General features: G+C 53.9%; 53 protein-coding genes (2 of these 53 cut by a window edge). 33 read left to right on the top strand and 20 right to left on the bottom strand.

Annotated elements, in window-relative coordinates:
* A protein-coding gene (locus MKX76_RS20560) for a Gfo/Idh/MocA family protein (protein ID WP_007130598.1) crosses the window boundary here: on the top strand, positions 1-692 show its 3' portion. 214 nt of this gene lie to the left of the window's left edge; the window shows 692 of its 906 coding nt (coding positions 215-906); its start codon lies off the left edge, out of view; the stop codon is at positions 690-692.
* A gap of 149 nt (positions 693-841) precedes the next feature.
* Here MKX76_RS20560 and MKX76_RS20555 read toward each other — a convergent pair whose 3' ends face one another.
* Positions 842-1,105: a hypothetical protein gene (locus tag MKX76_RS20555; RefSeq protein WP_040738803.1), complete on the bottom strand. Its 264-nt coding sequence runs from the start codon at positions 1,103-1,105 to the stop codon at positions 842-844.
* 126 nt (positions 1,106-1,231) lie between these two features.
* Between MKX76_RS20555 and MKX76_RS20550 the strand changes: the two genes are divergently transcribed.
* The 6 genes from MKX76_RS20550 to MKX76_RS20525 all read left to right on the top strand — a co-directional run bounded on the left by MKX76_RS20550 (position 1,232) and on the right by MKX76_RS20525 (position 9,726).
* On the top strand, positions 1,232-2,854 hold the full coding sequence (locus MKX76_RS20550) for an extracellular solute-binding protein (RefSeq protein ID WP_007130597.1): 1,623 nt from the start codon (positions 1,232-1,234) through the stop codon (positions 2,852-2,854).
* 83 nt (positions 2,855-2,937) lie between these two features.
* Positions 2,938-3,903: an ABC transporter permease gene (locus tag MKX76_RS20545; protein WP_007130596.1), complete on the top strand. Its 966-nt coding sequence runs from the start codon at positions 2,938-2,940 to the stop codon at positions 3,901-3,903.
* A complete protein-coding gene (locus MKX76_RS20540; protein WP_007130595.1) occupies positions 3,897-4,775 on the top strand; it encodes a carbohydrate ABC transporter permease in 879 nt (292 codons plus the stop codon). The genes MKX76_RS20545 and MKX76_RS20540 overlap by 7 nt, the downstream gene beginning before the upstream one ends.
* A 66-nt stretch (positions 4,776-4,841) precedes the next feature.
* A complete protein-coding gene (locus tag MKX76_RS20535; RefSeq protein ID WP_007130594.1) occupies positions 4,842-7,082 on the top strand; it encodes a helix-turn-helix domain-containing protein in 2,241 nt (746 codons plus the stop codon).
* A 27-nt stretch (positions 7,083-7,109) separates the two neighbouring features.
* Positions 7,110-8,108, top strand: coding sequence for a zinc-dependent alcohol dehydrogenase (locus tag MKX76_RS20530; protein WP_007130593.1), 999 nt, complete (start codon positions 7,110-7,112; stop codon positions 8,106-8,108).
* Between the two features lie 43 nt (positions 8,109-8,151).
* A complete protein-coding gene (locus MKX76_RS20525; protein ID WP_007130592.1) occupies positions 8,152-9,726 on the top strand; it encodes an FAD-dependent oxidoreductase in 1,575 nt (524 codons plus the stop codon).
* Positions 9,727-9,823: 97 nt separating this feature from the next.
* Here MKX76_RS20525 and MKX76_RS20520 read toward each other — a convergent pair whose 3' ends face one another.
* A complete protein-coding gene (locus MKX76_RS20520) occupies positions 9,824-10,192 on the bottom strand; it encodes a hypothetical protein (protein WP_210094232.1) in 369 nt (122 codons plus the stop codon).
* 303 nt (positions 10,193-10,495) lie between these two features.
* Between MKX76_RS20520 and MKX76_RS20515 the strand changes: the two genes are divergently transcribed.
* The 5 genes from MKX76_RS20515 to MKX76_RS20495 all read left to right on the top strand — a co-directional run bounded on the left by MKX76_RS20515 (position 10,496) and on the right by MKX76_RS20495 (position 17,246).
* Positions 10,496-11,722 (top strand): glycosyl hydrolase family 8, encoded by a 1,227-nt coding sequence (locus MKX76_RS20515; protein WP_007130590.1) that lies wholly within the window; start codon positions 10,496-10,498, stop codon positions 11,720-11,722.
* A gap of 393 nt (positions 11,723-12,115) precedes the next feature.
* A complete protein-coding gene (locus MKX76_RS20510; protein ID WP_007130589.1) occupies positions 12,116-14,518 on the top strand; it encodes a LamG-like jellyroll fold domain-containing protein in 2,403 nt (800 codons plus the stop codon).
* A 307-nt stretch (positions 14,519-14,825) separates the two neighbouring features.
* Positions 14,826-15,227: a DoxX family protein gene (locus MKX76_RS20505; protein WP_007130588.1), complete on the top strand. Its 402-nt coding sequence runs from the start codon at positions 14,826-14,828 to the stop codon at positions 15,225-15,227.
* A gap of 30 nt (positions 15,228-15,257) precedes the next feature.
* Complete coding sequence (locus tag MKX76_RS20500; RefSeq protein WP_007130587.1) at positions 15,258-15,884, top strand: nitroreductase family protein; 627 nt, start codon at positions 15,258-15,260, stop codon at positions 15,882-15,884.
* 249 nt (positions 15,885-16,133) lie between these two features.
* Positions 16,134-17,246, top strand: coding sequence for a hypothetical protein (locus tag MKX76_RS20495; protein ID WP_251536077.1), 1,113 nt, complete (start codon positions 16,134-16,136; stop codon positions 17,244-17,246).
* A 113-nt stretch (positions 17,247-17,359) separates the two neighbouring features.
* Here MKX76_RS20495 and MKX76_RS20490 read toward each other — a convergent pair whose 3' ends face one another.
* The 6 genes from MKX76_RS20490 to MKX76_RS20465 form a co-directional block, all read right to left on the bottom strand.
* Entirely contained in the window at positions 17,360-17,794 is a 435-nt protein-coding gene (locus tag MKX76_RS20490; protein WP_007130585.1) for a DUF6376 family protein, read from the bottom strand.
* Between the two features lie 216 nt (positions 17,795-18,010).
* On the bottom strand, positions 18,011-18,520 hold the full coding sequence (locus MKX76_RS20485) for a hypothetical protein (RefSeq protein ID WP_244152713.1): 510 nt from the start codon (positions 18,518-18,520) through the stop codon (positions 18,011-18,013).
* A 300-nt stretch (positions 18,521-18,820) separates the two neighbouring features.
* Positions 18,821-19,471, bottom strand: a complete 651-nt coding sequence (locus MKX76_RS20480; protein ID WP_007130583.1) for an amino acid ABC transporter permease — start codon at positions 19,469-19,471, stop codon at positions 18,821-18,823.
* Positions 19,472-19,536: 65 nt separating this feature from the next.
* Positions 19,537-20,190 carry an amino acid ABC transporter permease gene (locus tag MKX76_RS20475; RefSeq protein ID WP_040738847.1) on the bottom strand — a complete coding sequence of 218 codons (654 nt, stop codon included), beginning with the start codon at positions 20,188-20,190 and terminating at the stop codon, positions 19,537-19,539.
* Between the two features lie 132 nt (positions 20,191-20,322).
* A complete protein-coding gene (locus tag MKX76_RS20470) occupies positions 20,323-21,132 on the bottom strand; it encodes an ABC transporter substrate-binding protein (RefSeq protein ID WP_007130581.1) in 810 nt (269 codons plus the stop codon).
* A gap of 99 nt (positions 21,133-21,231) precedes the next feature.
* Positions 21,232-21,960 (bottom strand): amino acid ABC transporter ATP-binding protein, encoded by a 729-nt coding sequence (locus MKX76_RS20465; RefSeq protein ID WP_040738845.1) that lies wholly within the window; start codon positions 21,958-21,960, stop codon positions 21,232-21,234.
* A 192-nt stretch (positions 21,961-22,152) separates the two neighbouring features.
* On the opposite strand from MKX76_RS20465, the gene MKX76_RS20460 reads away from it, so the two are divergent.
* Positions 22,153-23,340 carry an acyltransferase gene (locus MKX76_RS20460; protein ID WP_210094231.1) on the top strand — a complete coding sequence of 396 codons (1,188 nt, stop codon included), beginning with the start codon at positions 22,153-22,155 and terminating at the stop codon, positions 23,338-23,340.
* A gap of 152 nt (positions 23,341-23,492) precedes the next feature.
* Here MKX76_RS20460 and MKX76_RS20455 read toward each other — a convergent pair whose 3' ends face one another.
* The gene (locus tag MKX76_RS20455; RefSeq protein WP_040738801.1) at positions 23,493-24,026 is read right to left on the bottom strand and encodes an AAA family ATPase; all 534 of its coding nucleotides are present in this window, start codon (positions 24,024-24,026) and stop codon (positions 23,493-23,495) included.
* A 301-nt stretch (positions 24,027-24,327) separates the two neighbouring features.
* Between MKX76_RS20455 and MKX76_RS20450 the strand changes: the two genes are divergently transcribed.
* The 10 genes from MKX76_RS20450 (at position 24,328) to MKX76_RS20405 (ending at position 35,497) form a co-directional block, all read left to right on the top strand.
* A complete protein-coding gene (locus tag MKX76_RS20450; protein ID WP_007130577.1) occupies positions 24,328-25,953 on the top strand; it encodes a cellulase family glycosylhydrolase in 1,626 nt (541 codons plus the stop codon).
* Between the two features lie 25 nt (positions 25,954-25,978).
* Positions 25,979-26,443 carry a pyridoxamine 5'-phosphate oxidase family protein gene (locus MKX76_RS20445; protein WP_007130576.1) on the top strand — a complete coding sequence of 155 codons (465 nt, stop codon included), beginning with the start codon at positions 25,979-25,981 and terminating at the stop codon, positions 26,441-26,443.
* A 337-nt stretch (positions 26,444-26,780) separates the two neighbouring features.
* The gene (cspD, locus tag MKX76_RS20440; protein WP_006207896.1) at positions 26,781-26,981 is read left to right on the top strand and encodes a cold-shock protein CspD; all 201 of its coding nucleotides are present in this window, start codon (positions 26,781-26,783) and stop codon (positions 26,979-26,981) included.
* A gap of 175 nt (positions 26,982-27,156) precedes the next feature.
* Positions 27,157-27,399: a cold-shock protein gene (locus MKX76_RS20435; RefSeq protein ID WP_028404717.1), complete on the top strand. Its 243-nt coding sequence runs from the start codon at positions 27,157-27,159 to the stop codon at positions 27,397-27,399.
* Positions 27,400-27,587: 188 nt separating this feature from the next.
* Positions 27,588-27,761 carry a hypothetical protein gene (locus MKX76_RS20430; protein ID WP_007130574.1) on the top strand — a complete coding sequence of 58 codons (174 nt, stop codon included), beginning with the start codon at positions 27,588-27,590 and terminating at the stop codon, positions 27,759-27,761.
* Between the two features lie 275 nt (positions 27,762-28,036).
* Positions 28,037-29,035, top strand: a complete 999-nt coding sequence (locus MKX76_RS20425; protein WP_007130573.1) for an ABC transporter permease — start codon at positions 28,037-28,039, stop codon at positions 29,033-29,035.
* Positions 29,036-29,057: 22 nt separating this feature from the next.
* Positions 29,058-29,939, top strand: coding sequence for a carbohydrate ABC transporter permease (locus tag MKX76_RS20420; protein ID WP_251536056.1), 882 nt, complete (start codon positions 29,058-29,060; stop codon positions 29,937-29,939).
* A gap of 171 nt (positions 29,940-30,110) precedes the next feature.
* Positions 30,111-31,784 (top strand): extracellular solute-binding protein, encoded by a 1,674-nt coding sequence (locus tag MKX76_RS20415; protein WP_007130571.1) that lies wholly within the window; start codon positions 30,111-30,113, stop codon positions 31,782-31,784.
* Positions 31,785-32,007: 223 nt separating this feature from the next.
* Complete coding sequence (locus MKX76_RS20410) at positions 32,008-33,939, top strand: cache domain-containing sensor histidine kinase (RefSeq protein WP_340897723.1); 1,932 nt, start codon at positions 32,008-32,010, stop codon at positions 33,937-33,939.
* The gene (locus MKX76_RS20405) at positions 33,914-35,497 is read left to right on the top strand and encodes a response regulator (protein ID WP_341034524.1); all 1,584 of its coding nucleotides are present in this window, start codon (positions 33,914-33,916) and stop codon (positions 35,495-35,497) included. The genes MKX76_RS20410 and MKX76_RS20405 overlap by 26 nt, the downstream gene beginning before the upstream one ends.
* 180 nt (positions 35,498-35,677) lie before the next feature.
* Here the strand turns inward: MKX76_RS20405 and MKX76_RS20400 are convergent, their stop codons facing one another.
* Together MKX76_RS20400 and MKX76_RS20395 are read right to left on the bottom strand one after the other, a co-directional pair.
* The gene (locus tag MKX76_RS20400) at positions 35,678-35,830 is read right to left on the bottom strand and encodes a hypothetical protein (protein WP_007130568.1); all 153 of its coding nucleotides are present in this window, start codon (positions 35,828-35,830) and stop codon (positions 35,678-35,680) included.
* Positions 35,831-36,130: 300 nt separating this feature from the next.
* Entirely contained in the window at positions 36,131-37,000 is an 870-nt protein-coding gene (locus MKX76_RS20395) for an AraC family transcriptional regulator (RefSeq protein WP_213613204.1), read from the bottom strand.
* A gap of 157 nt (positions 37,001-37,157) precedes the next feature.
* On the opposite strand from MKX76_RS20395, the gene MKX76_RS20390 reads away from it, so the two are divergent.
* Entirely contained in the window at positions 37,158-38,552 is a 1,395-nt protein-coding gene (locus MKX76_RS20390; protein WP_007130566.1) for an MATE family efflux transporter, read from the top strand.
* A 195-nt stretch (positions 38,553-38,747) separates the two neighbouring features.
* On the opposite strand, the gene MKX76_RS20385 is transcribed toward MKX76_RS20390, so the two are convergent.
* Positions 38,748-39,149 carry a hypothetical protein gene (locus MKX76_RS20385; protein WP_007130565.1) on the bottom strand — a complete coding sequence of 134 codons (402 nt, stop codon included), beginning with the start codon at positions 39,147-39,149 and terminating at the stop codon, positions 38,748-38,750.
* Between the two features lie 496 nt (positions 39,150-39,645).
* On the opposite strand from MKX76_RS20385, the gene MKX76_RS20380 reads away from it, so the two are divergent.
* The 6 genes from MKX76_RS20380 (at position 39,646) to MKX76_RS20355 (ending at position 47,186) form a co-directional block, all read left to right on the top strand.
* Positions 39,646-40,638, top strand: a complete 993-nt coding sequence (locus tag MKX76_RS20380) for a LacI family DNA-binding transcriptional regulator (RefSeq protein ID WP_007130564.1) — start codon at positions 39,646-39,648, stop codon at positions 40,636-40,638.
* Positions 40,639-40,787: 149 nt separating this feature from the next.
* On the top strand, positions 40,788-42,284 hold the full coding sequence (locus tag MKX76_RS20375) for a glycoside hydrolase family 32 protein (RefSeq protein ID WP_007130563.1): 1,497 nt from the start codon (positions 40,788-40,790) through the stop codon (positions 42,282-42,284).
* Positions 42,281-43,702, top strand: a complete 1,422-nt coding sequence (locus MKX76_RS20370) for a sucrose-specific PTS transporter subunit IIBC (RefSeq protein WP_007130562.1) — start codon at positions 42,281-42,283, stop codon at positions 43,700-43,702. The genes MKX76_RS20375 and MKX76_RS20370 overlap by 4 nt, the downstream gene beginning before the upstream one ends.
* A gap of 141 nt (positions 43,703-43,843) precedes the next feature.
* Complete coding sequence (locus MKX76_RS20365; protein ID WP_007130561.1) at positions 43,844-44,386, top strand: RNA polymerase sigma factor; 543 nt, start codon at positions 43,844-43,846, stop codon at positions 44,384-44,386.
* Positions 44,376-45,197, top strand: a complete 822-nt coding sequence (locus MKX76_RS20360) for a hypothetical protein (protein ID WP_007130560.1) — start codon at positions 44,376-44,378, stop codon at positions 45,195-45,197. The genes MKX76_RS20365 and MKX76_RS20360 overlap by 11 nt, the downstream gene beginning before the upstream one ends.
* A gap of 771 nt (positions 45,198-45,968) precedes the next feature.
* Positions 45,969-47,186: an asparaginase gene (locus MKX76_RS20355; protein WP_007130559.1), complete on the top strand. Its 1,218-nt coding sequence runs from the start codon at positions 45,969-45,971 to the stop codon at positions 47,184-47,186.
* Positions 47,187-47,398: 212 nt separating this feature from the next.
* On the opposite strand, the gene MKX76_RS20350 is transcribed toward MKX76_RS20355, so the two are convergent.
* Positions 47,399-49,405, bottom strand: a complete 2,007-nt coding sequence (locus MKX76_RS20350; RefSeq protein ID WP_028404722.1) for a S9 family peptidase — start codon at positions 49,403-49,405, stop codon at positions 47,399-47,401.
* A 531-nt stretch (positions 49,406-49,936) separates the two neighbouring features.
* Here MKX76_RS20350 and MKX76_RS20345 point away from each other — a divergent pair.
* Together MKX76_RS20345 and MKX76_RS20340 are read left to right on the top strand one after the other, a co-directional pair.
* Positions 49,937-50,521, top strand: a complete 585-nt coding sequence (locus MKX76_RS20345) for a nitroreductase family protein (RefSeq protein ID WP_007130557.1) — start codon at positions 49,937-49,939, stop codon at positions 50,519-50,521.
* A gap of 111 nt (positions 50,522-50,632) precedes the next feature.
* A complete protein-coding gene (locus MKX76_RS20340; protein ID WP_007130556.1) occupies positions 50,633-51,004 on the top strand; it encodes a hypothetical protein in 372 nt (123 codons plus the stop codon).
* Between the two features lie 113 nt (positions 51,005-51,117).
* Here MKX76_RS20340 and MKX76_RS20335 read toward each other — a convergent pair whose 3' ends face one another.
* The gene (locus MKX76_RS20335; protein ID WP_028404723.1) at positions 51,118-51,309 is read right to left on the bottom strand and encodes a hypothetical protein; all 192 of its coding nucleotides are present in this window, start codon (positions 51,307-51,309) and stop codon (positions 51,118-51,120) included.
* Between the two features lie 193 nt (positions 51,310-51,502).
* Between MKX76_RS20335 and MKX76_RS20330 the strand changes: the two genes are divergently transcribed.
* The gene (locus MKX76_RS20330) at positions 51,503-52,333 is read left to right on the top strand and encodes an aldo/keto reductase (protein ID WP_007130554.1); all 831 of its coding nucleotides are present in this window, start codon (positions 51,503-51,505) and stop codon (positions 52,331-52,333) included.
* An 84-nt stretch (positions 52,334-52,417) separates the two neighbouring features.
* Here MKX76_RS20330 and MKX76_RS20325 read toward each other — a convergent pair whose 3' ends face one another.
* From MKX76_RS20325 to MKX76_RS20300, 6 genes are all read right to left on the bottom strand, one after another.
* Complete coding sequence (locus MKX76_RS20325; protein WP_028404724.1) at positions 52,418-52,993, bottom strand: PadR family transcriptional regulator; 576 nt, start codon at positions 52,991-52,993, stop codon at positions 52,418-52,420.
* 14 nt (positions 52,994-53,007) lie between these two features.
* Positions 53,008-54,513 (bottom strand): MDR family MFS transporter, encoded by a 1,506-nt coding sequence (locus MKX76_RS20320; RefSeq protein WP_007130552.1) that lies wholly within the window; start codon positions 54,511-54,513, stop codon positions 53,008-53,010.
* Between the two features lie 281 nt (positions 54,514-54,794).
* Entirely contained in the window at positions 54,795-55,202 is a 408-nt protein-coding gene (locus MKX76_RS20315) for a VOC family protein (protein WP_007130551.1), read from the bottom strand.
* Between the two features lie 261 nt (positions 55,203-55,463).
* Positions 55,464-56,525, bottom strand: coding sequence for a BtaManbiosPhlase (locus MKX76_RS20310; protein ID WP_007130550.1), 1,062 nt, complete (start codon positions 56,523-56,525; stop codon positions 55,464-55,466).
* 120 nt (positions 56,526-56,645) lie between these two features.
* The gene (locus MKX76_RS20305) at positions 56,646-57,593 is read right to left on the bottom strand and encodes an MTP-1 family protein (RefSeq protein WP_007130549.1); all 948 of its coding nucleotides are present in this window, start codon (positions 57,591-57,593) and stop codon (positions 56,646-56,648) included.
* Between the two features lie 59 nt (positions 57,594-57,652).
* On the bottom strand, positions 57,653-57,671 hold the end of the coding sequence (locus MKX76_RS20300; protein WP_210094230.1) for a carbohydrate ABC transporter permease. Its footprint extends 821 nt past the window's final position; the window shows 19 of its 840 coding nt (coding positions 822-840); its start codon lies off the right edge, out of view; it ends in the stop codon at positions 57,653-57,655.

Genomic DNA, 57,671 nt, shown 5'->3' with positions numbered 1-57,671 from the left:
ATACGCCGGAAGAGGTGGCTGCCGCTTGTGACGCCGTCCTTCTGCTGTCGGCAGATGGGCGGGTACACCTGCGGCAGTTCCGCTCGATCGCTTCTTACGGCAAGCCGGTGTTCATCGACAAGCCGCTGGCGCTGCGCACGGATGAAGCGAAGGAGATCCTCGCCGCAGCGTACAGCGCCGGCGTGCCGCTGATGAGCTCCTCCTCGCTCCGCTATGCGGATGCGCTCGCTAAGGAGCTTGTCGGAGAAGGCCGCGGCAGCATTCTGGGCACCGACGTATCGGGGCCGATGGATGTGCAGCCGACCCAGTCCCACTATTTCTGGTACGGCATTCACGCCGTCGAGATGCTGTATGCCGTGATGGGGAGCGGCGCCAAGGAGGTTACTGCGGTCTCTACGGAAACAGAGGAGCTGATCACCGGCGTCTGGGAAGATGGCCGCATCGGAACGGTACGCGGGAGCCGGAGGGGCACCGGCAGATTCACGGCGTTGATCCATCGAAGCGAAGATTGCCGGTTTATCGATGCTGGGGCATCGGATAAGCCGTGGTATGCCAGCCTGCTGGAGCAGGTGATGATCATGTTTACCGAGCGGCGAACCGTTCTTCCGCCAGAGGAAACGCTTGAGGTGATCTCATTCCTCGAAGCTGCCGAGAAGAGCAGACGGAGCGGCTGCAAAGAGCGGCTCATGTGACGCCGTCATTCGCGAATTTGATCGGCTGAACCATGCGCGCAGCCTCCATTTCGGAGGGGAAAATGAACATCAAATGAACACGAAATGTGAGGGATTTCCGGAGGGAAATCCCTTTGTTTTTTGTTCTATTTCTACCGCTTTAGCATTTTCTACACAGCTAAAAAGCCTGCTATATCAAGGGATTCAGCGATTTTAACATCGGCTGCAGGGAAAAAGTCCAGCTGGCTGAAATACGATGGTTTACGAAAACCTGAAAGCGCTTTTATGATGAGGGCGGGTAGAAAATGCAATATGGACTTCAGCCCGAAGGCAGCTTTATGAAAAGTAAGAAATACATTCTTGAAAAGCTGCACAGGACGATAGGACTTGGGAGGGGATAACGCCCGCAGGAACATCTGATGAAATGTCATCATCTAAGCGCATCACGCGGCAGGGCATGATTGAGCGAGAATGAAGTAGGGAAACGACGGGGGTAGTATAACGAAGGCATCTTATGACTCAGTCAAATACGAAAATCCAGATTTAGGAGGAGCACATATATGAGAAAACCAAAACCATGGTTTCGTATGGCACTTGTATTAACCATTATCATGTCGATGCTCGCTGCATGCAGCGGCGGGGGCAAAGGGGCTGCGCCGGAGGCGGGAGGCGGCTCAGGCGAAACACCTGCTCCGGCCGCACCGGCCGATCCGAACCAATACGGAGATACGGGCGGGCTCACGCTGCCGCTGGTGGATAAACCGACAACCCTCACTTGGATGGTGGTGAGCGAGAAGACGAATCTCAATGACTCTTTGCTGGCCAAGGAAATCGAGAAGCGTACCGGGATTAAAATCAACTTCCAGGCGTATTCGGCGGCCACGTTCAACGACAAGCTGAAGGTAACGGTCGCTTCCGGCAAGCTGCCGGATATTTTCCACGGCCTGACGCCGTCGGAGCTGAAGAAGATCGGCAAGCAGAAGGCGGTTGTGGCGATTAACGAACACCTTGACATGCTGCCGAATTTCAAGCGGATGTATGTCGAAGAGAATCCTTGGGTCATTCCTTCCTATGGGGATGAATCCGGGAACATCTATACCTGGCCGGTGGCGAACATCAACCGTGACGTGAACCACGGCTTCCTGTACCGCAAGGATATTTTCGACGAGCTCGGCATTAAGGAATGGACGAATACCGAGGAGTTCTACCAAGCGCTTAAGAAGCTGAAAGAGGCTTATCCGGACTCCTATCCTTACGCTTCCAAGACGAAAGAGCATATTTTCCGCGACTGGGCATACGGCTGGGGCATGGGCGGCGCCAACTATCCGGTATATTACGACGAGGCGGCCAAGGTTTGGAAATATGCGACCGTGCAGCCGGAGCATAAGGAAATGCTCGACTTCATGAAGAAGCTGTACAACGAGGGTCTTCTCGATCCGGAATTTATGACCGATACCGACGATTCCTGGACCGCGAAGATGACGAGCGGTAATAAATCCTTCGTTACCTATGACTGGATCGGCCGCCTTGACCTGTTCTACAACCAAGTGAAGGACCAGAACCCGAACTATGATCTGCGTTACGGCAATCCGGTAGGCCCGACGGGCAATGGCAAGACGATCGAGAGCATTACGAACGGCTTCAGCATCGCGGTTGCGAACAATGATAATAAGGAAGCGGCCCTGAAGCTGCTGGACTACTTGACGAGCCCGTCCGGCGCAACGCTGGTAACGATGGGTGTAGAAGGCGAGACATTTAAAATCGAAGGCGATAAAGCCGTTTATCCTGAGCTGACGGACGTTCCATTGGTGGATATCAGCGTCCTGGAGGACCGCTATGGACTGTGGCTGCAAGGCTTGTACGTCAATGCCGACAAACGCAGCGTGTACTTCAACTATACGGAGAAAGAGCAGGAAGCCCAGGATAAGCTGCTGAACGGCAACAAATTCGAGCCGCTGGATCCGGTCCTGAACTTCACGGACGACGAAACGGCCACGATTGCGGAAATTCAGACGTCACTGAAAAAATTGGCGGATGAATTCAACGCGAAGTACATTCTGAACAAAGACTACGGCGACGCGCAGTGGCAGCAATGGCAAACGCAAGCCGAGAAGCAAGGCGCCAAGCAGCTGGTCGACATCTTCAATGCCGCTCAGAAGAGACTGGATGAAGCTACGAAGTAAGCAGCAACAGATATAAGGCTGATGGCGACATCCGGGATTCGCACCCGGGTGCTGCTCATCTTCTTAAGGAGGGAAAGAACACCATGGCAAGTGCAGGGACAGAGATGAAGCCGGCCGCTCCCCGCGGGGGAATCGGCGGACGAATGGTTGCAGCCTTTCAGCATATGAAGCGGGACCGGCAGCTGTTAATTTTGTTTATTCCGTGTCTGTTGTTTTATATTATTTTCCGTTACGGGCCCCTGTACGGCTTGATTATTGCTTTCAAGGACTACAGCGTGTTCACCGGCATCATGGAAAGCGAATGGGTGGGACTTAAGCATTTCGAGAAATTTTTCAGCAGTCCGGACTTTTGGCTGCTCTTTAAGAACACGCTGCTTCTCGGCGTATACAATCTGATTTTCGGATTTCCGTTTCCGATCATTTTGGCGATTCTCTTAAATGAGGTTAGGGTCCGCTGGTTCAAGCGTTCGGTACAGACGCTCAGCTATCTCCCCTCCTTTCTGTCGGTGGTCATCATCAGCAGCATGATTATCGATTTCCTCTCGCCGAACCAAGGGATCATTAACCAGTTCATCGCGGCGTTAGGCTTTGAGAAAATCTATTTCCTAGGGGAACCCAGCTGGTTCCGAACCATTTACGTCTCCTCGGACATCTGGGCGACCGTAGGCTATGAGGCGATCATTTATATGGCAGCGATCGCGGGCATCAACCCTTCCTTGTATGAAGCGGCGAAGGTGGACGGGGCCAAGCGGCACCATATGATTTTTCGGATTACGATTCCCGCTATTCTTCCGACGATCATCATTATGTTTGTCCTGAAGACGGGTTCGATGCTTCGCATCGGTTACGAAAAGGTGCTCCTGCTCTACAGCCCGATGACATATGAGGTAGCCGACGTATTCTCTACTTACGTCTACCGGAAGGGACTCATGGAGAGCAATTACAGCTATGGCGCAGCCGTAGGCTTGTTTGAAGCCGTTGTCGCGATGATCCTGCTGTTATCCTCTAATTACTTCAGCAAGCGATTGGGAGGCAGCGGACTATGGTAAACAAACGATTCAGCCTTCGAAATATTTCATTGTTCGGCGTCGTAAACACGATCATTCTGACGTGTCTTGCTATCATTACCGTGTATCCCGTGATATATATTACAGCCGTTTCGCTCAGCGCGACGTCCGAGGTGGTGCAGGGGAATGTTACGCTGTTCCCGAAGGGCTTCAATCTGGACGCGTATGCCCAGGTGCTTAATGACGACCGGGTGCCGCGCGCGTACCTGAATACGATCATGTACACGGCGCTCGGGACGGCCATCAACTTGCTCTTAACGGCCGTAGCGGCCTACCCGCTGGCACGCAAAAATTTCTTCGGACGCAAGTTCTTTTTGCTGGCCATCATCATCACCATGTTCTTGAACCCGGGCATTATTCCGAACTATCTGATCGTCTCGGAGCTGGGGCTGCTGAACAGCGTGTGGGCCTTGGTGCTGCCGAATGCGATCTGGACCTTCGAGCTGCTGATTCTGAAGAGCTTCTATGAGAATATGTCGGAATCGCTGCGCGAGGCGGCTGTCGTCGACGGCGCATCCGAGTACCGGATCCTGTTCCAGATCGTGATCCCGCTCTCGAAGCCGGCGCTCGCTTCCATCGGTTTATTCTACTTCATGGGTCACTGGAACAGCTTCTTCATCCCGATGATCTACTTGAACGATTCGGTGCTGTACCCGCTGCAGGTGGTGCTGCGCGATATGCTGATCTTCAGCGAGAACGGCAGCAATCCGAGCCTGGTCGACGCGGCGGCGCTGGCCCCGCAGGCGATGAAGAACGCAACGATCGTATTGTCGATGATTCCGGTGCTGCTGATCTATCCGTTTGCGCAGAAGTATTTTGCCAAGGGGGTTATGCTCGGCTCTGAAAAAGGCTGATCGTGAAGGGACCCGGGCCATGTGTGTTGAATATGAAGGGATGACATCAAGAGAGGTGAATCCATAATGAATCGACTGATCGCCAACAGAGGATTGCTTCAGATTTTCTTCGCTCTGCAACTGGTCATCGGCATCATGTTCATATTCAATTACATCGTGTACAAAAATTCCATCAGCGGAATTTATGACAAGGTGAGCGATAACAATCGCATGGTGATCAAAAACGTCATTCAATCGTTTGATACCAGCTTCTCCTCCATCAACAACCTGATCTTCAACATTCATGCGCTTCCTTCGGACCGGATTCAGGCGGACAGCGGAGGGCTTGACATGGAGAAGGTCATAACCCTGCAGGACAATCTGACGAGCATTGTGTCCAATGTTGATATCGTGGAGGACGTGATCATCTCGTTCGATGATCATGATCTTGCCATTACGACCCGGGGAACGAGCAACCTGGATGCCCTCTTTGACAGACGCTACACATCCCAGCGCTACAATTCGATGTTCTGGAAGAATCTTACCCGTTCCGAGCACGAATTTACGGTATTTCCGGCCGAGGTTTACATGGATCAGAGCACCGGGTACGGGCGAAATCTGATGATCGCGGTGGATAGCAACAAGGTCCGGTTATCGAACAAGAACCTCATGATTCTGATCAACGTGAACAAGCTGCTGAAAGGCATCGACCTGAACTCGATGATCCCCGGCGCTTCGCTCATCGTGCTGGATGCGAACCGTAACGTCATTCTGAGCACGGAGAAGGACCTGGATTTGGTGGATATCTTGAACGATGTGTATTTTAACCCGTCCCAGGAAGCTTCCCTGACGCATGGCAATTACGAGTACAATTTCTACAAGTCCGAGTATAACGGATATATCTATATCAACAAGCTGCCTTACAAGTTTCAAAATATCGATTCCGTCACCGATGCCAATCAGTGGATTATGTACGGGGCGATTGTGCTGGCGGTGCTGATGTCGCTGCTGCTCAGCGTCTACCTGTACCGGCCTGTCAAAAATATCGTCAAGCTGCTTGGCGGCAGCACGCTGAAAGGGAACGATTTCGTAAAAATTCAAAGCGGCATTATCAAGGTCCAGCGGGAGAACGAATCGCTGAAGAAGCAAATGGACCTTGTCGACGAAGAAATACGAAGGGGCGTATTCCTGCAAACCCTTGACGGTCAGAATCATTCGCGGGAGCAGGAAATTCAGATGCAGAAGCAGTACACGCATTTTTTCCAGAGCAGGCATTTCGTGATGGCGGCCATCTATTTGCAGCCGGAAGACAAGCTGGACTCGGAGGGCGGATTCGTGCTGGAGGAATTGACGGCAGCGATTCGAAGCGATCTGACGGCGCGCTACGAGCATGCGGTTGTGTATCATATCGAGCATTTGCAGTTTCTGGCGCTGATCGGCCTTGACCAGCCTTCGGAACGGAAGAAGCTGGTGCAGCGGTTCGAGGAATTCCTCGGGGCAGCGAAGCAAGGGTATCTGCAGGCATTCGGGGTATGGGGTTGCGTCAGCCGGGCTTACGAGTCCAAGATTAGCAACTGCCGCGCAGCCTATGAAAATATTAAGGAAGGGCTGCTGTACCGGCATGTGAATGAGGGGACTGTCATAGTGGACACGGAACGCATCCGGTACGTCCCCGAGCTGTATTTCCCGCTTCAGGAGATCGAGAAGCTGAGCAACTGCATGTTGAGCGGCAAGGTGGATGAAGGGCTGCGGATCGTCAATGAGATCATTCAGGAGAACGTCTCGCTGCAAATTCATCATCATCAGATGGTTCATATTGCCAAGAGCATGTTTTTCTTTGTCCTGAAGCAGGCGGAATCCTCTTCCGCGGATCGCAGCGAGCTGTTCCAGCTGGAAAGCGCCTTTATCCGCAAGGTCGATCATGCGTTTACGTACAAGGAAATTCAGGAGGCGCTGGTTGAAGTGATTCGCGTGGTCGCGAATATGCGCAATCACGATCCGCGCAGCAAGCTGAATCCGGCATTCATCTCTCAATATATCGAGCTTCATTATATGGAGAACCTGTATCTGGACCATATGGCGGAGGTGCTGGATACAAGCTCCAAATATTTCTCGAATTATTTCAAGAAGACATTCGGCGTCAATTACGTGGAGTATTTGAACAAGGTCCGGCTGGCCCATGCCCGGGAATATCTGCGCAACACGGAGCTCAGCATCGCTGAAATCGGCGAGAAGACGGGCTATTCGAACTCGTCCACGTTCACAACGACATTCAAAAAGTATTGCGGCGTCTCCCCGAGCGAGTACCGTAAGACCTCGGGGAAATAGGGGCCGCAAGGAAGCAGGAGGCATCATATGAAGGCGGTGGCTACGATTCAAGGCAATGTGATCATTGCCGATCTCGAGGAGCCGGTTGAAGTGCCGGCAGGGCATGTTCGAATACGCACCGAATATTCGGCCGTGAGCCCGGGAACCGAAATGACGTTTATCAAGAGAGCTTCCGATCAGCCTGTGGTGATGGGTTACAGTGCGGTCGGGATAATTGAAGCGATCGGGGAGCGCGTCAGCGGCCTGTCTGTCGGTCAGCGCGTCGCCTGTTACGGGGCGCCTTATGTGCGCCATGCCGAGGTGCTGACCGTTCCTTCGAATTTGACGGCAGCGGTGCCGGATGGGGTCGATCCCAAGGAAGCGGCATTCGCGGGTCTCGGAGCGATCGCGATTCATGCGCTGCGGGTGGCCGACTTACGTTTCGGCGAATCTGCCGTTGTCGTGGGCCTTGGTATTCTCGGCCAGCTGATTGCCCAGATTGCGCATGCGGCAGCCTTCCCTGTCGCCGGATTCGACTTGAATTCGGAGCGGGTGAAGGAGATGCGGGCGTATATCTCGCATGCCGCCGATAGCCGTGAGCAGCTGGAGGAGAGCATCCGGCGCTTGACGGGCGGGCATGGCGTGGACAGCGTTATTTTGTGCGCAAGCGGCCCCGGAGAGGAGCTGATCAACGCCTCGATGGGTTGGATCCGGGACAAGGGGAAAATCGTCATTGTCGGCGATTTGACCACCGTGTACTCCAGGGAAAAGATGTTCGCCAAGGAGGCGCAGGTTCTCATCTCGCGGGCAGGCGGTCCGGGGCGCTACGATGCGAACTACGAGCTGGAGAACCGTGATTATCCGATCGGCTTCGTACGCTGGACGGAAGGGCGCAATGTCGCCGAATATATCCGTCTGCTTGCGGAAGGAAGAATATCCGTAAGACCGCTTATTTCCCACGTCGTTCCCGTAGAGCAAGCGGCCGGCGCATATGAGCGGTACGGGCCCGGCTCCACCACGCTCGGAACGATCTTTAAATACAGCTAGCCCTGGCGGATAAATAACATTATCGATACGAGGTGAACAGACGTTGGGTCAACATAGAGAGGCGGACATTATCATCCTCGGCGGGGGGCTGGGCGGATGTGCCGCAGCATTGGCGGCGGCTCGCAGCGGGAAACGCGTCATCATGACGGAGGCCGAAGATTGGCTAGGCGGGCAGATCACCAGTCAGGGCGTGCCGCCGGATGAGCATCCCTGGATCGAACAGTTCGGCTGTACGGCGAGCTATCGCGAATTCCGCAGCCGGGTTCGGCAGTATTACCGGTCGTGGTTTCCATTAAAGCCGGAAGCCAGAGCGGCCGAACGCTTCAACCCCGGCAGCGCGCTGGTGAGCGCAATCGCTCATGAACCCCGGGCAGCCCTGGCCGTTCTGCGGGATATGCTGGCTCCGTACGTCCACAGCGGTAGGCTCGTTATCCTCACGGAGCACGTCCTAACCCGAGCAGAGAGCGACGGTGACCGGGTCACGGCCGTTTCGCTGCGGAACGTAAAATCCGGCAATGAGGTTACCCTTACCGGCGCGTTGTTTCTGGATGCGACCGAAGAGGGGGATCTGCTGCCGCTTGCGGGAATCGAGTACGTCACCGGCGCGGAATCCATGGAGGATACAGGGGAACCCCATGCGCTGTCCGGTTCGCCGGACCCGATGGATATGCAGGCGTTCACGTGGTGCTTCGCGGTTGACTACCTTGAAGGTGAAGATCATACGATTCCGAAGCCGGATAGGTATGACTTTTGGAAAGCGTATCAAGCCGATTTCTGGCCCGATCGCATGCTCAGCTGGAGCGGGCTCGTCCCGCATACGCTGGAGCCTGTCACCTACAGCCTGTTCCCGGACGGCAAGTCATTCTCGCTGTGGAAATACAGACAGATTTTGGACCGGGAGCATTTCGCCGCAGGCGCTTTCGATAGCAACGTGACGATCGTGAATTGGCCGCAGAACGATTATTGGCTGGGACCGATCATTGATGTAAGCCCGGAGGAGCGGGAGAAGCATTTGAAAGAGGCCCGGAGCCTAAGCTTGTCGCTTCTCTATTGGATGCAGACGGAAGCTCCTCGTCCGGACGGAGGAGCCGGTTATCCGGGGCTTCGTCTCCGTCCCGATGTGCTCGGCACAGAGGACGGTCTGGCGAAGGCGCCGTACATCCGCGAGTCACGCCGGATCCGGGCGGAATTCACTGTTAAGGAGCAGCATGTCGCCAGCGATTGCCGGCCTGATGGAAAGGCAGCGGAGTTTTTCGATTCCGTCGGCGTCGGCTGCTACCGGATCGATTTGCATCCAAGCACGGGACAGCGCACCTATATCGACATTTCGAGTCTCCCCTTCCAAATTCCGATGGGAAGCCTGATTCCGGTGCGGGTGAGCAATGTGCTGGCCGCATGCAAAAATATCGGCACGACACATATTACGAACGGCTGTTACCGCCTTCATCCGGTCGAGTGGAACATCGGAGAGTCGGCGGGGTATTTAGCGGCTTATTGCGTGGAGCATGGTCTGAAGCCGTCCGAGGTCCGCAGTAATCCAGAGCGGCTGGAGGCGTTCCAGCACCTGCTGGTGCGGCAGGGGATCGAGCTGTCGTGGCCATCCATTCACGCGGTTTAAACCAGAGCGGTGCAGGAATATAGGGCGGTGCAGGTATGATCCTGCACCGCCCATTTTAGGTTACATCTATAGACCGGAAGAACGCGGTCCGTTTGCCCTAATTTTTGAATAAATAAGACAAAAAGTAATGCAGAACGGCAACCACAGATCCCGCCAGTACCAGGATAATGATCGTCGAGATCGGCATCAGATTCATCGTGATGACATAGAAGAGGGCAACGTTGGCAGGATAGATCAGAATATAGAGCACGCGCCTGAACGCACGATACCGCTTTAAACCCAGGATGGCAGCCTGAAGGATCATGGACAGAAACAGAATAAAGAAAGAAGGCGTGAAGAAGATGGCCGTCGCAACGTCATTGAACAGAACCATTTCGTCATCCGGCGAATAGTTCGGCCAATACGTGATTACGCCGTACAAGGACAGCAGCGCAGAAACAACCAGCCATATATAATAAGGCATCATACCCACCACCTTTATCTTAAGGGTGTTCCTTTTCGGATACTCCCCGTAATTCCCCTTCGCTATTTACAAACGCTTGGAGCAGGGGGTTAGTTCGATGCTTTCTATCTTTTTTTTGAAAAACTGACGGAAAAACGAGACTATAGACTTACATAATTAACCATTTTAGATTATACTTGGATTACATAAAGATTCTCCGTCACCGTGTCATCCAGTGATGAAAGGTGGTGATCGAAGCGAAATCGGCCGGACAAGCGGTAAGGGTAACCGAATTTTCAATTCGAATCTATGAAGGAGATGAGGTTGATGAAATCAAGCGGTAAACGAGTCATCCGCAAGAGCGCGCTGTTGTTCTGTGTCGTCCTCCTGATGCTGCCGGCGGGATTGTCCATGGCGGCGAATCAAAAGCCGTTTCCGCAGCATACGACTTATACGAGCGGCTCGATCAAGCCCAATCATGTGACGCAGACGGCGATGGACGATGCTGTAAAGACCAAGTGGAACAGCTGGAAGAGTTCTTTCCTCAAGCCTGCCGGCACGGGTCAATATTACGTTAAATACAACTCGGCCGGAGAAACGGTATCGGAGGCACATGGCTACGGGATGATCCTGACCGTCATGATGGCTGGAGCCGATGCCAACGCTCAGACCTACTTCGACGGACTATACCGATACTATAAGGCTCATCCGAGCAACCAGAATCCATACTTAATGGCATGGAAGCAGAACAGCAGCTTCCAGAATATTGAGGGGGCCAACTCGGCGACGGACGGCGATATGGATATCGCATACGCACTGCTGCTGGCAGACAAGCAGTGGGGCAGCAGCGGCAGCATTAACTATTTGCAAGCCGCCAAAAACATCATAGGCGCCATCATGAGCCATGACGTGAATCAATCGCAATGGACCCTTCGTCTGGGAGACTGGGCAACGAGCGGGAGCTTCAATACCGCCACACGCCCGTCCGATTTCATGCTGAATCATCTGAAGGCGTTCCGGAAGGCTACCGGCGATGCCAGATGGGATCAGGTGATCAACAAAACGTATAGTATTATCAACTCCGTCCACAGCAGCTATAGCCCGAATACGGGATTGCTTCCGGATTTCGTCGTGCTGCAGGGGGGAAGCTATCAGCCTGCGGCGGCCGACTTCCTTGAAGGCGCGAACGACGGGAACTATTATTACAATTCGGCGCGGACGCCTTGGCGAATCGCTACCGACTATTTGATGACCGGCGACACGAGGGCCTTGGGTCAGCTCGAGAAGATGAACGCGTTCATCAAATCGAACACGAGCCAGAAGCCGGCAAATATCAAGGCTGGCTATACGCTCGGCGGAAGCCCGCTTGTGTCGTATAACAGCGGCGCATTCTACGCTCCGTTCGGCGTCAGCGCGATGGTCTCCCAGAACCACCAAAGCTGGCTGAACGCCGTGTGGACCTATACGGCGAATGCGTCGGCCGAGGGATATTACGAAGAAAGCATCAAGCTGTTATCGATGCTGGTCATGTCCGGGAATTGGTGGACCTACTAATCTCAGAATAGCTGTTATATTCATTTGATTCATAAAAACATAAAACAAAACCCCGACCTCCGTTTGTGGTCGGGGTTTCGTTCGTTCATTAAGATCCCATGCTCCGTGCAAGCGGCGGAGAGGGGGGTGAAAATATAACAAGGGCAGGTTTTTCTAGGGGGATTCGGCATTTTCTTATACTGGGTCTTTAAGACCATACCGATTCGCTTCGGATAAAATAAATGGAAAAGGGGATTGAAATTGGAGCAACTGCAATGATAATATCTTATATAATATAAAACGTTTTATGTTTTAATGAATTAAAATTATCGTGGTTCAGGCTTCATGTCACTCTTGTTTGTCTGTTTTGAAAGGGTTTACAAAAAATCAGCGATTGGTTGAAAGGAGCGTCGTATGCGAAAGAACATGATTCGAACTGGAGCTGCCGCAGCTGTTGTATGCGTTTTATTGGCGGGAAGCGCTATGGCATTTGGGCAGGGGCCGGAGACGGGGAGCTTAGGCGTGAAAGTGGAGGCGGCGGCCAAAAAGAAGGAGCCAAGCGCTCCGGTATTCCGGGAGGCCTCTGTGCACGATCCATCCGTGATCAAGGCGGGCGATACCTACTATGTATTCGGCTCCCATTTGGCAGCGGCCAAATCCAAGGACCTCATGAAGTGGGACATGATCGCTTCCGGGGTTGCTGAGGGGAATCCTCTGATTCCGAATGTAACGGAGGAACTGAAGGAAACGCTGGCGTGGGCTCAGAGCGATACGCTATGGGCGGCCGATGTGATCCAGCTTGCCGACGGCAAATTTTATATGTACTACAATGCCTGCAAAGGAGACTCCCCGCGCTCGGCGATGGGGATTGCCGTAGCCGATCGGATCGAAGGACCTTATAAGGACACCGGCATTATTCTGAAATCCGGCATGTGGGGCGAGCCGAGTGAGGACGGCACCGTGTACGATGCAACGAAGCATCCGAATGTGGTGGATCCGGATGTTTTCTTTGATAAGGATGGAAAGCTGTGGATGGTATATGGCTCTTATTCCGGGGGAATCTTCATTATGGAGATGGATCCTGCGAACGGCAAGCCGCTTCCTGGACAGGGCTATGGCAAAAAGCTGCTGGGGGGCAACCATAGCCGGATCGAAGGACCGTATATGCTCTACAATCCGGAGACGGATTATTATTACTTGTATCTTTCGTACGGCGGACTTGATGCGGTTGGCGGGTACAATATGCGGGTCGTCCGATCCAAGAACCCCGACGGCCCGTTCTATGATGCGGAAGGAAACGACATGAGAGAGGTGAAGGCCGATCCGTCCCTGCCGCTCTTCGATGACCGGTCGATCGAGCCGTTCGGCACCAAGCTGATGGGCAACTATCTGTTCAAGCGTTTGATTGGCGATCCGGGAACGGGCTTGGGAACCGGTGCGGTATCCCCTGGACATAACTCGGTATACTACGATAAAGCAACCGGCAGAACGTTCCTGATCTTCCACAGCCGCTTTCCGCAGCGCGGCGAAGAGCATGAAATCCGCGTCCATGAACTGTACATGAACGAGGAAGGTTGGCCTGTCGCAGCCCCGTTCCGTTATGCAGGAGAGGAAGCAGTGGACAAGAAGGTAACCCCGAAGGATGCAGCAGGGGAATACAAGCTGATCAACCATGGGAAGGATATTTCCGCAAACATCAAGGAGTCGCAGCCGATCCAATTGCATATGAACGGCCGGGTGACAGGAAGCGTCTCCGGCACATGGAAAACTAGCGGAAAGCAGCAGGTTACGCTGACTTTGGACGGTGTTGTGTATAAGGGCGTGTTCGCGCCGCAATGGAATCCCGAGGCCGGGCAGCAGCTCATGACCTTTACGGCTTTATCGCCGGATGGAACAACCGTTTGGGGAGCGAAGGAGCCGGAGCGCAGCGATAAGCAGATTGCGGAGGAAGTTCGAGCAGACCTGTCGCTCGGTGATGTGAGCGGCATCTTCTACGATTTGACCCTGCCTTCCGAGGCATCCGGCGGCACAACGATCCAGTGGTCGACCTCCGATCCGAACGTGATCACCGCTGACGGCAAGGTGACGCGTCCAGCCGCGGGCTCCGGAAATGCGAAGGTTACATTGACTGCCGGGATCGTCAAGGGCAGCTACAAGACTTCCCGGTCCTTTGACGTGACCGTGCTGCAGCAGTCGGCCGGACCGATGCTATTGAACTATGGCTTCGGTGAGAACCGAGAGGGCGTCGTGATCGACAGCTCCCCGAACGGATATGACGGGCGGACGCACGGCGGCGTTCAGTGGAATGAGCGAGGCTATCAGGGCGGGGGCATTGATTTTGACGGCAAGAACGGATATATTGAGCTGCCTAATCTGGTAACAGACACGGATGATCTAACGTTCGCGGCATGGGTATATTGGAAGGGAGGGGCTCCGTGGCAGCGGGTGCTCGATGCCGGCAGCGGGCTCGCAAGGCATATGTTCCTGACCCCGTCCCAGCACACCGGCGTCCTTCAGTTTACGATTCACGGCAACGGCGGCGACCAGAGTCTCCTTGCTGACGCGCCGCTTCCGGTAAATGCATGGACGCATGTAGCCGTGACCCTTCAGGGGGATACGGGCAAGCTGTACGTAAACGGACAGCTTGTTGCCTCCGGCGATCATATGAAGCTGAACCCAAGCGGGCTGTTGACCACGGAAGCTTACTTGGGCAAAAGCCGCTTTGCAGCCGATCCGTACTTCAATGGAAGCCTGGATGAGGTTCGGATTTATAACATGGCGCTAACCGACAGCGAAATCAAGAAGCTGGCGGAATAATATAGGAAAAGATCCGATGAAGCATTCCTGCTCTTTGCATGCAGGAGTGCTTTTTTCGTTGTTCTGATGGGAATCCGTCATTTTCATAATCAGTGGTTGACAGAAGGGTAGTCTATGATTTATCTTAATATCAAGACAAATAACTATAAAAAATATAGTAAGTATAAAGGAGTGAGTTGATGTTGTATAAACGTTAGCGGCTATGAGCGAATGGTTCCGTACGGCTTTATCTGCGATTCAGAATGTAAAAATAAATCGATCATGAGAAATGATTTTAAATAAAGCAAATAACTTGGAGGTTTTTATAATGACGATGGATTTAGGTTTGCTTATTCTTCGTTTGGTCATCGGGCTGTCATTTATGGCCCATGGCGCACAGAAATTGCTTGGCTGGTTCGGCGGCTACGGTCCGAAGGGAACCGGCGGCTGGATGGAATCGATCGGCATCAAGCCAGGAGTTGCAGCGGCTGTAATGGCTGGTTTGATGGAGCTGGCGGGCGGGCTGCTGCTCGCTTCCGGCTTCCTGACCGTGCTTGGAGCTGCCCTCATCACGCTGACAATGCTTGGGGCAATCGTTAAAGTTCATGGAAAGAACGGCTACTGGTCTACTGCGAATGGTTACGAGTATAATCTGCTGCTGATCGCAGCTGCGGTGGCGCTTGCTCTTACCGGTGCGGGAACTTACTCTCTGGATGCATTGATCTTTTAATGAAAGAATTCGATTGGAGGGGCGTACAAAATGAATGATTTAACAACCTTAATCAAAAGCCGGAGGTCGGCGAATCGGTTCATCGAAGGCATCGACATTCCGGACAGAACGCTGGACGACATATTTAACGAGGTGAAATACGCTCCTTCGGCTTTCAATCTCCAGCATGCCCGCTATGTGGTGGTGAAGGCTCCGGACCTTAAGGATAAGGTGTACGAAGCCGCAAACAAGCAGCATAAGATCCGAACGGCCTCTGCGGTAATCGTTGTGCTTGGCAATATGCGGGCCTATGAGGAGGTTGGACGGATGAACGAGGGATTCCTCAGTCTGGGGATCATCGACAAGCTGGAATATGACCAGACGGTTGAGGAGGTCACCCGATTCTACAAGGAACGGGGAGAGTCCTTCATGCGGGATGAGGCCATTCGCAATGCAAGCTTATCCGCGATGATGCTGATGCTCGTGGCGAAGGATAAAGGGTGGGATACCTGTCCGATGATCGGCTTTGATCCCGAATTGCTTCGTAAGGCGCTCGGTATTCCCGCTGAATATGTTCCCGCCATGCTGATTGCGATCGGCAAGGAAGATGCAGCCAAGCCTCGTCCGAGAGGCTACCGTAAGCCGGTGCTGGAGTTTGTCAGCTATGACCGGTTTTGAAGATGTGCAATGGTTCATGATGCAGCAGCAGGCCCTTCCTATATCCCCGATAAGCTCGTAAGTTTGGGCTTGCGTGAGTTTGGGCGAGGATGCCGCTGGGGCAATGGCAGCTATCGCACGGGTGAATTCTTTCATCCGTGCGATTTTTATTGCTGCAGCAATTAACATTCGCTTCGGGAATGACGATGATGAATATATAGGGATTGACACAAAGATTACATATAAATCGTTGGTTGTCGTTACGAGGGGGTGTACAAGCTGAATGATCGTATAAGGCGGTACCGCCGTAAGGGAGGATTATCCCTGTGGATTGCGTTGATGCTGCTGACTGCGGCGTGCAGTCAAGAGGGGGCATCGCCGCAGCCTTTGTCCAGCGCTATGCCGGCTTCCGTCGAGGAGCTCTCAACGGCTCGGGCGCAGCAGCCGCCAGCGGAGAAGTCCGAGGTCCAGCGTACGGCAAACGAGGATAAGGAGCGAGTGGGCACGGTTTCGCAGAGCCTCGGCCAGCTGGAGAACAGACGGGACCGCATGGCTGTCGATACCGTTCTGCAGATGTACGAAGCGCTGCATGCGGAGGATCGCGAAGCGTATTTCCGGTATGCGGACATTGCCAGTGTCCGCATGACGCCGTCAAAGCTGGATGTGCTGATCGAGGAAGCAGGGAAGCGCGAGCTGAAACCGGAGCGCTTTCGGTCCTTCGACAAGCTGACTCTGGCGGAAGACAGCAGGCGGCTGTTGTCCATCCATTACGGCAGTCAGGTCGAACTTGTGCTGGAAGAGCTGAGCTATGGGGATCAGAATGTATGGTTCGTCAATGTGTTTCCGGACGGACCGAAGGTGATCGACCAGACGGCGATTTATCCGGGAGCGTATGAGCTGGGAAGGGAGGCGTCCTTCGAGGAGCTCGTTGCGGCAGGCATTCAGTCGGCTGCGGAATACAGGGAGTTCCTGGCCTCCAATTATGATACGCCCCTCTGGACGCCGATTCAGACGGTTTCTCTGCTGTACCAGGCTGCTCAGGAAGGCGACGAGCAAGCCTTTGCAGCCATAGCAGGTGGAGGAGAAGGATATTATGCGCAGCTGTATGCATCGGATATGGTGCCGTTCGCTGACTGGATGAAGGCCTATGGCAGCGTTCAGGCGTTCCCGCTGGAGCTCTTGCCCCATGACCGGATTGCCGAAGCCTTTCGGGAATCCTGCGACGAGCGGTACGGAGAAGACTGGCAGCTCATTGCGGCCTGGGAACCGGAGGATCCGGCGGAGAGGCGCGGCACGTATTGGATTTTGACTCCCAGCACGGACCAGACCCGGTATGTCGTTCGTGAAGCTTTTACGGGCAATCTTCAGCTCTTTGTTCAGTGAGTCGAAATTGATCTCTATGCATGACATAATCTGTCTTCGGACACAAGCGATAAGGCTGTCCTCGAGATCTGCGAGATCTTCGGGAACAGCCTTATTGCTGTGCGAATGTTCGATTATGGCTGGAGGTTTTGGATGAGGTCCATCGTTTCGTTGATTTTGTTCACCGTCTCAACAATGCCGGAATTTTGGAGGTCGGTCACACCGTTTTGGATTTGGTCCATATATCCGTTGATGTCGGTTAGCAGCGTATCGTTTAAAGCTACAAGCTGCTCATGTATATCCTGCGCAAAAGCGGGAGCCTCGATCCCGTTAAACTCCGAGATGCGGGTCTTCATCTCTTCAAGCTCCTTGGTCAGCGTCTCTTTGGCATCCGCGCTCGTAGCCGCCTGTTGGGCCAGATCCGGGATGGACTGGGCGAATTGTGAAGCCTCATTGATGAACGTGCCGGCTTCCTTCGTATAATCCAGGGAATTGTTCACGCTGTCCAGCAATGAGCAGCCCGAGAGAACCCCCAGTAGAAGCGTTAGCAGCAAAAATCTCTTGATCATCTCTCATCCTCCTGTCAGCTTGTGCAATCTTATTGTTATATACGCATGTTCGGAGGATTGGTTCGATATTTTTGAAGATATCAGAAAGTATAACCTCGGAGGATCTGCTGCCTGATATCGCAAGAAAAAATACTGCTAAACGCGGTCTGTCTTCTGTGGGAGTACGTCTATAGGGGGTTTCTTGTGGAGATGGCACGAGGCTTGAGGTAGTCGGTTTTAATATTTGCTGCATAGGAAGCGGATAATCTCAATCACACTGCCAAGGAGGTTTCCGAATCCCGCCCCGGATGCCGTCCTTTCGGGCAGTTCGGAAGCTGCAGGTTGTTTGCCTTCGCCCAAGGAAGAGGTGTCGACCGATGAGGAAGGCCCCGTATTCCCGCAGAGTCGGGCTTTGACCCTTTCTTTACCCGCATTCGCGAACACGATGTATTCCCTTCCTTCCTCAAAGGTGTCCCAGCCGGTAGGATGGAGCGTGATCGTCCCTTTCTCCAGATCGCCCTTCCACCATTCCGAAACCGAGAATGTATAGGTGCTTTTCATGAAGTCGGCGTTCTCGTCGTAGGAGACGAGGGTTCCGCGGAACACGATATCCGATACTTTGAGCTCTTCGGTGATTTTTCGGGGCTCAGCACAAGATAAGGCCGAGGCCTCCGGGCTCGCCGGGCCGAGCCAAAGACCGGCCATCAGGGAAACGCCGACCAGCAGCTGCAATCCTCTCTTCATCATCTTAGCACTCCTTTGTGAATGATTAGCATGTATGCCCATTAGACGATGTGTTGACGTACAGGGTTGCAGTCCGCTTGGAAAATCATCCGAATTTCCCCAGAATGACCAGTATGACGGAACGGCAAAGAACCGCAGGGCGTAAAAGACCTCGCGGTTCAAGAAGCAGCCTTGCGGTTTAAGGGGCAGCCTTAGGTTTTCAAGGAATAGCCTTGGGGATCAAGAAGCAGCTTTGCGGTTTGCGAAGCTCCTGCCTCCTTGACGAAGGCTTCATCGGAGCAAGCGCCCAGGGTCTTCGTCTCCTTAAATCTGTCTGGCCTCGAGCCGTTTAGCAACCAGCGACAGCGAATAATTCAAGGTGAAGTAGAGCAGGGACGCAAATACAAGCGCCGGAATGACATAAGAGAAGCTGGATCCGCTTAGAATCTTTACGTTCCGCATCAGCTCCGGCAGCGAAATGATGATGGCCAGGGATGTGTCCTTTATCAGCGATATGAATTGGCTCACCATCGGCGGGGACATTCGGCGCAGCGCGAGCGGGAGGATAACATGCCGAAGCGTCTGCATGTAGGATAGACCCGAGGCGCGGGCTGCCTCGATCTGCCCCTTATCGACGGATACGAGACCACTGCGTACGATTTCGGAGATCATCGCCCCTTCGAAGATGCTCAGCCCGACGACCGCCGCCCAAAAGGTCGGAATGCGGATGCCGGCTTGAGGCAGAATCATGCCGATGAAAAAAATGATCAACAGGAGCGGCAGATTACGGATGGCATCCACGAGGATGGCGACCGTCCTCGAGACGAAGGCAACCCTCGTATACCTGACGGTTCCCAGCACGGTTCCGATGATAAAGCTGAATAGAATCGACAAGCCGGCAACCTGTACCGTAATCCAAAAGCCTTGAAGGAGATATCGCAAATTTGGCCAGGAATATGCGCCAATAAAATCCATCTTGTGCCACCTCCCTTATAGATGAGGATTTGCAAAATCCTGAGATCGGCAAGTTTCAAAAGATATCAGTTGCTTTTGGCAAAGCGCCGCTCCATGTAATGAACCGCCTGACTGAGCGGTATGGTCAGCAGCAGGTAGAACAGGGCAACAAGCGTATACACCGGAATACCCTTGAACGTTTTCAGATTGATGATGTCCGCGTAGTACATCAGGTCAAGACCGGCGATGACGGCCAGCACGGAAGAATTCTTCACGAGATTAATCATCTGGTTGCCGATTGCCGGCAGCACGATTTTGACCGCTTGGGGGAGAATAATGTAGCGCATGGTTTGAATATAGCTGAGCCCGGAGGAGCGTGCCGCCTCGGATTGTCCTGAAGGAACAGCCTGGATACCGGCCCGGATGGACTCCGCAACGAAAGCGGCAGTGTAGACGATTAAACCGAGCGTGCCGGCGGTAAAGGGTTCCATGGCGATCCCGAGCGCAGGGACCCCGAGGAAAAAGAAAAAAACGGTCACCAGCAGCGGAATGTTGCGGATGAACTCGACATAGACGGTCCCGACCACATTGAGTATGCGAAACGGAGCGATTCGGAGGATGGCAATCAAGGTGCCGAGAACCAAACTGCCGATCAGCCCGAGGAGGCTTGCGAGAACCGTCCGACCTAGGCCTGCCATAAAATCATCCCAATAATCGATCAGGATGCTGAAATCCCACAGGTTCAATGTTCCTCACCTCCGATAGGGGGATTAGGCCAGCGTCCGGTAAGGCTTAAAATCGCTCCCTCCCCCGATCAATAAAGAGGAGGGGCGGTATGCGCATACCTGGAACGCCTTGCATTCATGAGCGGATTATTCCGGCTTGATGCCCATCCACTGCTCATACAGCCTGTCATATTCGCCGCTTTCCTTCATTTCTTTAAGCAGCTCGTTGACGGTCTTCACAAACTCGGGATTCCCTTTTTTAATGGCCATGCCGTATGGCTCATCCGTAAAATTGCCGCCGACGAGCTCGTAATTCGGATCCTGCTTCTGCATACCGAGCAGAATGGAATTGTCGGTGGTCAACGCATCGCCTTGACCTGCCCGGAGCGCGGTGAAGGCATCCTGATAGTTCTCGAATTCCAGAATCTCGGCGTCCGGCGCTTTCTCGCGGATATTTTGCGCAGAGGTCGAGCCTTTAACGGTGAGCACTTTCGTGTCTTTGTTCAGACTCTCCAGTCCTGTGATCGGACTGCCCTTCTTCACGAGAAGCGACTGGCCGGCCTCGAAATAAACATCGCTGAAGTCGACCTGCTCCTTGCGTTCCTCCGTTATCGTCATGGTGGCGATGATAATATCGATATCCCCGTTTCGCAGCATGTCGATTCGGGTTTTGGAGGTGACTTCCTTCAGCTCGAGCTTGGTCTCGTCGCCCAGGATTTTTTTCGCGAGGGCCTTGGCCATATCGATATCGAAGCCCTCCACTTGGCCGGTAGCAGGGTCCTGCAGCCCGAACAGCTTCGTGTCGTATTTCACGCCCGCCACCAGCTTGCCGCGCTTCTTGATCGCCTCAAGCGTGTCAACCTCGCCTGAACTGCCGCAGCCCGCGGCGATCAGCATGATGATCAGCGACAGCACCGCCGCGCTCCACCTGAACGTTCTGGACAATTTTCTATTCATTTCGGATCCCCCTTCAAAATCAATGTTCTTCACGGTATCAATCATTAAGGTCATGAATGAATCATCCCGAGACCAAGGAAGCCTCGCTTGATTTTCGGGCTAATGATGCAGCAGCCGGCTTAGAAAGGTTCGCGCCCTCTCTTCGCGCGGCTGCGAGAAAAACTCGGACGCCGTAGCGTCTTCGATAATCTTGCCTTCATCCATGAAGACGATCCGGTCCGCCGCTTCCCGGGCAAACCCCATCTCATGAGTGACGATGACCATGGTCATGCCCTGGTGGGCAAGCGAACGCATGACGTCCAGCACTTCGCCGATCATCTCGGGATCGAGGGCCGAGGTCGGTTCGTCGAACAGCATGATTTTGGGATTCATCGTCAGTCCGCGGGCGATCGCCACGCGCTGCTGCTGCCCGCCGGACAGCTGGGAAGGATAGCTGTCCGCTTTATCCGCAATGCCGACGCGCTTGAGATAGGTCATCGCCTTGTCCGTGGCTTCGGCTTTGGTCATACCCAGCACCTTCATCGGTGCAAGAATGATGTTATCGATCACCTTTTTGTGCGGATACAGGTTGAAATGCTGGAATACCATCCCGATATCCCGCCGGAACCGGTTGATATCGATTCGCTTGTCATGCAGCCTGACGCCGTTTACAACGAGCTCGCCGTCCGTGATGCTCTCGAGCCGGTTGATGCAGCGCAGCAGCGTGCTTTTCCCCGAGCCGGACGGCCCGACGATGACCACGACTTCCCCTTGCGAAACGGTCAGGTCGATTTCTTTCAGAACGTGAAAGCTTCCGAAAAATTTGTTGACGCGTTTGAATTCGATCAGCAGAAATCTCCTCCTATTCGCTGAATGTTGAAATGCAGCCTGAGCCGGTTGTTGTCCAGACTTTCCTGCCAGGCTCTTTTTACACTGGTATGGCAAAGAATGCTTGTTCCATACCAAATTCAGAAAAATTTAAGTACCAAGGGGGTGTAACGTAGGCTATAATAGGGGGCGTTCGGAAAAGAGGGGAAATGAATGGAGAAACGCGCCAAACTTACGGAAATCGACCTGGTTCGAGGCTTTGCGATGATGGGCGTGCTGATGGTGCATGCGACATCGTTCGCGACGGTCCAGATGCGCGGGGACGATTTTTTTGGCTTATACAACTTTTTGAACATATTTTCTAAAGTCGGTACGACGACGTTTATTTTTCTGAGCAGCTTCGTGCTGTTTTACAACTACTATCACCGTCCGTTTCGGGGCAAAGACCTTGCCCGGTTTTACCGCAACCGGCTGATGTATATTCTGGTGCCGTATTTTATCTTCTCGGTGCTGTTTTTTACGGTGGCTTGGTACCATCGGGGAGGCGTGACCGACGTCTCTGCGATGCTGGATAGCTTCTGGCCTAAGCTGGCTACGGGAAAATCGTACACGCATTTGTATTTTATTTTCATCAACATTCAATTCTACTTGCTGTTTCCGCTGGTACTGCTCCTGCTGAAGCGCTTCAGGGGCTTTGCTGCCATCTGCGTACTGGTCGGGATCGTGCTGCAGTGGATTTTCTACTTGGGGAATGACGCGTGGTGGCATGTGACGAACCGAAACAGCTGGTCGCTGTCGTTTCTGTCATATTACTTCCTCGGTGCCTGGATGGGGATTCACTATGAGCGCGTCAAATCCTGGCTGACCGATGCCAAGCATGCTGCAAGGCCGCTGCTTCGAAGGTTCGGCTGGGCCGCGCTGTGGACAACGTGGATCGCCAGTGCGCTGGTTCATATCGGGCTGCGTTATAATCAGAGGCTGCATGGAATCGAGGTTCACCCGCTTGTCTATGACGCGTTCTGGAACGTGCATACGCTGACCACGGCGCTGGTCATGATGCAGACCGCTCTGCGCCTCGGCGGCAAGCGGAGCCTGCTGGTTCGCGGCTTTCGAAGAATCGGGGTGTATTCCTTCGGGATTTATCTGGTGCACCCGCTGGTGCTGCTCGTTTACCGGGACTATCGGCCGAAGACGGATAATTCCTGGCTTCTGCTTGCATGGTATGCTGGCGGACTGGCAGCGGCGCTGGTAGTCTCCTACTTGCTGGTGTACGGCATTCGCCGGCTCGGGGGCTGGACATGGGTCCTGTTCGGCAAACTGCCGGGCGGGGAGCGCAGGGGCTCGGCGGGAATTCCGGCTTCAGCCGCTTCTACACCAGGGATTACCAAGGCGGCACCGTAAACGCTCGGGATTAGCCGCAGCTCATCCGCAGGATGACGTAAGCGGCTAAGCACGCGGAGAAGAAATAAGGGTGGCTCCCGGCAGAAGGCATCTGCCAATGGGGAACCACCCTTTTTGTGTCGCACGAACGTACTGCAATTTTTTTGCCGATGTCATGAAAGCACCTGGAAACGGGGCTCCAGGAGTATTGCTTCCGCCGTGTCCTCGGGCCGCTTCAGCGCCGTATCGTACAGGAACTGCCGGTTCTGCGGCATGGATACCAATTTGTCCAGCAAAAATAGTGAGCGCTCCAGGGAATCAATATCCCCTCTTGTTGTCAGCCTTTCGGCGATTTTCTCCTTGTCTGCATGCAGCACAGCATACTTTATGCTTACATCCAGGTCGGATAACTGCTCGCAAAACCACTCGAGCTCATCCTCTACGACAAAATCAATAACGACATTCAGGCCTTGGCGCAGCATATTTTGTGTTAGTGCCAGGAGGTTCTTCCATGTTAAGCTTAAGCGTTCATCCCATGAAAGCGGGAGCTCATGATGCAGCATGTGAAGCAGCAGGTCACCTTCAATCAGCACGCATCGTTCCACGCGCTCTGCCAACATCTTCGCTGTCGTTGATTTTCCAACGCCAAGCGGACCCGAAATCAAGTACAGCAGGCTCAGATTCGTTTCTTTTGTCAAAGGGATCATCCTTTCCAAAGCGTGCGGCCGAAATTTACCGGGGTTTAGGGCTATACAGCACATAAGCTGTTCCGTTCAGAAACCGTGTTCCGTTCGCTTGCAGTATACCATGGCCTAAGAAGCAGCGGCACGAAATTTCAGGATGTTTCCCTGATTTTCGGCAGCAGAAGGATTGGCATCCCGGCCATCGTATAAAGTTTGGGTGTTATGCGTTACGAGCCGAAGGTATATCGCCGTGTCATCGGAAGCGGCGGCTGGGAAATCGGCAGTCAAGTACATTCGTTACAGACAAGAAAGCGGGGAGGATGACATGATGGGATGGAGCGGCAATTCATTGGTAAACGGTTTCATTCGTGCAGACGGCAAACGTCTTGTGAACGGGGAAGGACAAGAAATTTTGCTTCGCGGCGTAGGACTTGGCAGCTGGCTGCTGCCTGAAGGATACATGTGGAAGATGCCCGAGCAGGGAGACCGGCCGCGGCGGATCGAGGCTATGGTGAAGGATCTGATCGGAGAAGAGAAAGCAGCGCTCTTCTGGGAAACCTATTATGACCGGTATATCGGAGAAGCGGATATTCGGCAGATCGCCGAGCAGGGCTTTAACTCCATCCGGCTGCCGATCAATGCCAGGGTTATTATGGAGGAGGGGCAGCAGAAGCCTTTTCACTTCCATGAGGGCCATCTTCGGTTGATCGATCGGGTGATCGATTGGTGCAGGTCGTGCCGGCTGTATGTTATTCTGGATTTACATGGAGCGCCCGGAGGACAGACGGGAGCGAATATTGATGATTCAGCGCGTGATCTGCCGGAGCTGTTCACAAATCCGCTGAATACCGAGCGGACGGTGGCGCTGTGGCGGATGCTCGCCGAGCGCTACAAGGATGAGTGGATCGTAGCCGGCTATGATCTTCTGAACGAGCCGCTGCCGGATTGGTTCAGCGAGTATAACGACCGGGTCATGCCGCTCTATCGGGAAATTACGGCAGCGATTCGGGAAGTGGATCAACGCCATATGATCATTTTGGAAGGCGTGCACTGGTCGACGGATTGGCAAATATTCGATGAACCTTTTGACGATAATCTGCTGCTGCAATTCCATAAATATTGGAACAATCCGGATACGGAGAGCATTCAGAAGTATTTGGATCACCGTGAGCAATGGAATGTGCCCATCTTTATGGGCGAAGGCGGCGAGAACAACCCTCAGTGGTATACGGGTGCGTTCCGGTTGTTCGAGGACCACAATATTTCATGGAATTTCTGGACATGGAAGAAGATGGACACAAGCAACTCGCCGTACTCGATCCGGAGGCCGGAAGGCTGGGATAAGCTGACGGGCTACCTCGAGGGTGGAGCGAAGCCTTCCCAAGAAGAGGCCGAGGCCATCCTTCAGGCGTATTTGGACAGCCTTCCGCTGGAAGCTTGCGACGCCCATCCGAATGTATCGCGTTCGCTGTTCCGGCAGCTGCCGATCCAGATTCCGGCTGAATTTTACGGCTACCGCGGGGAAGGCGTTTCTTATCACGTTGGCACGAAGGCAGAAAGAAACATCGGGCTGCGGGTAAGCGACGGCGTCCCGATGCGGATGGTGACCGGCAAGGCCGAGAAGCCGAGCTACGCGCCGGAAGGCGGCAAGCCGTGGGAGACGGACAATCTGGTGTGCGTGCAGCTGCAGGCAGGAGACTGGCTCGCCTATGAAGCTTTGTGCGCCCAAGCGGCTGCATACCAGCTCGATGTCCGGGCGCTGCTTCCGGAAGGCAGCGCAGAGTTAACGCTGCGGATCGGGGACAGGGAGCTGGGGAAGCTGTCTGTCAGCGGTGAAGGATGGCAGGTGTTCAGGCTTGCTTCGGAGCTTGTGGTCGAACAAGGGCCGGTCCATCTCGTGATCGGCGTAAGCCAAGGTTGGGTCGAGCTGGATTGGGTGGAGTTTTCGTAAGAACAAGGAAGGAGAGGATGTCGCTGTGACGCAGAGGGCTTCAATCTCGGCAGGTTTATGCCAATGGCTGAACGGCCTGGAGCTGGAATCCAAGCAGCATACGGCAATGATGCTGCTGACCGTTACGGAGGATTTATGGCCGCATACCGCCATGGTCAGCGCCGGGGAGGTGCTGGCACTAACCCGGAGCACGATCCGGATCGCGCTGTGGCCGGGCACGGTAACGACGGGCAATATTCTTCGTTCCGGCCAAGCTACATTGGTCGCCATTCATGAGGGGGCGGCCCACTACGTGCGGCTTGCGCTGCGCGCACTTCCGGATGTGCCGGACGCCCGCCATCCCCGGCAGCGATTTAGCGCCGAGGTTGTGGCGGTTCGGGAAGACCGGGCGAAGTATGCGGATATCCTGTCCGCCGTTACGATCCGGCTGCATGACCCGAATGACGTGCTGGAGAGATGGCGCGAAACGCTGCAGGAGCTTCGGCAATAATGGCAATAATACGGCCCTTTCGATGAAGATATACAGCTGCAAGAAATCCCCGGCGGTAAAACCGGGGGTGTCTTGCTTCGGTCTTCAGAGCGGATAAAACGCGGCGATTGCCCGTCAGATCGGGCTTGCGCACCGGTTCATTATGGTGTACGATTATTTTTTCAAATTATTTGCTATCGAAGCGCAGATGTGGTAAGATATGAATATCGAAATCGACCTGAATTCACATATTGTAGAGGGTTGTCATTTCAGATAACCTTGTGCAATATGTGAATTTTTTTATTCCGCTTGCGAAGAAAAAAAGGTCATGTAAATACAAATCAAGGAGGATTCCCCCATGCAAACAGGAACTGTTAAATGGTTTAATGCTGAGAAGGGCTTCGGTTTCATCGAAGTTGAAGGCGGAAACGATGTATTCGTTCACTTCAGCGCGATCCAAGGCGATGGCTTCAAGACGCTGGACGAAGGCCAACGCGTTGAGTTCAACATCGTTGAAGGCAACCGTGGACCACAAGCTGAGAACGTTGTAAAACTGTAAGTACGAGCGAGGACTGCCCTTAATGTGTCACATTAAGGGCAGTCCTCTTTTCGTTTTTCAACAAAAGCCGGATGTTCAGGGGCCCCTGCGGAGGCGGGCTGGCTTGCAGGCAAGCGCCCGTTTGCAGGAGAGATGTTTTTCGATTTCTAACGACAAGCACAAGGAGGAGCGTTATATGTATTCGCGTAAAAACTCGATGGAGAGTATTCCTGAGGAAATTACGGAAGTGTGGGCATGCACGAAGGAAGACTGCAAAGGGTGGATGCGGGACGATTTTGCGTTCGACACGGAGCCTGTGTGCCACTTGTGTCATTCCCCTATGGTCAAGGAAACGAGAAAGCTTCCCCAGCTCATCAATACGAACAAACAGCAGAAATCGCTCAGCAAGGGAATCCAGATTAACGGAAGCAGCAGCTAATACCCAGAGATAGAGCCGGAAGAAGGGAGAGCGTGGGTTCGCTCACGAATGCTCCAATACCTGGAAATTCGGCCGAAACTGATTCATCGGATGGAGTTTGGTTAGGTAATACACATGTCCCTGTCACAGGTTGTCAGATTTTTGGACGAATCTGCAGGGGTGTGATTATTTAAAAGGAGTGAATCATATTGAACACGCATACCGAGGTACTCAAGCGCAACATCGACAACATGATCATTCAGGATAACCAAGGAAGCCTCAATGATCAGGAAAAATTCATCATGCAGAAGCTGATGCGCGAAAAGTTTCAGCAAGAGCATGAGAGCAAGCACGAACAGCGCGAGCAGGAGAAATCGGAATAACCGAATTACAGCAGCTTAATATAGATTGAGAACATGAGCGGGAGCGAGCTTTAGCTTCCCGCTCATGTTTTTTTGTGCAATTTTTTTGTTCGGCGTTACGGACATCGGATGCTGAAAGAGTCTAAGCAAGGCGGATTGCCGAAATCACCCGAAAAATGAGCACCCCGATACGAAATCTGAAACCTTACGAGAGGATGCCGTGTGGGACTACAATATAGCTAAACATTTGAAAGGGTTTACAAAAATAGAGAGACATCAACCTGGAGGTCATAACCATGCGCAATCAACCCCATGCCGAACCTGCAGCAGAGACCGGAGCGGGCCGGGCGCCTGCGCCGCCCCTTGAGGACGCGAGGAAGCTTGCCCGAAGCCGATGGCTCAAGAAGCTTTACAGCCAGCGGCATCTGCAGATCATGGCGCTGCTCGGCGTCATCTGGATGATTATTTTCAACTATATCCCGATGTACGGCGTCATCATCGCCTTTAAGGAATTCAACATCATCAAGTCCATTGGCGAGGCTCCATGGGTAGGACTGGAGCATTTCAAGGAATTTTTCGCCAACGACGATTTCACGAGCGTCATGCGCAACACGCTCGGGATCAGCTTGCTGAAGCTGTTCATCGGGTTTCCGCTGCCGATCATTTTCGCGCTGTTTCTGAACGAAATCCGGTCGTTCCGTTACAAGCGGACGATCCAGACGATATCGTATTTGCCGCACTTCATCTCCTGGGTTATCCTGGGCGGCATTCTGATGACCTGGCTTGCCGACACCGGCGTCATTAACAAAATCCTGCTCGCGCTGAACATGATTGATCAGCCGATTACGTTCCTGGCTGAGCCGAAGTATTTCTGGGGCATCGTCATTACGTCGGATATTTGGAAGGAGCTCGGCTGGTCCGCGATCATCTATCTGGCCGCCATCGCGAGCATCTCGCCGGAGATGTACGAGGCCTCTACAATCGACGGGGCGGGGCGCTTTCAGAAAATGTGGTATATCACGCTTCCGAGCATTAAAGCGACCATCTCCATTTTGTTTATCCTGGCCGTCAGTAGCGTGCTGAGCTCCAACTTCGATCAGATCCTGGTGCTTCGCAACCCGCTGAACGAAAGTACAAGCAACGTTATCGACATCTTCGTCTACCATACCGGCTTGCAGAACGGACGCTATTCTTACGCCCAGGCCGTTTCGCTGTTCAAGTCGATCATCGCGATCATCCTGCTGCTGATTGCCAACCGGGTTACCAAAAAACTGAACGATACATCCCTGTTCTAACGAAAGGAGGCAGCGGCAAACGATGTTTAAACGCAAAACAAAGGGCGAAGCCATCTTCGACATGTTCAACAATTTCGGCATGCTGATCGTATGCTTTCTGACCATTTACCCGATCTGGTACGTGCTGGTCAATGCCTTCAACGACGGGCAGGACGCCATGCGCGGAGGCATTTACTGGTGGCCGAGGGAGTTCAGTCTGCAAAATTTTGAGGCCGTCTTCCAAAGCTCCGGCATCATGACGGCCATGGGCATTACGGTCGCCAAGACGGTCGTCGGCGTTTTTGTCCACGTCCTGTTTACGGCGATGGTAGCCTACGCATTCTCCCGCAAGGGGCTGATCGGCGGCAAGTTGTATATTTTTCTCGGTACGGTCACGATGTTCTTCACCGGCGGGCTCATTCCGACGTATCTGCTGATCAAGGATCTTAATATGCTGGACAGCTTCCTGGTGTACATCATTCCCGCCATGTTCAGCTTCTTCGACCTCATCATCTTCATGACGTTCTTCCGGGAAATTCCGGACGGGCTTGAAGAAGCGGCGAAGATCGACGGGGCGAACGATTGGTCGATCTTCCTGCGGGTCGTGCTGCCGGTCTCGATGCCGGTCATCGCCACCATCGCCCTGTTCCACGGCGTGTACCAATGGAACGACTATTTCACGGGTGTGATCTATATCAACAACACGGATCTGCAGCCGATCCAGACCTACTTGTACAAGGTCATCGCGCAGTCCAGTTCGAACCAGATGATGGCCCAGGTGCCGGGAGGCATCTCCAAGACGGTGACCTCGCAGTCGATCAAAATGGCGACTATGGTCGTGACGACGCTTCCGATCGTGTTCGTCTACCCATTCCTGCAGCGTTATTTCGTCAAAGGGATGATGATCGGCTCCATCAAGGGTTAAACCGTAATCGGCCGCGGAGCGCCAGGGCATGTATGCAGCAAGGGCGGCGCTTCCGGACGGCCGGCGGGGCAACCGCTGGAGTGTACTGCCGAAGCAAGGGTAGTTTCTCTTGCCACTCCTGGCAAGGGTTCTATATAATCATATCTCTAAATAAGAAAAGGGGAAAAACACATGAGCAAGATGCTTAAGCCAAAGAGCCTTCTGCTGTTGATGTTCGCGCTGGTCATGGCCTTTACGACAGCATGCTCGTCCGGCGGCGATAACAAAAACGCCTCCGAGAAGGAAGGGGAGCAGTCGCCTCCTGCAGAGGAAGTGAAGCTGACCCAGGACGATCCGGGCTGGAAGGTGGACACATCGCCTATCACGTTCGACTGGTACATCAACTTCGCCTGGTTCCCGAACAAATGGGGAGAGGACATCACCTCCCAATACGTAACGGAGAAAACCGGGGTTAACATCAACTTTATCGTCCCTGCCGGCAATGAGACCGAGAAGATGAACACGATGATCGCCTCCGGCACGCTTCCGGATTTCATCACGCTGGACTGGAACAATGACGCGGTTAAGAAAATGATCGAGGGTGAGCTCGTCCTGCCGCTGAATGAGCTGGCGGAGCAATACGATCCGTATTTCTTTAAAGTAACCGATCCCGGGAAGGTATCGTGGTATACGAAGGACGACGGCAACATCTACGGCTATCCGAACGCGTCCTCTTCGCCGAAGGATTACGAGAAGTTCAGCGACAACATCACGTCCAACCAGACATTCCTCGTGCGCAAGGATATGTACGAGGCGCTCGGCAAGCCGGATATGCGCACGCCTGAAGGTTTCTTGAAAGCGCTTGAAGATGCAAAGAAGATGTTCCCGGACGTGAACGGGCAGCCGCTGATTCCGCTTGGCCTGCACGACTTCCACGAGAAGGGCAACTATTCGCTAGAGAGCTATATCCAAAACTTCCTGGCGATCCCGCTGGAGAAGGACGGCAAGCTGTATGACCGCTCCACCGATCCGGAATACGTGAAATGGCTGAAGACGCTGCGCCAGGCGAATGAGAAAGGGCTGCTGTCCAAGGATATCTTCGTGGATAAGCGTCCGCAGATGGAAGAGAAGATTGCGCAAGGCCGCTATTTCGCGATGCTGTATCAGCGCAGCGACATGGCTAACCAGCAGAACGTGCTTTACGCGAACGATCCGAACTCCGTATATATCGCGGTTGACGGACCGGCCAACTCCAATCTGGATCAGCCGACGCTGTCGGGACCATCGATCTCCGGCTGGACGTTGACGCTGATCTCCAAGGATGTTAAAGACAAAGCGCGCGCCATCCGCTTCCTGAGCTATTTGATCTCCGAAGAAGGACAGCGCGACCTGTATCTCGGCAAGCAAGGCGTTACTTGGGATACGATTGACGGCAAGGACCAGTTCCTCCCTGAGGTTGTGGAGCTGCTGAACAGCGACCGCGGCGCGTTTGACAAAAAATACGGCGCGTCCCACACCTTCTGGATGATGATGGACACGAACATGACTCCGGCATGGGCGCCTCCGGCCGTCGAGCCGTTCAAGCAGATGGAAGACTGGACGCGCGGCAAGGCCCACAGCTTCTCGCAATTTGACCAGCTTGATCCGGACGGCAGCTCCGAGGAAGGGATCATTAACGACAAGGTCCTGACGGAATGGGGCAAGACGCTGCCGAAGCTGCTGCTCTCCTCCTCGGATGCGGAGTTTGACCAAGCATGGAACGATTACTTGGCTAAACGCGAGTCGCTCGGATTTGCGAAAGTGCAGGAATACAGACAGAAAGAATACGAGGAGAACGTGAAAAAGCTTGAGGAATTCCTGAAATAATGAAAGGAACCCTCTTGAGGTGAACGGCTGCTACTATTTGCGGCGAGGTTGACGCTAACTAGTTGCTCCAATAGATGCGAAGGTACCCTATTTCATTTGATGTCGAAATAGGGTGCCTTTTGGCATGTCAAGCGATATGATAGGAGCATATCCGGCTTGTCGCAGGAAGAGCGTCAGTTTCACGATGGAAGCGCGGACGTTAACGAAACAGGAAGTGACCGTCATGAGAAAACGATGGGTGCAGCTAATTTCATCCTTTATGTACTGGGTCGGGCGCAGGTCCATGCAGAGCCGCCTGGTGGCCGCCTATATATTGATTTTGCTCATTCCGAGCATCATCGTGTCGAATTACTTTTTTCAACAGATTCGGGATACGTATATCAGCGATGCGCTGAACCAAAACACGTTCCTGCTGGAGACCGAGAAGATGAACATGCAGAGCCAGATCGAGTCGATCGAGATGGCGGCGCAGCTTGCGATCTCCGACCAGGCCATCAAGGATTACCTGGGGATCGAGGAGGAGCTCAGCTCGGCTGCGCTGATGGAGGTGGCGTGGGGGCCGTCCAAGGACATCCAGCGGATTCAGACGAATAATCCCAACATCGCACACCTCCGCTTGTTCACCGGCAATGAGCATGTCATGGAAATGTGGCCGATTATATTCAAGGAGAGCCGCATTGCCGCGGAGCCCTGGTTCGCCCCGATGAAGTCGCAAGGCGTTAGCGAGCTGTGGGTATTCAATCACCGGGATCCGGACATTCTTCAGCGCTACGCTACAGACGTGCCCGAGGAGCAGCCGAAGGTGTCCCTGATCCGGCGGGTCGGAAGCGGTGCCGAGGACGGGCTTATTCAGGTCGATATGCTGCTTAAGTATTTCGCGCCGAAGACGTTCGGAGGGATTCATGATACCGGCTCGCAGATGGTGATCGTGGATCGGGACGGCCAGTTCTTCATGGATCGCAGGCAGTCCTTCATGACAAGCCGCGAGGGGCTGAGAGACGAGGTCGAGACTCAGTTCAAGAAGCTCCTAAAGGAGGAAACCGATCCTGAATCGGACCGCATCGTCCATTCCCGGTTCAGCGTGGACGGGGCGTCGTACCTGCTCATCGCCGCGCCGGTGGAGCGTTTGCAGGCACATGTGCTGAATGTCGTTTCCCTGGAGGGCGCGTTAAACAATGTCTCCAAGGCACAGTGGCAGATCATAGCGGCGAACGTGATCCTGATCATTTTGCTGTCGTTCATCACGTACTATTTGAACTCGATTATTTTGAAAAATTTGCGGCGCCTGACCGACACGATGAAGAAGGTCCGCAAGGGCGAGGTTTCCTCCGGTATCGATATCCGGGGCGGCGGCGAGGTCGGCGAGCTAGCGCATCATTTCAATAAGCTGATCCGCACGATTAATGAGCTGATTGCTCAAGGGATCCGGAAGCAAGCCGTCACGAAGGAAGCAGAGCTCCGAACGCTGCATAGCCAGATCGACTCGCATTTCCTGTACAACACGCTCGAAAATATCAAGATGCTGGCCGAAATCGAGGGACAGCGCACGATCTCGGATGCGTTAACCTCGCTGGGCGGCATGATGCGCTACAATTTCAAGTGGTCGGGGGAATACGTCAAGCTGAGGGATGAAATCCGCCATATTCGCAATTACATTGACGTTATGAATATCCGGTACGATGAGCCGATTGAGTTTGAGCTTAATATACCTTCGGAATTCATGGAGCTGGAGGTGCTGAAGATGTCGCTGCAGCCGATCGTGGAAAATGCGGTGAAGCACGGCTGGCCGGACGGCTCGGCCGAAGCGAAGCGGATCCAGATCGATGTGGTGGCCTGGGAGGAGGACCGGATTACGATTTACGTGAAGGATAACGGGGTTGGCATCGAAGCCTACCGTCTGGGCAGGCTGCGCGAAATTTTGCGCACGGTGCATGATGAGGATCTTCCGTCCGGAGATTACGGGCGAGGCGGGCACCAGGCCGGAGGCATCGGGCTCCGGAACGTGCATCAGCGGATCAAGCTGTTCTACGGGAATGAATACGGCTTGGACGTGAATAGCGAAGCAGGCGGGTTTACGCTGGTGACGATGACGTTTCCGAAGGTGTTGTTAACGGGAGGAGGAGGCGGACATGAGAAATCTGTTGATCGTGGATGACGAGAAGAACATCCGCTTCGGATTGAAGATGATGATCGAGCGGGAGTTCCCGGAGGCGTACGATATCCGGATGGCTTCGCAAGGGGAGGAAGCGCTGCAGCTGCTTCGCGCCCAGCCGGCGGACATCGTGATAACCGACATCCGAATGCCGGTCATGGACGGCATCCGGCTAATCGAGTCGCTGGCCGAGCTGGAAGGAACGGGGGCAGCCAAGCCGGTCGTGCTGATCCTGAGCGGCTATGAGGACTTCGAATACGCAAAGGCCGCGATCCGGTATCAGGTGAAGGAATATCTCCTGAAGCCGATCCGGCGCGAGGAGCTCTTCGCCGCCCTTCGCAAGACGGAGGAAGCGCTGATTCGGCAGGCCGAAGTGGACAGCCGCATGGCCGCCACCGACGTGTATCTGCAGCAGCTGCAGTCTCACCGTCTCAAGGAGCTGCTGGAGCAGCCGGAGGATACCGACATTGATTTGGCGGCAGCAGCCGAATCGATCGGCTTCGAAGCGTACGTCAAGCCGTTTCGGGTGGCTGTCATGAAATATAAGTACGAAGACGGCAACACGATGAACAAGGATGAGCTGAAGCAGCTCGTGGAGAAAATGATGGAATCCGTCGAGGGGCGGATCAGCGCCAGCGTTTTGGACGGCCGGGGGAGGCTCGTGCTGGTCGGCAGTCCCGATGGACAGTTCGAGAAGCTGGCGCGGCAGTTTGCGGAGCGGGAGATGGACGGATTATTCGTCGGCATCAGCCGGGAAGGCTCCCGGATCGAGGATGTCCGGATCTGCTACAATCAGGCGCTCCACGCGCTCAGCTACACCTTCATTCAACCGAACATCCGGCTGATGAATCATGAGGACATAAACGGTGAGCTGCGCAGCTATCCGATGCCGGAGGAGGATATCCGCAAGCTTGGCAATATGCTGGGCACCGGGCGCGACCGGGAGATCAAGACGCTGCTGCTGGATATTTTTCATATCGGGGATATGCCGCATGTCGATATCGCTTATCTGGAGCGCGTCGGCAAGCAGATCAATGAGCAGGTGCTCGATGAAGTGTTCCGCGTATACGGGGAGTCGATGGTCGAGGTGCTCAAGCTCTACCGGAGGGTAGGGACGATGGATAATTACCGTCATTTTCATGCGTATTACCGCAGTCTCGAGCACCTGCTGCTGAGTGTGAACGAATATATTCAAGGCATCCGGTCCGCTCATAGCGAGCATTCCGAGATGAAGGCAGCCATCGCTTATATGGAAGAGAACTATCACCGACCGCTGAACATGGCGATGGTCAGCAATCACGTTTCGCTTAATTATTCGTATTTCAGCGAGGCATTCAAAGCCCATACGGGCGAAAACTTTGTCGCTTATTTGAAGAAGCTGCGGATCTCGCGGGCCAAGGCATTGCTTCAGGACGGGGCGATGAAGCTGGCCGATATCGGCAAGGCGGTCGGATTCGAGAACACGAAGCAATTCTCGCGCGTGTTCAAGGAGCTGGAAGGCATATCGCCGCATGAATACCGCATGAAGCTGCAGGCTGACGCGGAGCTGGGGCGGGGATAGAGAAGTGGAGTCGCTCCGTCCCTTGCCATGCTGAGGATTCAAAGCATCTCGTCACTTAACGTCAAAAAAAGACACCTTAAACGCTCTTCACGGCCACGGTACTTTCCGGGGCACAGACGTCCAGGTGTCTTTCGTATATATGGGATCATGTGGCCATAATCCTTAAATGCATGGATGTGATTATTTCGAGGTCGTTTCCAGAGAGGACAGCGTCATTTCCATCTTGCGGGTAATTTCTCTCTGCCATTTCACATCGCCAAGCTGGATGGCAAGATTCAGCAGATCCAGGTAATCGTCAATCTGCAGTGAACAACGGCGGGAAGTCGTTTTCATAAGACCATCGGCTCTCCTTTATAATTCAACTCTTCAAGCAGGAAAGGCGGTCATGGAGGCGGCCTTGCCAGCAGCGGATGTTCCGGACCCGCACGGATGTCTGTCTGAGCCCTCCGCGCTTATTGCCCTATAGAACTAACTGCTTGCATCCACCGCTACAGCAGCCAGGCGGCCGCTGCGTCCATTCTCAGCTCATTCTCACTTGTCCGGTAATGATAATCATTATCATGTAACTAATGTTTATTATAAAGACTTCCCGCGTAATTGCAAGTGATTTTCCTATCCGGCATCAAAAAAACATTAACTCATAAAGAAACGCTGCCTGTACTTTCGAGGCGAGATCCCTTCCTGCTTGGTGAAGCAGGAGGTGAAGTAGGCCGCATGGTTAAACCCCACCTCTTCGGCGATGCGGCTGATGCTCAGGTCCGTCTGAAGCAGCAGCAGCTTCGACTGCTCGATCCGGTAGCGCTGCAAATATTCGACGGGAGAGCAGCCGTATTCCTTCTGCATGCAGCGTGCGATATACACCGGATGGAAATTGATCCGGTCCCCTAGCTGCTGCACCTTGAATTCCTCCTTGTAGTGCTTCCGCAAATAAGCGGCGGCCCGTTCGGCGCAGGCGGAGGAAGGCGTGGAGACCGGTGCATCCAGGGCGGCGGCAAGCTGCTCGATCAGCTCCTGAAAGACGACCTGCTGCCGCCATAGGAATTTGGCCTGCTGCCCATGCTGGACCAAGGCGTTTAGCGTGGCCAGCAGCTCCGCCGCCTTCTCCGGCTGCGGGAGGCTTCCGAATTGCGGGATTTTGACGGAAAAATAGTTCGGCGTCATCGCCTTCAGCTCCACGATGTCTTCTCTTCTCGAAGCATCGCCGGTTTCCTCCGCGCTCCATGGCCCCGACGACTGAAAGTGCAGCCAATAATAATCGGTTTCCTCCGTGCAGCCTCTTGTACCGAAGTGATGGGTGTCGGGACGCAGAATAAGGAACATGCCCTGCCTGATTTCATAGGGATGGCCGTTCTCGGTCACGTCAAGCTGCCCCTTGACGACGACGAGCAGGTCGAAGATGCCGATGTTTTTACGGTTCGGATGCCCTCCATTCACGGGGGCACGGGTGAGTCCGCTATGAATATAGACCGGCAGCGGCGGAACGGTAAAATTCAGGATCGTCATAAAGAAAGCCCTTTCGTGATGAGTGAGGTTGGATTTTTTATAATTTACGTTCGGATACTGATATTATAACCCTAGTATACCATCTATAATTTGAAAAGGTTATCGCCGTTTGAAGCGAATTGGGCGTGTAACCCTTACATCATGGGTGGAGGTTGGAATGTTGGATAAAGATACGAAAAAATTTACGCTATGGGTTCTGGCATGGCCCATATTTATAGAGCTGTTCCTGCAGTTTTTGCTGGGAGCGGTGGATACATTGATGGTCAGCCGCATTTCCGATGACGCGGTAGCGGTGGTCGGCTTCTCGAACCAGCTGTTCCAGGCGATGACGACGCTGTTCATGACGGTGGCGAGCGGGGCGGGAATTCTGATCGCGCAGAAGATCGGCTCATACAAAACGGGCGATGCCCGGACGATCGGCATCATGGCGGTGAGCGTCACGACCCTGATCGGCCTTGTGTGCAGCGTGATTCTGTTTGCCATGCCTGAGGCGATTGCTTCCATGCTTCAGCTGCCGGACCGCCTGCTGCCGCTTGCCGGAACCTATATCTCGATTGTCGGCGGGGGCATGGTGCTGATCGCCATGATGGCAACGATGAGCACCGTCATTCGCAACACGGGCAATACCCGCGGACCGATGTACGTGGCGATCGGCATGAACGTTATTCATGTCATCATGAACTACGGCTTTATTTTCGGCGCCTTCGGCTTCCCGCAGTGGGGCTTGACCGGGGTGGCGATTTCAACTGTGGCCAGCCGGCTGCTCGCGGTGCTGATGCTGCTGTACATGTTCCTGCGCGCGTTCGAATACAAGATCAAGTGGAAGGAGTTCCGGGTGTTTGACCGTCCGCTGTTCGGCGAGATTTTGAAGATCGGCTGGCCGCTCGGCATCAATATGTCCTGCTGGGTATTCTCGCAGCTGGTCATCTACTCGTTCATCGCGCAGCTAGGGGCAGCGGAGCTGGCGGCGCGTACGTACATGAATACGCTGGAATCGTTCTGCTTCCTGCTCGGCTCCTCCATTGCGATGGCGGCCCAGATCCAGATCGCGCATTTGTACGGGGCCGGCCGGACCCGGGAGGCGTACCGGAGCGCATACCGTGCGCTCGGCATCGGCGCGATATACGTGATCGTGAATGCGTTCGTGCTGTATGTGTTCGGCAAGCAGCTGCTCGGACTGTTTACGGATGACAAGACGATCATTGCGATCGGCGCGTCGCTGCTCGGCATGAACCTGATCCTTCAGCCAGGCAAAATGCTCAATATGGCGCTCGGCAACTCGCTAAATGCAGTGGGCGATACGCGGTTTACGATGTATATCTCCCTCGGCTCGATGTGGATCGTCGCAACGGTCCTGTCCTACGTACTGGGGATCTATATGGGATGGGGACTCATCGGCATTTACTCCTGCATGATTGCCGATGAATACTTGCGGGGCGTCTTATCCTATTTCCGCTGGCGGGGACAGAAGTGTCTGCGCAAAGCGGAATCGCAGGCACCTGCGGATTCCGTGAAAATGCCAGGGGAATCGGTGGCAGCCGCCGGAGTGTAGCGTATAAATCATTGTGCTGCAAGCGTAGAGGTAGAAAGAAGATTGCAATTGTTTTAGTTGGCGGGGGTTGGCCAAAAAAGTGTCCCAAAGTCATCGTGAAGACTTTGGGACACACTTTTTTTAGAGAGGCGATTGCATCAGGCGGGCTTTTTCTTTTATACAATTTAAATCTTCATCTCTACATAAACCATCGTTTCAACGAATTAGATAAGCTCTATCCTTTTCCAATTGGTCAGGATATAAATCCATAAAAGTGTTAAAATCCAATTCTTCATTTGGTAGTGAAGAGATAATGTCCTGTATTTCCAATTGTAAGTTGGTATATTTATTGTTATCTAAGATAATGCAGAAGGTAATATCCGTACATAAATGTAATGCTTGAAATAACTCTTTTATTTCATTAGCCTGATTTCTTTTTGGGTCAGAAGAGACAAAATCGCAGGAGCATTGGTTGGTAATATCATAATAGTACTTCTCTGGATGTTTATGTTCCACACCCTGTGTAATGTCCCTAATATAGATATTCATGTCGATGAATTTCCCGATAATAGAATCTGGGATATTACGATCTATTACAATATGCATAAAATAACACATAGCTGCCTCCTATTTAAAAGATGAGGTGGATCATGATCAGCATCTGTTTTGGCGGTATCTGGGTTAAGAACCGGATGCTATCATTACCTAGAAAGGTACAGCAGCATACGAGTTCCTCTTTTTCCATCTAACTTACATAACAGTTTGAAATTGATCAATGTTACATCCTTGGAGTAAAAATTTCCATTCTAATAGACCGTGTTTCGATCCATCCTTGGTATGAACAGTTACAAAGTTGGAGAATGGGGCAGGGAAGAGAGAGGGAAGCCGCATTGAGAGCGCGCTCAAGGAATTTGGTTTTGAAGCTCAAATAAAATTCAAGGTAACTCCCGTTACAGCTAAGTTTTTGCCGCCAAGCCCCCTTAGTTTCCCGCATCCCTGCCTGCATGTTATATTTAGGGGAAACAGAGGATGAAGGAGAGAATACTGTGTACAGACATATCGCAACCATTCTCGGGGCTGGACAGGCCGTTGACGTCATGGGTGGAGGACAAGAATGAACACTACCATTTCAGATATCGCCAAAATCGCAGGCGTGGCCAAGAGCACGGTGTCCCGTTACCTGAACGGCGGTTCCGTCAGCGAGGCTACCCGGCGGAAAATCGAGCATGTCATCAAGGAAACGGGCTACATTCCAAACTCCTTCGCCCAAAGCTTGAAGGCCAAGAAGACGAGCATGATCGGCGCGATCGTACCCCGGCTGGATTCCTTCGCCGCATCTCAGACGGTGACGGGCATGGATGAGGAGCTGAGGGAGAACGGCTACCAGCTGCTGATTATCAATACAAGCCAGAATCTATCGCGGGAGATCGAGGCCCTGTATGACCTGGCAAGGCAAAAAATATCGGGGATCGTCCTGTTCGCTACGCAGATTACGGAATCCCATTTGACGGCGATCGAGGAAATCGGGATCCCGGTCATTTTTCTCGGTCAGCAGCATGAGGATGTCCACAGCATTATTTATGACGATTACACGGCGGGGTATGAGATCGGCCGGTATATTTTAGCCAAAGGACACCGGGATATCGCTTATTTGGGGGTAACCGAGAAGGATGTGGCCGTTGGAGTGCGGCGCAAGCATGGGTTCCAGCAAGCGCTGAAGGAGCAGGCCGGCGCCTCGGCCGATTTTTATGAGAGCGGGTTTAGGATGTCGGTAGCGGTAGAAGCGGCTTCCCGTATCCTGGATAACCGGGACCGGCGTCCGACGGCCATCGTATGCGCAACGGACAATATTGCGCTTGGAGTGATGAAGGCGGCGCATATGCGGGGAATCCGGATTCCGGAGGATATTTCGGTTACCGGCTTTGGGGGCTACGATGTGACTGAAGTGATTCATCCGGGCCTCACAACGGTTAAATATGGCTACGCAGCGGGGGGACGTCTGGCCGCGCGTCAAGTCATGAAGCTTGTCCAAGAGGAATCCGTCGACACCCTGACGGTACTGGATTATGAATTTATCGAGCGCGAAAGCGTTGACAATATCGAATAGAATCGATTATACTCAAAGCATCGGAACCGGTTCCAAAGCGTTGAAACACTTTGGAACTGCGTCCTTTATTTTTACCTCGGGTTGGAACCGGTTCCACTACAATGTCGCTGTTGTGATGTTGTTAAGAACAGACCAGTAAGGAGAAGGATATGAACAGAGAACAGAAATACCGCCGCCTGGAACAGGCTTCTCCCGAAGAAATGTCCGCCTTGAGGAAGAAGGTGGAGGATAGCGGCTGGAGGCAGACGTATCACATTCAGCCGATCACCGGCCTTTTGAACGATCCGAACGGGTTTGCTTATTTTGCAGGTGAGTATCACCTGTTCTATCAGTGGTTTCCGCTCGGAACCTACCACGGGCTCAAATATTGGTACCACACGGCATCGAAGGATTTGGTCTTTTGGCGCAATGCCGGAATCGCGATCGAGCCGCGGGATCCGCATGATTGGTATGGCGCCTACTCGGGGAGCGGTATCGTGAAGGACGGCAAGCTGCACTTGATGTACACGGGAAATACCAGGGATCGTGACTGGAACAGACGCTCCTTCCAGTGCATGGCCGTCATGGATGCAGCGGGAGCTGTCACCAAGCTTCCCGAGCCTCTCATCGATCATGTGCCGGAAGGATATACCGAGCACTTTCGCGATCCGAAGGTGTGGAAGGATCCCGATCTGTACCGCTGCGTCATCGGCGCCCAGAGAGAGGATGCCACCGGGACCGCCGTCATGTATGAGTCTTCGGATTTGCTCAATTGGCGCTTCGCCGGGGAGATCAAGACCGGGCTGAAGCATTTCGGCTACATGTGGGAATGCCCCGATTATTTTGAGCTCGATGGCCAGGGGGTTCTTCTCTTCTGTCCCCAAGGGATAGAGCCGCAAGGAGATCGCTTCCGGAATGTTTACCAATCCGGTTACCTGGTCGGCAAGCCGCTGAACCGGGAGACGCTGGATTTTGAACACGGCGCCTTTCATGAGCTGGACAGAGGCTTTGATTTCTATGCGCCGCAGACGATGGAGGATGATCAGGGGCGCCGGATCTTGGTCGCCTGGATGGGGCAGGCGGAGATCGGCTACCCGACGGATTCGCACGGCTGGGCGCACTGCCTGACGCTGCCGAGGACGCTGGAGCTTCGGGACGGCAAGCTGGTGCAGCAGCCGGTGCGGGAGCTGGAGAAGCTGAGAAGAGAGCGCCGCGAGGTACAGGACACCCTAACGAATGAGAAAAAGTCATATGCAGGCGTGAGCGGAACCGCATTCGAGCTGATCTGCGAATTTGCCGATGTGAACGCCGAATCCGTAGGCATCGAATTTCGGGCCGGTGAAACGGAGCGTACCGTCATTCATTATGACTTCGAGCGGCAAATCCTGACGTTTGATCGCTCGGAGGCCGGCGAGAGGATCAACAGCAAGTACGGCTCGACCCGGTCATGCAGAGTGCAGACGAAGTCCCTCAAGCTTCATTTGTTTGTGGACACTTCCTCGGTGGAGTGTTTTATCAACGACGGGGAAGAAGTGTTTACTAGTCGTATTTTTCCACACCCCGACAGCACGGGCATTCGGTTTTTCGCCAATAACGGCAGTGCCGGCTTGAAGGTAGCCAAATGGGATTTGGCGCAAGCCGTAAATGATATGGAAGGGAATGAATGAGCATGGCAGCTAATAACCGCGAGATTGCTAAGCAGGTCGTTGAAGCCATCGGCGGCAGGGAGAACATCGCTTCCTTTGCCCATTGCGCCACCCGGCTTCGCATTATGGTTCATGATCAGCAGAAGATCGACCAGAAGAAGGTCGAGAATATCGACAAGGTGAAAGGTGCATTTTTCAACTCCGGCCAGTATCAGATCATCTTCGGCACCGGTACCGTCAACCAAATCTTTGAAGAAGTTGAGAACCTTGGGCTGGAGAGCACAAGCAAAGAAGAGCTGAAATCCGAAGCGAAAAAATCGGGCAATGCGCTTCAGCGCGCGATCCGCACATTTGGCGATGTATTCGTTCCGATCATCCCGGTATTGGTCGCTACGGGACTGTTCATGGGGCTGCGGGGCCTCTTGACCCAGGAGACGGTGCTTGCCTGGTTCGGGATGGCGCCTGACGATATTTCGGCTAATTTCCTGATGTTCACCCAGGTGCTGACCGATACGGCGTTTGCGTTTTTGCCTGCCCTTGTCGCTTGGTCGACCTTTAGAGTATTCGGCGGAAGCCCGGTGCTCGGCATCGTGCTGGGATTGATGCTCGTCAACCCGGCTCTACCTAACGCTTATAGCGTGGCTAACGGGTCCGAGGAAGCACTTATTATGTTTGGTTTTATCCCGGTGGTTGGCTATCAGGGATCGGTTCTGCCGGCATTTTTCATGGGGCTGCTCGGGGCGAAGTTCGAGCGTTATCTGCGGAAGCGCATTCCTGAAGCGATCGATTTGATCGTGACGCCATTCGTCACGCTGCTGGTGATGATCATTCTCGGCCTGTTTGCGATCGGCCCGATCTTCCACTCGCTTGAAGACGTCATCCTGAGCGCGGTCACGTATCTGCTGGATCTTCCGTTTGGCATCGCCGGACTGTTGATCGGCTTCTTCAATCAGATCATCGTCGTGACGGGGGTTCATCACATCTTTAACTTCCTGGAAATCCAGCTGCTGGAGCAGACGGGAAGCAATCCGTTCAACGCGATCGTTACCAGCGCGATGGCGGCTCAAGGCGCAGCCTGCCTTGCCGTCGGCATGAAGACGAAGAACAAGAAGCTGAAGGCACTTTCCCTGCCATCTTCGTTCTCGGCATTTCTCGGCATTTCGGAGCCGGCCATATTCGGGGTGAACCTGCGATATGTGAAGCCTTTTATCATGGGTCTGATCGGCGGGGGCATTGGAGGCTTCATGGCTTCGATCTTCCACTTGAAGGCAACCGGCATGGCGATTACAGTTATTCCGGGGACGCTCCTGTATCTGAACAGCCAGCTGCCGCTCTACATTTTGTGCAACCTGACGGCGATGGCGATTACCTTCGTGCTGACCTGGATGTTCGGCTTTAACGATAAAATGCTGGACGACTTGAAGACGGAAGCGAAATAACAAACACGAAAAGGGTACTGTGACTGCACTGCAGCATGGTATCCTTTTTTTGTCATGAGAAAAAATTATAAATCGAAAACTTTGCGCAACCATGCCGGGGTATCTTAAGTGATTGGCCAATTGGAAAGGAGGCAGGCGCGGTTGGTACACGACCTGATACAACGATTACAACAGGAATATAGTGACGAGCTGTTCGAACAGCTATACCGGCTGTATGCGGATCGGGCGATCCGAACGGCAACGGCGATCACCGGCAGCGCGGCGAGCGCCGCGGATGTCGTCCAGGAGACCTTTATCCGGGTATACCGCAATTTGGGGATGTATGATCTGAGCAGACCGTTTGACCCTTGGTTTCACCGGATTCTCTATAACGAATGCAACCGTTATTTGAAGAAGCATGCGAGGATGGTACCTTCGGAAATTTCGGAGGAGACGGACCTTCCACCTGAGACGGACACTTACGAATTTGACCGCCACGGCGATGTTTATGAGATGGTGCAGCGGCTGGATGACGAGCATCGGATCCCCATCGTGCTGAAATACTTGAATGATCTGGCGGAGAAGGATATCGCGGACATGATGGAGCTGAACGTCAATACGGTGAAATCAAGATTGTTCAAGGCGCGGAAGAAGCTGAAGGAATGGATGCTGCAGAGACAAGGAGGGAGTCAGCATGGGACGTGAGCCATGGGAGAAAGAGTTGAAGGACGGCCTGGAAAAAGGGACGGAGGACGCGATGAAGCAGCAGGATGAAATATGGGCGTCGATTAAGAAGCGGATTGACAGCGAGCGCGCATCGCAGTCTTCGGAGCCGGCCGCGGTGCCGTTCGCCCCGCGGAAGACGAAGGCGCGCCGTTCGGGAAGAAAGACGGCCAGCTGGATGGTCGGAACGGCCGCTGCGGCGGTGATTGTGCTGGCATTAAGCGTTCAGACGCCGCCGGTGCAAGCATTTATCGACCAGGTGAAAGAGTGGTTCGCTCCCCAGAAGACGGTGGAGCAGGAGCTGGAAGGGTCGCCGGAGACGAGCGTGGATTCCCTGCATGAGAGCGCCGATTATGTCATCTATATTGACGAAAGCCGGTTCAAGATGATTCAAGGCGAAGGCGTGGATCGGATCGAGCCGGTTCATAAGCCGGAGGATGACCGCTATCCGGAAGTGTACATGGAGATCTCGCAGGACCAAGAAGCACCGAAGGTGGTATCCGAACGGCTGGAAGCCGAGCTGTCGGATCAGCCGAAGGTAGAGGCGGAAGCCATTCAGGAGCCGGTTAACGGCTTCGAAGTCCGGGCGGTAGGCGGGACGGGCGGCAAGGAATGGAATGATCCGATCGTGCGCTACTATATTTTCGATAACGGACAGGGCGGAAGCTTTGTGGTGAAGCAGCAGTATTTCCTTGAAGCGGCTGAAGGCTACGGGGCGCGTTTCCACAATATGATGAAGGAGTTCCATATTACGACGAATGCCGGGGAAAAACAGGCGGGAGAAGGAGAATAAAGAGATGAGAAATTTCAGCTTGGTGCTGGATGAGAGCGCCCCCGACGCTTCGTTAAGGATGTTCCGTTCGTCGGCAAGACAATGACGACATCCGGGCGCAGCTGGGGGAGCCTAAGACGACGGGCAAAGCCGGCGGCACCGCAACATGACAGTACGACTTCGCCAAGGAGGGCTACCGGTACCCGGAGAAGGCCGTATCGGTCGATGTCCAAGGCTTGTCGAACGGCAGCATGAAGGAACAGCTCTTTGTGACATTCGGGGAGGACGGGACCGTGCAGTCTGCCTCGCTGTACTATATGGCGGATGGGGAGATTATGGAGTATCGGGTAACGGAAGACGGAGCCGTTGAGGAGCCTGCCGGGAGAGATTGAGATTGATCTGACGGGACAATGGGCGGCGGGGGTTCAGTTGAATAAGATACGGGACCAACAGAACGAGTGATGTACAATGTACAAAATTTGAAAATTCAAACAAGCATATAAAAGCGGCTCGCCTAGTGGCGGGCTTTTTTATGTTGTGAAAATAACATACGTCATTGATGTTATTTATTATCACATATAAAGTAGGATTATGTAGTTACAGATATGGTGTCCGCAAATCGAAATTTAAAGATAAAAGCCGATAAATCGGAAATAAACCATGAATTAACTAGATGTAATCGCTTAATTGAAGGAATTTATCGTTTGTGATATTAATTAACATAAAATAGAATGAACTCAATAAATACATAGTATTGAGTTAGGAAATATGACATCAGAGGAGCGTGCGATCATGAAGTCCAGAACCAATCACCCTATAGCCGTCTGGAGCACGGCAGCTTTAACCGCACTAGTCATTTCGTTAACCCCGGTCGGCAGCTATGCGGCATATGCCCAGACGGTAACGGAGGTCAAAGGGACGGTTAGTACGCCTGCATCTGCATCGACAGCTGCGGCGCCGGGACGGAATACGACGGTTCCGCCGTTGTCCGAGGCTTCTAAACAGTCGACGCGTCCGAATGTGCTCGTCATCGGAACAGGCGGCACGATTGCCGGGCAGTCGACGGATGCGACCAGCTTCCAGTCCTACAGAGCAGGAACGCTGGCGATTGAGGATATGGTCGGCGAGCTGCCGAACAAGGATAAAGTTGCCGATGTAACGGCGCTCCAGTTCGGCAACTCCGGCTCCAGCGCCTATACGATGGAAGACTTATACGACCTGTCCCTGACGGTGGACAAAGCGCTTGAGACGTATGACAGCGTGGTGGTAACCACCGGGACGGACACGATGGAGGAAATCGCGTATTTCCTTGATCTGACCGTGCAGAGCGACAAGCCGGTCGTCATTACAGGAGCGATGAGGCCGTGGACGGTGATCGGTTCCGATGCCCAGGCCAACCTGTACAATGCCATCAAGCTGGCGGGCAGCGGACGCACCGCCTCGTTCGGGACGGTGCTGATGCTGAACGACACGATACATCTGGCCCGTGGCGTCACGAAAACCAACGACTATCGTACGGACACGTTCGAGACGCCGATGCTCGGGGCCGTCGGCTACATTGATGAGGAGAATATCCGCATTTACCGCGCACCGCTTCGGGCAACGAAGGCGGACGGCGAGGGCAAGCCGGTGTTCGATCTGAGCAAAATTTCGAAAGCCGATCTCGCCAAGGTGGAGATCGCGGTCTCTTACCAGCAAGCTGGGGGCGGCGCGATTAAGGGCTTTGTCGCCGACGGCGCGAAGGGCATCGTCACGGCAGGCACCGGAGCCGGCGGCATCTCCCGTGAGATGAGCGCCGCACGAAAGGAGGCGATTGAGAAAGGCGTTGTGTTCGTAACGACCACCCGCACCGGTTCGGGAAGCGTCTACGGCGGGGGAGAAGGCATTATTTCGGGCGACAACCTAAGCCCGCAGCAAGCACGGATCCTGCTGCTGCTCTCCCTGTCCTTTACCGACGATTTCAATACGATCAAGGGCTGGTTCGAAACGTACGGTACGCCTGAAGTGTAAACGCGTTGTTGTCTGTTGGCTCGGTCATCCTACTGAACTTATGAAGTTCCTTCCACCATTTTATACACTTGCCGCCAGGGCATCCCTGGCGGACTTTTTTTGTTTGAACACAAAAAAACGCCCCTGCAATGTTCATTTGCAAGCGATGCATTCCAATGAACATTGCAAGGGGCATTGTGAAGTTAGGGGCGAAGCAGCCGATGATATCGATCTTAACGCTCGATATGCTCCTCAAACCAGCGAACGATGTGGCTCAAACGTCTTACCCGCAGATGCGGATGGCCGCTCCGGGACAGATTATGGTCAGCGCCAGGGAAGCGGATGAGCTGTGTCTTTCTGCCGAGCTTCTTCAAGGCGATAAACAGCTGCTCGCCCTGCTCGATCGGACAGCGAAGATCCTGCTCCCCATGCAGAATCAAGAGCGGGGTATTCACGTTCTTCACGTAGGCGAGCGGGGAATGCTTCCACAGCTTCTCCAGATCGTCCCACGGGTTGCCCCAGATCTGGTCATGCGTGAACGTATACCCGATATCGCTGACGCCGTAGAAGGAGATCCAGTTCGAGATTGAGCGCTGCGTGACCGCCGCCTGGAACCGGTCGGTATGGCCGACGATCCAGTTGGTCATGAAGCCTCCGTAGCTGCCGCCGGTTACGCCGAGACGGGAGCCGTCCACGTAATCATAGGTATTCAGGACATAATCCACGGCTTCCATGAGGTCCTGGTAGTCCCGGCCGCCATAGTCTCCCCGGACGGTGTTGACGTGAACCTGACCGTATCCATGACCGCCGCGGGGATTGGTGTAGAATACCGCATAACCGGCAGCAGCCAGCAGCTGGAATTCATGCATGAACGTGTGCGCGTACATCGCCTGCGGTCCCCCGTGAATCTCAAGCACCGCCGGAACCTTCGAGCCTTCCCTGAAATCAACCGGCTTCATGATCCAGCCTTGGATCGACCAACCGTCGGAGGTGCGGAACGTGAATACCTCCGGCTTGCTGAGGTCAAGCTCATCCCACAGCTCCTTGTTGCACTCCGTAAGCTGCTTCTCCCTGCCGTTGTCTGACGAGTAGAGGAACAAATCGCCCGGCTGCAGGGAATCGGCTGCGGCGAATACGATGTTCTCTTCCGGAGTCAGGGCGAATTGATAAACCTCGCGTTCCCCGGATACGACCAGCTCGTAGGAGGAGCCGTCCAGTGCAAAACGGCCGATGTACACGCCGCCGTCCTGGCTGAGCTGGAGATATACCGATTGGCCGTCTCTGCTGAACAGCGGCGGCGTGCCGGCGCCGGCACGCATATCGCTGACTGCCGCATGGCCCAGCTGGATATCCATGTCCGGGAAGAGCATACGGGATTCTCCACCCGCTAGCGGAACCAGATGAATCTTGGAGAGGGTGGCGAATCCGCAGGACAGATCACTGGCGAGCAGGAGAATGTGACGGCCGTCCGGCGTGAAAGCGATCGTTCCGATGGATAGCGACCCATCCGTAATTTGGCGGGCGTTGGAGCCGGATGCCTCGGCTACGAATACATCGTTCGTCAGTCGGAAGTCCGGATCGGGAAAAGCCTCGGAAGCGGTGCTGGCACTATAAGCGATACGTGTGCCGTCCGGCGACCAGGCAAAGGACTGCACATCGAACTCGCCATCCGTAAGCTGCTTGGTTTCTTCGGCCGCAAGATCCACGAGGTGCAGATGAGACCGGCGTCCGTTCCACAATCCCGCGCCATCGGCTTTATATCGGATACGGTTGTAGATTTTCTCTTCCGGCAGCTTATCCTTCCCGCCTTGCTCCTGCGATTCTTCTTCTCCGCTCTCTTGCGCGGCATCCGCCACTTCGCTTCGCACGAGCAGCATCTTGCTGTCCGGCGACCACTTAAAGGCGCTGACGCCATATTTCAAATCGGTAACGGGGCGAGCTTCGCCGCCGCTTGCCGGCATCGTCCATACTTGAGGCTTGTCATCCTTTTTCCGTAGGAAAGCAAGCTGTTGACCGTCCGGCGACCAAGCCGGGGCGCCATCCGTTTCGCCCGCGGTGAACGGAATGTCCCGATCCGCGCCGGCTGGAAACAGCCGGATATGGGTGCGGTAGCCATCCTTTTTCTCATTAACGGTCTTATGTACATAGGCAATAGCGCCGCTGGCAGGAGATACGACCGGGTCGTTCACCCAGCTCATCCGGTACAGATCCTCAGGGGTCATCCGTCTCTTTGCAGTCATAAATCATCCTCCAATTCTAGTATATATTAATGCTCATTATCCCAGATAATGGCATGAATTACTAGATGAAAATCGAGAGAATTAACCTGGTAATTTTCATGCAAAACCGAAGATATCAGGAATATATGACAGAAATGAAGGGGGAGCTGCCTCCTGCTAAGGTTGAATTCACTCTATTAATTATCAGACGGTCAATTTATCCTCGTTTTACCTGCGCATTCCGGCCCTGACCCGGATGCGTCTCGGGAGCGTCCCAGGCAATTCGTGAGCCTCTTCTCTTTTTGGTATAATTGAGATAGACTCTCAATTGAGGATATTGCAAAAATCCAAAGAGCGACTTTCAATTAGCAATATATAGAACGAAATGGTTTAGTTCATCTATATAATGTACCCGGAAGCGGCTGAAATCGAATTTTGCAAAATCTGAACTAGGAGTCGGCGTAAGCCGATTCTGAAGAGAAATGAATCTGCTTACTATGCGGCCGCATAGGAAGGCCTAATATCGATAATATGCTTAGGAGGATACAGGATATGAACGTAAGTGAAGCGATCCGCACGCGCCGCAGTATCGGCAAAGTAAAGCCTGACGCCGTGCCGCAGGAGCTGCTGGAACGAATTATTGAGGCGGGCACCTGGGCGCCGAACCATAAAATGACGGAGCCTTGGCGATTTTTTGTGATGCAGGGCGAGGGCCGGGATATACTCGGTAACGCTCTTGGCGACATTCAAGCTGCAGGTGCAGGCGACACCAGCGAAGAAGGGATCGCCGCCGCCCGTGAGTCGGGACGCACGAAGGCATACCGTGCCCCGGTCGTGATCGGGGTTGCTGTCGAGCCCTCAACGGATCCTAAAGTGATTGAGGTTGAGGAGTACGGCGCGGTATTCGCCGCCATTCAGAACATGCTCCTTGAGATTCATGGTCTTGGTCTGGGTGCTGTATGGAGAACGGGAGAGCCGTGCTTCCACGCCCTGATGAATGAAGCATTCGGCTTGAGCCCGAATGGGAAAATGCTCGGCTTCCTGTACATCGGATATCCGGATATGGAGCCGAAGCAAGGCAAGCGGCAGCCGGCAGCCGACAAGACCGTTTGGCTGAACAGCTCTAAGGACGTGTAGTTTCTCTACCGTCCCCGGTCAAAATCCGGTATAATTATCCCTGACTTTGTTGAAGTCCACGGTTCATCCGCCCTTTTGCGGCGATGGACGCGGGCTAGGGGAGTGTAATGAATGAAGCTTCGGTTTATGGAATGGGATTTGGGCGGCAAAATCATTTTTATCGCCACCTGCCTCGCGCTGGCCTCTTTCTTTTTCAACTGGCTGGATATCGGTATCGACGCGGAGAACGGGTTTCTTCAGGGCGGGGTGTTTTTTATCGTGTGCTATATTTATCCGTTCGTGAAGGTAGTACGAGAAAAGCGGATGAACAAGATTATCGCATACAGCTTCGCGCTGCTGGCCGTGCTGTTCACCATCATGTACGTGTCGTCCAGGACGATCGAATTCTTAGGGGAAACGATCCGGGGCGCTGCAGCAGGTCCGTATCTGTTCATGGTTGCTTGCGGCCTGCTGACATTCGGCATCTTCATGCGTAAATATTGACTGACGGGTTTGGGCAGCGTGTTCATCCAAAAGCGGGGGCTGGTCTTTGGGGCATATTTTCTATTTGCCTTGAGATCAGCCCTTTTCGCGTTCAGCTCCAGGACCTATCCAAGTCAGATATTCCTGAGAAGCACGAAGCAGCTGATGGAAACGGCGTAGATGCATAATGACGCTACGGCGTATTTTTTGGCGCGGGCATTCATGGAAAAGGCGGATGCAATTCCGTTGTTCCAGATGTTGCCTATAAAAAGGATCGCGGCAACCGCAAGGGCAGCAAGCGCGATGACCAGCGTTATTTTTTCCATCCGGCATTCCTCCCTGTGTTCTTAGCTGTCTCTATTGTACATGTCCAAGTTTAAATCCCGTTTAAAGCAAGTTTAGAAATCACTTAGGCCGAGGCGGTTAACGACTAACGTTGAGCGGGATACTTGGAATTTGATATACTGGAGGAAGCGGCCGCTAACCGCATGACATTACATAATCAGGAGGGATTTCAGAATGGCCAATCAAGTTTTTACCGATGGACCTACTTTGAATGACGGCGTCAAGATGCCTTGGCTGGGCCTCGGCGTATGGAAGACCAAAGAAGGCGAAGAGGTTATTCAGTCCGTAAAATCCGCCATTGCCGCCGGATACCGCATGATCGATACAGCTGCGATCTACGGCAATGAAGAGGGTGTAGGACAAGCCATTCGCGAATCCGGAGTTTCTCGGGACGAGCTGTTCATTACAACCAAGGTGTGGAACGACGATCAGGGCTACGAGAAGACGCTGCAGGCTTTCGAAACGAGCCGCAAGAAACTGGGTCTGGAAGTCGTGGATTTGTACCTGGTTCACTGGCCGGGTAGAGATAAGTATCTGGAGACATGGAAGGCACTTATTCACCTGCAAAAAGAGGGGCTTGTCCGCTCGATCGGTGTGAGTAACTTCCAAATCCGCCATCTGAAGCATATTATCGAGGAAACGGGCGTCGTTCCGGTCGTGAACCAGGTCGAGCTGCATCCGCTGCTCTCCCAGAAGGAGCTGCTTGCCTATGCGCGTGAGAACAACATCGTGCTCGAAGCCTGGAGCCCGCTGATGCAGGGCAATCTGGATCATCCGGTGCTGGCGCAGATCGCCGAGAAATACGGCAAGACGACGGCGCAGGTCATTCTGCGCTGGGATATTCAGAACGGCGTGATCGTCATACCGAAGTCAATCAAAGAGCATCGTATCCGCGAAAATGCCAACATCTTCGATTTCGAGCTGTCTTCCGAGGATATGGCAGCTATCGACGGCTTGAACGAGAACAAGCGCTTTGGCTCCAATCCGGACGAGTTCCTGTTCTAAATTTGAAAATAAACAAAAAAGAGCGAGACCGCCCGGCAGGGGCGTCTCGCTCTTTGTCATTTTTAACATCCGTTCAATGTCCGATCATCGTTCATCCTCATCAAGCGGCAGCGGCTCTCCCTTTATGCCGAGCCGTCCATCGATCACATCCGCATATAGCCGTTTCAGCCAGTTGAGATCAGTCTTCGCGTGCTCATACATTCCGACCATCAGATGCTGGGTGCTTCGGGGAACGAAGCCGCGGTGCTCCACATACAACTGATACGCCTGATTGACCCGATGCTCGGCATCCCGAATCCGGGCCTGAAGGATCGGGCCGAGGGTTTCGGGATCCGCATGTCGGGAGAAGGGGAGCGCGATATAGAGCGGGTGATGCACCGGCTCTATATCCCTGAACTTCTTCAGCAGCAGCTGCTCAAAATGCTTGCGGCCGGCATTCGTGATCCGGTAAATGGTTTTGTCCGGCCGGTTGTCGCTCTGAATCGTTTCTACCGCTTCGATATAGCCCTCCTCGGCCAGCCGGTCCACGGCATAGTATAGGGAGCCCAATTGGAGCTTGGTGTATTGGTCCATGCCGCGGTCCTTCATGATGCTGTGGATTTCGTAAGGGTGGTAGTTGCCCTCCAGCAGCAGTCCGAGAATGGCCAGCTTCATCGACATAGGCTTATGCCCTCTTACGCATTCTTGGCCTTCTTGCCAGGTACGATGACCCGCTCTTTGCCCATCATGAGCACGAAGACAAGAGCGAGGACGGCCGGCACCAAGGCCCACATAAAGGTCCTTGCAACGGAATCCGCCAGCGAGCCGATGATCTGCTCCCGCACCTGAGGAGGCATCTGGTTCATTACCTCAGGCGACAGAATGGCATCGGCGCTCAGGTCGGCGCCGGCAGGGGCGTTTCCGCCCAGATCGGCAAGACGATTATTCAGGCCGTTACGCTGAATGATGCCGAATATCGTAATCCCTACCGTCATTCCGAAGGAGCGGAGGAAGGAGTTCGTAGACGTGGCGGCGCCCCGCTGCCGTGCGTCAAAGTTATGGATGGAGGCCATACTGAGCACGGAGAAGGAGAATCCGACGCCAAAGCCCGTCAATACCATATAAACCGTCAGCAAATAACGCGGGGTATCCGGGCCGATGGTGCTGAGGCAGAAGATCCCGGCGATAAAGCATACCGCGGACAGAATCATAATGTTCCGGAATGCGGCACGGGTCGTCAGCATGCCGCCCAGCTGGCTCCCGACTACGCTGCCAAGCATCATCGGCATCAGGATCAGCCCGGAATTGGTGGCGCTGCCGCCGTATACGCCGCTGACAAAGATCGGAATGTAGATGGTCGCCACGATGAAGGTTGCGCCATAGAACAGGGCGACGAGATTGCTTGAAGCGAACAGACGCTTGCGGAACATCTTGAACGAGATAATCGGCTCGGCTGCTCGGGTCTCCGCAAACAGAAACACGATGAATAGGACGAGGAAGCCTGCGAACAGTCCCAGAATTTGCGGGGAGCCCCAAGGATAGGTCTGGCCGCCGAGCTCGAGGCCGAACATAAGGCAGATGATGGCGCCGACGAGCGTAGCCGCTCCCGTCCAGTCGATCTTCTGCTTGGTGTGCCCAGGGGATTCCTTGTATGCCGTCATAATGAAGATGAAGGATACGATCCCGATCGGAACGTTGACATAGAAAATCCATTCCCAGCCGATGCTGTCGGTGATGAAGGCGCCAAGAAGCGGCCCCATGATGCTCGAGGTCCCGAAGACGGCGCCGAGCAGACCCGTCATTTTCCCCCGTTTCTCCGGCGGGAACAGGTCGAACACGATCGTAAAGGCGATCGGCATGAGGGCGCCGCCCCCGATGCCCTGAATGGCCCGGTAAATAATGAGCTGGGTCATGCTTCCGGCCATTCCGCATAAGGCGGATCCGATAAGGAAGACGACAAGCCCGAAAATGAAGAACCGCTTGCGTCCATACATGTCGGACAGCTTGCCGAAGATCGGCGTACCGGCCATGACGGCAACCATATACACCGAGGTTACCCACACCACTTGATCGAATCCTTGCAGATCGCGAATGATGGTGGATAACGCCGTGGCGACAATCGTATTATCGATTGCGGACATGAAGATCCCGAGCAGCAGCCCGGCCACAACGAGTTTGATGTTGCTTTGCTGTGCATTCATGATATGTATGCTCCTTTTTTTATATGCAAATTGATTCATATTATTCAAATTTGAATAATACGGTGGTTCTATTGTAGCCGGATTAACAGAAGTTGGCAAGAGGTTAGGAGGGAGGGGAACAGCCGGATTTATGCGGAGAAAAAAAGAGCTGTTCAGCAGGGAACGTACTCCCGCGGAAGAGCTCTAATTGAGTCGATGATTCCGGATGTTTATGCCAACTGCTAGGACGGTACGTCACTATGCCGGCTCATGGAATGAGTTCTCTTTTGTAAAAAAATTCATTAGCAGTTCATCTGAGGCGATTTCGGATCCAGCTGCATGAATTCGATCCGGTTCCCGTCAGGATCCTTGGCCCAGCACTGCCAGTTGTGATCCTTGCCCTGCACAGGCTCCACGTCGAGAGGGACGCCATGCTTGCGGAGATGCTCGGCGATTTCATGGATATCCCGCACCTCCAGGCAGAGATGCGAGAAGCCGATCGGCTGCTGCACGCGCTCCGGCTTGTTCCGGCCGCCGTAGAACAATTCGATGAATTGTCCGTCCCTGACCTTAATGTACTCAATCCATGGCCGGCCCTGATCGTCCGGAATATCGAACGCGCGGGTGAATCCGAGAATGCCGCAGTAGAAGTGCAGGGATTTCTCCATGTCGGCCACATCGAAAGCCAAATGGGCAATGCCTTGAATCATGCCGTCGATTCCTCCTTAGGGTTCCAGGGAGCATTTCATAGAAAGGGTTCACATGCGCACCTGGAGCGTCAAAATGGAATTCATTTGCCTTCTATTGTAACGCAATTCGAATGCGCTTCCATAGTCATTTTTTAGGATGAATCTGCCGGTTCTATGGAGAGGGTTTATCCCGTAAAAAAATAGCCGAGCCCCCACCTTCAGCGGGTCTCGGCTTCATGTGCATCAGTCATCCGGCGCGTTACTCATAGGTGAGCCGGCGCATTACTCATAGGCAAGGCTGTCCAAAATCTCGCTAAGGCTCAGCTCGGCGCAAGCCATGGACGTATCGGCAACGCCGTAATACATCTTCACGACGTCCCCATGGACAAGGGCACCGCAGGAGAACACAACGTCGCCGAAAAATCCGTTCTTCTCATAGTCTGCTTCAGGCTCCATGATCGGGCGGCTCGAGCGGGCAATCACTTTCGACGGATCGTTCGGATCCAGCAGCAAGGCGCCCATGCAATAGCGGTGCTCCTTGGTAGCGCCGTGGTAGAGCTCCAGCCAGCCCTTCTCCGTACGGATGGGAACGGCCCCGCCGCCGATGCGGCCGCTGTCCCACATGCCTTCGCGGAGTCCGGCAAGATGCTTGTGGTTGCCCCAATACACAAGATTGTCGGATTCGGCAATCCACATTTCCGGATTGCCGGTGCTTTTGGTGGTCGGCCGATGAAGCGCATAGTATTTGCCGCCGATTTTCTCCGGGAAGATCAGCACGTCCTTGTTGTCCGGCCCGAAAATCATGCCGTGATGGGTGAAGGTGACAAAGTCCTTGGTGGACACCATCGATTCCCCGATCCCGACGGGGGAGACGGCGGAGAAGTAGATATAGTAAGTGTCCTCGATCTGGGTTACCCGCGGGTCCTCGATGCCGAACGTCTCAAGGCATTGGGCCGGATACACGAGCGGCTGATCCTCGATCGTAAAGCGGTGGCCGTCCTTGCTGCGCGCCAGCCGAATATAAGACAGAGAGGTCAAATACTCGAACGATGCGCTTTGATGGACGTTGCGGATGACCCGGGGATCGGAGAAATCATAGCGTTCATCGTCTGTGCGGAATTCCAGAATGTCGAGCTCCCGGGTTCGGGTGTTGTATACGGGAGCCTTCACGATGCGAGGGTCGCTGCTCACCGGACGCTCCGCAATGCGCAGCAGCAGCAGCACTTCACCGTTGTATTCGGCAACGCCTGCATTGAAGGCGCCAATCACCTCGAAGCCCTCGTGGTACGGCTTTACGTCGGCCGGCGTGATCAGAGGGTTCTCCTCATAACGATATATATTCATAGCTGCAACCCCAATCATTAAGCAGATTTATAATTAAGAAGATGAATCATGTCCAAGTTCGGGTAGCGATCCGAAAAACAGCTGTTTCGGGAATCGAGCATCAGTCAAAAAGCAACGGCATCAGGACTCAAATCGCAGGAAAGGATCGGGCATGCTGATTCGCTGCGCCTCGGCATCGCTGATTCCCGCGTAGAGGTCCGCCGTTCCGTCCGGCTTGCGCATGAGCCCGCCGCTAAACACGACATCGGCGAGATCGGGACGTTTGGCTTCGCCCGGCAGGAAATCGGCCCGGACTGCGATTAGGGCCATGTCGGAATGCTCACCCGTAGCCGGGTCGAGCGCGAACACCATCGGGTAGTAGTGCCGGTCTCCGGCGTCATCGAAGCAGGCGACGTGTCCGAGTACGCCGATCCGCCCGTTCTTGAGCAGGTGCAACTCGTTGGCACCGCCCCATTCCGCGTCGATGAACTGGTCCGCGAGCAGCGGGGCCTCGTTGACCAGCTCTACGGTCAGGTCGCGCAGCGAGGAGGCGACGGCGTACCCGATTTTGCCCCGGCCGCCTTTCGCTCCTTGCGGCCGGGTAAAGACCGCGATCTCCCCGCCGGGCAGCTCGGCGATGCGCAGATCCTTCATGGCGTCGGGGCCGGTGAAGAACGGAGTCAGCTCATGGAGCGTTTTTCCCTTGTACAATACCGTCCGCCACAGCGGCGCATCCGCCTTGAGGGGATGCGGGAAGACTTCGACACCGCCGAGGATCAGCTCCCCTTGAATGAAGGTGAAGAACGGATCCTGCAGCATAAAGACGGGAGCGCCGCTTAGAGGCGCCCAGCTGCTGTCCGGGCGCTCGGTAAAGAAGCGGATTTCCGAACGCTCGCTGTCCCGGGATTCCACCCGGCCGGCGAGGATGGTCTTCCCGCCCAGCGTGAACGGCGCCGTAATGTTATACACATCCTTGCCGCCAACGCCGGTGAAGGACAGCTTCACCGGGTTATTGACGCCTTTCGGCTTATCCTGGTATTCGCGCAGCAGGATCTCGCATGTTTTTATAGTTGAACGGTTCATAGTCAATGCAGTATGCCTCCTTGGACAGTAAACGTAATGATGGGTTTTGGCCGCAGCAAGTGGCCTTATTTCAGGCTGAACTGC

The organism is Paenibacillus sp. FSL R5-0810 (assembly GCF_038002285.1).
Classification (GTDB): domain Bacteria; phylum Bacillota; class Bacilli; order Paenibacillales; family Paenibacillaceae; genus Paenibacillus_AQ; species Paenibacillus_AQ lactis.
This window is presented reverse-complemented; position numbering and strand designations above follow the sequence as displayed.

Bases quoted from the DNA above. Each gene is read 5' to 3' on its own strand.
- MKX76_RS20330 (WP_007130554.1), top strand. From the start codon at position 51,503: ATGGCCAATCAAGTTTTTACCGATGGACCTACTTTGAATGACGGCGTC.
- MKX76_RS20375 (WP_007130563.1), top strand. From the start codon at position 40,788: ATGAACAGAGAACAGAAATACCGCCGCCTGGAACAGGCTTCTCCCGAA.
- MKX76_RS20335 (WP_028404723.1), bottom strand. From the start codon at position 51,309: ATGGAAAAAATAACGCTGGTCATCGCGCTTGCTGCCCTTGCGGTTGCC.
- MKX76_RS20395 (WP_213613204.1), bottom strand. From the start codon at position 37,000: ATGACGATCCTGAATTTTACCGTTCCGCCGCTGCCGGTCTATATTCAT.
- MKX76_RS20530 (WP_007130593.1), top strand. From the start codon at position 7,110: ATGAAGGCGGTGGCTACGATTCAAGGCAATGTGATCATTGCCGATCTC.
- MKX76_RS20385 (WP_007130565.1), bottom strand. From the start codon at position 39,149: ATGTGTTATTTTATGCATATTGTAATAGATCGTAATATCCCAGATTCT.
- MKX76_RS20380 (WP_007130564.1), top strand. From the start codon at position 39,646: ATGAACACTACCATTTCAGATATCGCCAAAATCGCAGGCGTGGCCAAG.
- MKX76_RS20520 (WP_210094232.1), bottom strand. From the start codon at position 10,192: ATGATGCCTTATTATATATGGCTGGTTGTTTCTGCGCTGCTGTCCTTG.
- MKX76_RS20545 (WP_007130596.1), top strand. From the start codon at position 2,938: ATGGCAAGTGCAGGGACAGAGATGAAGCCGGCCGCTCCCCGCGGGGGA.
- MKX76_RS20415 (WP_007130571.1), top strand. From the start codon at position 30,111: ATGAGCAAGATGCTTAAGCCAAAGAGCCTTCTGCTGTTGATGTTCGCG.
- cspD (WP_006207896.1), top strand. From the start codon at position 26,781: ATGCAAACAGGAACTGTTAAATGGTTTAATGCTGAGAAGGGCTTCGGT.
- MKX76_RS20355 (WP_007130559.1), top strand. From the start codon at position 45,969: ATGAAGTCCAGAACCAATCACCCTATAGCCGTCTGGAGCACGGCAGCT.
- MKX76_RS20425 (WP_007130573.1), top strand. From the start codon at position 28,037: ATGCGCAATCAACCCCATGCCGAACCTGCAGCAGAGACCGGAGCGGGC.
- MKX76_RS20555 (WP_040738803.1), bottom strand. From the start codon at position 1,105: ATGATGACATTTCATCAGATGTTCCTGCGGGCGTTATCCCCTCCCAAG.
- MKX76_RS20345 (WP_007130557.1), top strand. From the start codon at position 49,937: ATGAACGTAAGTGAAGCGATCCGCACGCGCCGCAGTATCGGCAAAGTA.
- MKX76_RS20420 (WP_251536056.1), top strand. From the start codon at position 29,058: ATGTTTAAACGCAAAACAAAGGGCGAAGCCATCTTCGACATGTTCAAC.
- MKX76_RS20490 (WP_007130585.1), bottom strand. From the start codon at position 17,794: ATGATCAAGAGATTTTTGCTGCTAACGCTTCTACTGGGGGTTCTCTCG.
- MKX76_RS20400 (WP_007130568.1), bottom strand. From the start codon at position 35,830: ATGAAAACGACTTCCCGCCGTTGTTCACTGCAGATTGACGATTACCTG.
- MKX76_RS20320 (WP_007130552.1), bottom strand. From the start codon at position 54,513: ATGAATGCACAGCAAAGCAACATCAAACTCGTTGTGGCCGGGCTGCTG.
- MKX76_RS20500 (WP_007130587.1), top strand. From the start codon at position 15,258: ATGAATGATTTAACAACCTTAATCAAAAGCCGGAGGTCGGCGAATCGG.
- MKX76_RS20550 (WP_007130597.1), top strand. From the start codon at position 1,232: ATGAGAAAACCAAAACCATGGTTTCGTATGGCACTTGTATTAACCATT.
- MKX76_RS20310 (WP_007130550.1), bottom strand. From the start codon at position 56,525: ATGAATATATATCGTTATGAGGAGAACCCTCTGATCACGCCGGCCGAC.
- MKX76_RS20390 (WP_007130566.1), top strand. From the start codon at position 37,158: ATGTTGGATAAAGATACGAAAAAATTTACGCTATGGGTTCTGGCATGG.
- MKX76_RS20325 (WP_028404724.1), bottom strand. From the start codon at position 52,993: ATGTCGATGAAGCTGGCCATTCTCGGACTGCTGCTGGAGGGCAACTAC.
- MKX76_RS20470 (WP_007130581.1), bottom strand. From the start codon at position 21,132: ATGAATAGAAAATTGTCCAGAACGTTCAGGTGGAGCGCGGCGGTGCTG.
- MKX76_RS20315 (WP_007130551.1), bottom strand. From the start codon at position 55,202: ATGATTCAAGGCATTGCCCATTTGGCTTTCGATGTGGCCGACATGGAG.
- MKX76_RS20515 (WP_007130590.1), top strand. From the start codon at position 10,496: ATGAAATCAAGCGGTAAACGAGTCATCCGCAAGAGCGCGCTGTTGTTC.
- MKX76_RS20370 (WP_007130562.1), top strand. From the start codon at position 42,281: ATGAGCATGGCAGCTAATAACCGCGAGATTGCTAAGCAGGTCGTTGAA.
- MKX76_RS20485 (WP_244152713.1), bottom strand. From the start codon at position 18,520: ATGATGAAGAGAGGATTGCAGCTGCTGGTCGGCGTTTCCCTGATGGCC.
- MKX76_RS20510 (WP_007130589.1), top strand. From the start codon at position 12,116: ATGCGAAAGAACATGATTCGAACTGGAGCTGCCGCAGCTGTTGTATGC.
- MKX76_RS20410 (WP_340897723.1), top strand. From the start codon at position 32,008: ATGAGAAAACGATGGGTGCAGCTAATTTCATCCTTTATGTACTGGGTC.
- MKX76_RS20460 (WP_210094231.1), top strand. From the start codon at position 22,153: ATGGAGAAACGCGCCAAACTTACGGAAATCGACCTGGTTCGAGGCTTT.
- MKX76_RS20350 (WP_028404722.1), bottom strand. From the start codon at position 49,405: ATGACTGCAAAGAGACGGATGACCCCTGAGGATCTGTACCGGATGAGC.
- MKX76_RS20505 (WP_007130588.1), top strand. From the start codon at position 14,826: ATGACGATGGATTTAGGTTTGCTTATTCTTCGTTTGGTCATCGGGCTG.
- MKX76_RS20340 (WP_007130556.1), top strand. From the start codon at position 50,633: ATGAAGCTTCGGTTTATGGAATGGGATTTGGGCGGCAAAATCATTTTT.
- MKX76_RS20360 (WP_007130560.1), top strand. From the start codon at position 44,376: ATGGGACGTGAGCCATGGGAGAAAGAGTTGAAGGACGGCCTGGAAAAA.
- MKX76_RS20455 (WP_040738801.1), bottom strand. From the start codon at position 24,026: ATGATCCCTTTGACAAAAGAAACGAATCTGAGCCTGCTGTACTTGATT.
- MKX76_RS20450 (WP_007130577.1), top strand. From the start codon at position 24,328: ATGATGGGATGGAGCGGCAATTCATTGGTAAACGGTTTCATTCGTGCA.
- MKX76_RS20480 (WP_007130583.1), bottom strand. From the start codon at position 19,471: ATGGATTTTATTGGCGCATATTCCTGGCCAAATTTGCGATATCTCCTT.
- MKX76_RS20540 (WP_007130595.1), top strand. From the start codon at position 3,897: ATGGTAAACAAACGATTCAGCCTTCGAAATATTTCATTGTTCGGCGTC.
- MKX76_RS20435 (WP_028404717.1), top strand. From the start codon at position 27,157: ATGTATTCGCGTAAAAACTCGATGGAGAGTATTCCTGAGGAAATTACG.
- MKX76_RS20405 (WP_341034524.1), top strand. From the start codon at position 33,914: ATGAGAAATCTGTTGATCGTGGATGACGAGAAGAACATCCGCTTCGGA.
- MKX76_RS20535 (WP_007130594.1), top strand. From the start codon at position 4,842: ATGAATCGACTGATCGCCAACAGAGGATTGCTTCAGATTTTCTTCGCT.